The sequence below is a fragment of the Streptomyces sp. NPDC001156 genome, from assembly GCF_053598275.1.
The window spans coordinates 1-57671 of sequence record NZ_JBSFJX010000029.1; the positions used below are offsets into that span (position 1 = coordinate 1).

A 57671-nucleotide genomic window follows, 5' to 3' on the forward strand; every position below is an offset into this window, starting at 1 on the left:
GGGCAGTCGCGGCAGCACCGGACCATCCTGATGCCGGCTGGAGCTGGCCGGCAATCACCGAACGAGGCCCCGTCGGCACCGCCGACCGGGAGGGACCCACGACAGTGCCCACAGGCGGCCTGACCAGCACGGATGAGATTACTGGCACCTACAGCGCGGCCCTGGCAGAGCGTCGACCGCTCGGCCTGGCGGCAAAGGCGTTGGCGGCTGTCGCCCGCCTGCACCGTCGGTACGCCTCCTGGTGGATCATGGCAGGGTGGGCGTCGTGACGACCCGGGACGAACTGATGAGCACGCTGTCGGGCCTGCGGCGGGCGCGGATCGGCGCGCATCGCGCGCCGCACAAGCCGTTGCTGGTGCTGTGGCTGCTGGGCCGGTTCGTCACCTCGGGGAGTACCGCGGTCACCTACGACGAAGCCGAGGGCCCCGTCAGCTGGCTGATCAACGACTTCGGTCCGGCGATGACCAACCCGTCACAGGCCAAGCAGCGTGCCGCGATGCCGGTGCAGCTTGTCCCGGCGCTGTGGCTGCGGTCTGGCTAGCAGTCTGCGGTCCCTGGAGGTACAACCCACTGGGTCGGCTGTCCGGTGATCGATGCAATCATGTCGAAGTCGCCGTCGTAGTGGAGCACGGTCGCCCGGTGGCGTTCGGCGGTGGCGGCGAGGAGGACATCCGCCATGGACAGGGCGCGGTGGAAACCGCGCTCAAGGGCGATGCCCTGAACTTCGAGCACGCGGTCGAACACCTCCTCGCCGCAGTGCAGGAAGTTGAAGCCACGGAGCAGGAAGCGGATGCGGGCCATGTCCGGCTTGTTCCGAGCGCTGTAGACCATCTCCCACTCCACCGCCGCGCAGGTTGCCAGGACGCCCCGGTCGCTGAGGTCGTCCAGGACGCGGCCAACGGAGGGCTGGCCCCAACGCGCGAGCGCCGACTTGTCAGCGAGATAGTCGGTCACGCAGCGTCCTGCGCAGAGCGCTGGAGGGTGCCGTCGGCGTTGCGGGGACCGGTGCTCTCGACGATCTCGCTGAGGTCGAGCTCGCCGCTCTTTACGGCATCCGCGAACTCCTGTCGCATGTGACGCTTGACCGCGTCTTCCATGGCCATGCGCACGGCCTTCGCTTTGGTCTTGGTGCCGTAAATGCGCATGGCCTCGGCGACCATCTCGTCATCGAGGTCGATCACAGTTCGTGCCATGGCGGGACTCCTTCCGTCAGCCAGCCTCCCACCAAACGATACCGCATGTACGGCCAGATAGATATCGTTTTTTCGTGCACGCGGACCACGAACTGGTCAGCAGCTCCGGCGCATCCACGTTCGAGGATCCATGTTCCAAGCCGGACTCAGCCCCAGGGCACTGCCACGTCGGTCGTGTCGGCGAAGTCGAAGCGGGTGATCTGTTCCGGATCGGTGGCCGGTTCAGGCAGTGCGCGAAGTTGCGCCGCGGGCGCTCCCCCGCCGCCTCCGACCGTGACAGGAGATCACTGATCACGCATCCGAACAGGCCGGATGATTATTCGGCACCCGCAAGGTCGATCAGCGCACCGGGACCGGGGGAGGGCCGGCCGTGAGGGCCTTCGGCGCTCGGAGGCAGTTGTGTGGTGGGCGGTGCGGCCCACCGCATCCGGGACGGGTCCGCAACGGCGTCGGGCGGTTTCTCGGCGGGGGCCTTCCACGCGGCGCGCAGCAGGACCTGCCTCGTTGATCTGCCTCCGGCAGGAGCATGCCCGGTACTGCCGCCTGGGGCAGGGCAACGTCGGGCAGATCGAGGAAGCGTGGCAGGTTCTGGGCGAGGGCCGGGGTTCGCCTGCTCCACGCCGGGCGGGGTGGGCAGGCCGGCGTCGGTGTCGAGGAGTTGGCCGGTGTGGCGGTCTTGGGGATGACCGGGTCGGGCTGCCTGGTGGGTGTTGTGTTGGTGCGTCTTACGGGGCGGCTTCTTCCAGGTCGGTTGCGGAATCGGCGGTGGCGAGCAGGGCGTGGACTTGGGCCAGGTCGGGGAGTGAGGGGCTTGCTCCGGGGCGGGTGGTGGCCAGGGCTCCGGCGGCCATGGCGTGTTGGAGGGCGGTGTCGGTGTCCAGGCCGGCGGCGAGGGCTGCGCCGAGTGCGCCGGTGAAGGCGTCGCCGGCTGCGGTGGTGTCGACGGGGGTGACAGGGAAGGCGGGGTGGTGCCGGACTGTGTGTGCGGTGACCGAGACGGCCCCGGCCCCGCCGAGGGTGATCAGCGCGTGCCGTACGCCCCGGTCGAGGAACCAGTGGGCGGCTTGTTCGGCGGTGTGGGGGCCGTCCACGGTGATGCCGGTCAGGGCGGTGGCCTCGCTCTCGTTGGGGGTGACGATGTCCACGTGTGCCCAGATGTCGTCGGGCAGTGGCTGTGCGGGGGCCGGGTCGAGGACGACGGTGTACCCGGCGTCGGTCCCTGCCTGGGCGGCGTGGCGGGTGACCTCGGCGGGGACCTCCAGTTGGAGGAGCATGACGCGCGTGTGGTTGCGGGTTTTGGCGATGCTGGCGTCGACCATGTCGGGTGTGAGGGCGGCGTTGGCCAGTGGCGTGATGACGATGTCGTTCTCACCGGAGGCGTCGACGCGGATGTGGGCGATGCCGGTGCGGCCCTCGACCGTACGGATCTCGGAGGTCTGTACCCCGTGTGCGCGCAGGCCCTCCAGCGCGAGGTCGCGGAAGAGGTCCTGTCCGACGCAGCCGACCATCCAGGTGGGTGCGCCCGCCCGGGCGGCGGCGACCGCCTGGTTGGCCCCCTTGCCGCCGAGGACGAGGGTGACGTCGTCCCCCAGCACCGTTTCGCCGGGTTGGGGCAGCCGCCGACTGAACGCGGTGACGTCCGCGGTGATGCTGCCGACGACGAGAACACCGGTCCGGGGCATCGCGGTCCTCCTGCTGTTGTGGGCATGAGCGGGGGCACGGCCACATGGCTGTGCCCTGCGCAGCTGTGCTGGTGTTGTTGTGTGCCCGATCCCGGCCGGGTGCCGGGACCGGGCTGGTGCCGCGGCGCCCGGGTGGAGCGTGGGCGGCGGGCTGGTTCGGGCCCGGCGTTCCACGACGGCAACGCCGGTACGGGGCTGCTTTGTTGGTGGTTGCGGGCTATGCTCCGCCGACGGCGAACCGTCGGGTGATGGGCCGTTCCAGCGCGCTGATGGCCGTGTAGAAGAGCACGGACACGACCACGATCACGACGGATTCCGTCCACAGTGCATCGAAACGCGATCCTGCGTAGTCCTGGACGATCATCGAGCCGATGCCCTGCCCTGTTGCCAGCCATTCGGCCAGGGTCGCCCCGGCGAGCGCGCCGGGGACGGCGGTGCGGGCGGAGGCGAAGAAGGCCGGGAGGGCGTAGAGGATGCGTACCTTGCGGGTGGCCAGGGCGTTTGACCCGCCCAGCGAGCGGACGACGTCGGTGGCCAGGGCGGGGGCGGAGCGCAGCCCGACGACGACGTTGATGAGGGTGGGGAAGAACGTCACGATCGAGACGATGACGGTTACCCCGGTCAGTCCCCGTCCGAAGACGAGCGCCAGCAGGGGTGTCATCGCGACCAGCGGTACGGATCGCAGCGCGATCGCGACCGGCATGACGGCGCGTTCGAAGGTTTTGGAGGTGACGATGAGGACAGCGGTGAGCGACGCCGCCAGGGTCCCGAACGCATATCCCGCTCCGGCGTCGGTCAGGGTGATCTTCAGTCCGCTCCACAGCGTCGACCGGTTCTGGGGCGCCTCGGGGCTGGAGGTGATGAACCGCAGTACGTCCAGGGGCGTCTTGGCGAAGTAGGCGTTGAGGTCGAATGCCGCGATCAGCGCGTACCAGCAGGCGATCACGATGGCGATGGATCCGGCGACGCCGAGGACCGGGATCGTCACCGCGGCCCACATCCGGCGAGGGGGCGGGGGCGGTTGGGAGACGGTCACGAGGGTGACGTCGTGGGCGGCCCACGGTGTCACAAGGCGCCCGATGACTCCGAAGACGAGGTATGCGAGACCGGCGAGGGCTGACATGACCAGTGCCACGGCCCAGGTCCGCGGCACCTGGAAGGAGGACTGGGCCTGGACGAGCATGACGCCCAGGCCTTGGCTTGCCCCGAGGTACTCACCGATGATCGCGCCGAGCAGGGAAGCGGGCGCCGCGATCCTGAGTGCTCCGAACAGGCTCGGCAGCATGGCGAAGAAGCGGATCTTGAACATCGCCTGCCACTGGCTGCCGCCCAGGGACCGCACGACCTGGAGTGAGGCGGGGTCGGCGGAACGCAGTCCGAGGACCACCGCGATCAAGGTGGTGAAGAATACCGACAGCGCGGCCAGTGTCTGCTTGGGCGCGTCGCCCGGGAGCACGACGACCAGGATCGGGGCGATGGCGACCAGCGGGACGCAGAAACTGGCCACCGCGATCCGCAGCAGCAGACGCTCGACCCAGGGCACCTGGACGAACACGACGCCCAGCGCGAGTGCGGCACCGTTGCCGGCCAGGAACCCGACGCCGGCGACCGACAGCGTCGAGGAGACGTTGGGACCGTAGACCGGCAGGTCGTCCAGGAAGGCGTGGATGACCGCCAACGGTGTGGGCACCACCCGCAGGCCGGTGAAGAAGAGGGCCACCAGCGTCCACAGCGTCACGATCACGACGGCGGGCGCCAGCCGCAGCAGCGCGGACCTGAGCCCTGCCACCGTCACGGGTTGGGAAGTCGCACTCATCGCGGCTCCCGCGTGGACTCGCCGTACAGGCCGGCCGAGAGGTGATCGCACAGCTCGTGGAAGCGCGGCGAGCGCATGATGTCCGCAGTGCGCGGGCGCTCGAGTTCGATGTCGAGGACCTCGACGACGCGACCGGGCCGGGCGGCCATCAGCACGATGCGGTCGGCGAGGAAGACGGCCTCGTTGATGGAGTGGGTGACCAGCAGCGTGGTGATGGCCCGCTCCTGCCAGATACGCTGAAGCTCCAGGTTGAGCCTGTGCCGGGTGACCTCGTCGAGGGCACCGAACGGCTCGTCGAGCATGAGGACGTCGGGTTCGAGGGCCAAGGCCCGTGCCAGTGCGACGCGCTGGCGCATCCCGCCGGACAGTTGAGCGGGGCGGGCCTTCTCGAAGCCCTTCAGGCCGACGAGGGAGACCAGGTCGGCGATGGCCGCCTTGTCGGTGGGCCGGCCCGCGACCTCGTAGGCCATGGCGATGTTCGCGCTCACGGTGCGCCAGGGCAGCAGGGCGGCGTCCTGGAAGGCGACCCCGATGCGGTGCTGTCTGCGCACCGCGTCCGGAGCGCTGCCGTCCAGGGTTGCGGTGCCGCTGGTGGGGGCATCAAGCCCGGCGAATATCTTGAGCAGGGTCGACTTCCCGCACCCCGAGGGCCCAAGGAGTGCGGTGAACTCGCCGTGCCTGGTGGCGAGGTCGACGCCTGAGAGGGCGACGACCTCGCCCTGCTTGGTGGCGAACGTGCGGCCCAGGCCCTCGGCCACGAGGCCGCGCCGGGTGCCGGTGGCGTCCTGGCTCGGGACGGCGGTGGTCATGCCTGCCACTTTCCGGAGGCGAGCAGCTCCTTGATGCGGTCGAGGTACTGGTGATCGCGGTTGGGCAGCTCGTTCTCGACGTGTGAGTGGGTGGTCCAGAAGTCCTCCACCGTGCGGCCCATCTCCTGGCCCCGCCGTGTGTGGACGTCCAGGGCCCAGTCGGGGAAGTCGGGGCGCTTGCCCGCGTTGACGTCGTGAACGGTGAGGTTGGCCAGCTCGTCGGTGGTGCGGTCCTTGGTGCGTGTGGTGAGGAAGCGGACGGCGTGGACGGCGAAGAGCCATCGGTCGCCGAAGCTGCGGTCCAGGCGCTGGTGCATCTGATACAGCGAGTTGATCACGATCGGCTCCTGGAAGCTGCCGTCGCCGGTGTCCTCGCAGCTGATCACCGACAACCGCATCCACAGGTGCTCTTCGAGCTCGGCACTGGTCTCGTACATCTCCCGCGCGACGAGCAGCGCGTTGTCGAGCAGCCCGCGCCGGATCGACTTCTGCAGCGCGGCGATCAGTTCATCGGCCGGGAACCCGTGCACGCTGGTGACGCGGGTCCACGGGTCTTTCGAGTGGTGAGCAGGCATGACTCGGCTTTCGTCGATGTGAGGAGGCGCAGGGCGAGCGCGGCGTCAGTGCACCGGCTTGGCGTCCGCGATGAGCGAGGTGTCGAAAAGCTGGTCCGCGGTGATGCGGGTGCCCAGCAGGTTCAGGGTGGCGATATTGGCCTTCACGGTGGCATCGCTGAGCGAGAGCAGGCCGCCTCGCTTCGTCTCCTCGCTCTGAACCAGGTCGAGGTAGGTCTTGGCGCCGAGTTTTTGCTGCTCAAGGTCGAGGTGCTGGTTCTTGCCGTACTTGTCCACGATGAGTTGTGTGGCGGCGTCGGTGTTGTCCAGAGCCTTGCGCCAGCCCTGGGCAAGAGCGGAGATGATCTTGACGACGGCGGCCCTCTTGCCGGGGTCGGCCAGGGTCTTGTCGCTCACCACGAGGGCGTCCGCGACGACGTTGTAGCCGTAGTCGCTCAACGGGAAGACCTTGGTCTTCACGCCCTGGGAGGCCAGCGTGATCGGCTGGTTGTTGAGGAACGACGTGAAGGCGTCACACTGGCCCGTCACCAGCGGTGACGGGTCGAAGTCCGCAGTGACGAACTTGACCTTGGCCAAATCGATCTTGTTGGCCTCCAGGACCGTCTTCATCGTCTCCAGGCCGCTGTTCTGAATGCACAGCCGCTTGCCCTCAAGATCCTTGAGGGTGTTGACGGGAGCCTTGGCAAGCGACATGACGCTGGTCGGGTTGGTCTGCAGGGTGGCTGCCACGACCTTGAGCGGCGCCCCCGCGAGGATCGCCTTGGCCGCAATGTCGGCCGAGGTGAGACCCACCAGGGCCTTGCCGCTCACGACCAGCGGCTCCACCGTGACGCTCGGCCCGCCCGGCACGACCGCGACGTTGACTCCCTTGGCCTTGAAGTAGCCGGAATCCAGAGCCGTGTACGGCCCCATGTTCTCGACGTTGGCAATCCACCCCAGTTGCAGCGTCGCATCCTTGGAGCCGGCGGCGGCGGACGAGCCGCCCCCGCAACCGGACACGAGGCCGATGGAGGCGACGGCAACCACCGAGGCGAGAACACGGATACACCGCGTACGGGCGTGACGGGACAGACGACGTGAAAGCATGATATGTCCTCATGGCGGCAAGTCGGCGTCGTTGAGACGCCGGTGATGACGAATCCATGCCGACCCCACTGCCGTCCGATCACGGACGGGCGCATGAGCGCAGCAGTGACGTCGAGCGCGGCACACCGAAACCTGAAGAAACAGGCCCGAAAAGGTGTGCTAAAACCGCCTCGAACACCAAGTCGGCACGAGGACGGTGCGGCTGCTGATTCAGATCAGACCCGCGGGCGCGCGTGAGTTGGAACGCCGCCACGTTTCACCGAGGAGCCAAGGGCTGACGCTAAGCATCGCAGGCCTCCTCGATTCATCGCTCCGCGACAGCGCCCCACGCGCTGCCGGGGGAAACAGTAAGCATTCCCGCAGGCTGCGCGCCATCCCCTCCACCCACCAATTTAGAGAAATGCACAGCGCTTGCCCGGCGGGGACGAACCTCGGCGACGCCATCGTTGCCGAGACCGTAGTCAGGTCTCAACATTCCGGGCATTGCGGCCCGGAAGGTCCGTCACATCACCAAAGCGTCAGGGCTTCGGCTTAAGTACGGTCTCTCGTTTCTGTCCGCAGCCGGTGCGGCACGGTTGCGCCACCTGCCCGCCCCGTCCCCGCGCCGGTGGCGGGGGCGGGTGGTGCGGGTCTTCCGGTCGGCTCCACGAGGCTTCGGCGCTGACGCGCCCCGGTCTGCGGCCACTGCGATACCAGTTGCTGCCCTCGCGGCAAGAGCGGCGAGGTTGCGTGCTGCCCCTCGCGCGGGCGCGGCACGCATGGTGGGCCGACCATGAACCAGCGACACGCCACCCCGAGGCCGCCGACCGCGCGCCTGCCACCGGGCGACGAGTCCTCCGCGCACCGCCTGGCCATCAACGGCAGGCTCACCAGTTGGATTAGCGAACCGTAGTGAACCTGTGGCAGAGTGCTACGCGCACGCCCGGCGCCCAGGCGACGTCGGGCACCCTCCTCGGTCGGGTCTTGCCTTCCGGTCGACCAGCGTCCGGAGGGACGTGCCCCGCGGGCTGGCGGCTCCTGTCGTTCAGCACCAGGGCACGAAGGCGATTGGCTCCCAAGGCTGAGCAACGCTCAGGCTCGCTAAGCCAATCAGAGACGCTCGAGCACCTGCGCCGCTCCGCGCTCGGCTTCCGGAACCTCACCAACTACATCGCCCGATCACTACTCGAAGCCGGCGGCTTCAGGCCGCGGCTACACCCTGGATCTCTTTTCCTCGAGCTGAGCTTCAGGGCAGGCCAACGTGGTGTTGTCCGGGGTGTACTGCAGAGTGAGTTGGCAGGCGCCCGTCGGGGACTTGCCACGCGCCTTTGCCGGGCATCCCGCTGATCGGCATGGCGCTGTCCGCTGTGGAGGCGGCGCTGACCCGGTACGTCGAAGATCACGGCACCGGTTTGGTCATCGGCTGCGGCGCAGACCTGGGACCGGATGGGCTCAACATGTACCTGCGGGCCGCCAGAGCCGGGGACGCCGTGGTCAGCGAGGCCCGGTTGTGCGCACCCGACTGGGACGAGACGGCGGATGCCACACGATGGCTTGACCGCCTCAGGCGCAAGCACCACCACCGAACAACGGCGCACTGCGCGCGCTGTTCCGCGATGGCCCCAAGGCGACCCGTGCCGGATCACCGCGCCTTCGGCCTACGGCCCCGAATCCAGCTGTGGGTGATTCTTTACGGATCGCGTGCCGCACAAGGGCTTGTCTGTAGTTCCTCTGGAGTGATGTCTTCTCCTCCACATGAACGTCAGGGTCGTGCTCTGGGTGCTGCCCGCACGGTGCCCTCACCGTGCGCACCCAGCCGGGCCGGCCCAAGGGCGGGGTTGCCGACCGCGGGGAGGTGGACGTGGACACGGGTGAACGCCCGGGCCGATCCGGGGACTTCAGACAGCCCGGGCCGGGGGAGACTGGGGGGCGTGCCTGTACTGTTTTCGCCGCCTGCCGTCGCCCCCGTCACGCTGCTGGTGCCGCCGGTCCTGGAGAGCTGGGATGCGGCCGGCCATCCAAGCCGGCAGCGCCTTAGCGCCTATCTGGACTCCGTCGCGGCCCTGGCCCCTCAGGCCGTCGCCGAGGACGGTGCCCCGTTGGCGCTGGTGCTGGATGTCGGCCTGTCCCGCGAGGTGGCGCTGACCCGCGGCGGCCGAGACCTGGACAACTACCTGTTCCCGCTGGCCCGCCGATTCGGGGCCGCCCGCTTCCCTCGAGGAGGCGCACGATCTGTCGCGCCTGTTGGTGGCAGTCGCCCAGGCCGGCGGGCTGATGTCCCGCGAGGCGGCGCGGCTGGCGCGGGAGATCGCCGCCCGCATCCCCTCCAAGGACTGACCGCATGCCCGGATGAACCTAGACAGGGGGCCGCACCCGAGGTTCGGGTGCGGCCCTGACGCGTTCCGATGCTTCAACCTTTCCCCGCCACTTTCAGGAAGGCATAAAGCCGTCGCGATGCGCAGGGATGCCCGTACGGGTGAAGGTAGAGACCGGCTGCCAACGGGGCACCGCCCCCGGGGCGACGAGGTCAGCCCTCTGACCCTTCGGGGTGTGACGATTCTCTGTGGCCGGGGCTGGGGTGTGCGGCCGCGAGTGCCGTTGCGGGGCGCGACGACAGCGTCGACCAGGCCGGTGACCAGTGCGAGTACCTGTCCAGCAGGCGTGTCACCGGCCATGTCCGTCACTAAGCGGCGAGGCGAAGCGCGGCGTGGTTCGAACTCTGGTGGCTGGGGGAGTGTGTGGCTGGCGGGGTGTGCCCGGGCCGTGGCTGGGGGGAGCTGGCGTCGGCGGTGTGGGTACCGATCCAGTAGCCGACCAGCAGGCCGATCACGACCAGGACCTTGTGCCGGTTCGCTTTCCACCAGGTGGGCTGGGGCGGTTCGGTCAGTACGCCTATGACGGCGGGAGCCTTTGCCACGACGACTTCTCCTTCTGCTCGGGTGAGGTGGTGCCGGCGGCCGGGTGGCCTGCGCCACAACCGGGACCTGGGCAGGCCGGTGGGGCTTGGGCTGCGGAGCAGGAAGCCCGGAGACGGGAGGGGTTGGCGATTGCTCGCTGTGGAGTGTGTATGAGTGTGATTTAGCTAGATCGTGTGATGGTCGGCTCGCAGGGCTTGTTGTGCCCTGGGTGGGGCGGGCTAGGGTCGTTGTGCGATTTGGGAAGCCGGGTGCGGTGCCGGCGTGCGGGGCCCCTGCTCCACCAGAGAGATGGTTCAGGGCCTCCCCGTCGCCTCTGGCCGCATACATATGGCCAGGTCGTGAGGGACTCCGCCCTTGCGGGACCGGACCACGGACAGGATCCGTGTCGCCAACCGAAAGCGAAAAGCGGACGACCAGTACGCCCAAGACCGTTCGGGGCGTGCCAGTGCACGGGCTCACTCCCGCTCACTGTCCAGGAACGGTCTGTTGCTTGGTGTCGGTGTGCGTCACGCGGGGAGCGACCGAGGGCTGTTGGGGGAGTACTGGGCTGGTTTCGCCGTGATCCGCCGGTGGTGGATTTCGGGCTCTTGTGTCGCTTTCGCTTACGTGAGTGCCTGACCTGGCCTGCCAGCGGCTGCGGCCCTCAGCGCGCCGCGAAGGTCACGCATGTGTCGGGGACGGCGCCGAGTGGATCGATGCCGTCGTTGCGACCCGCTGCCCGGACGCGGTGCGCTGCATGGACCCGTTCCACGTTGTGAAGTGGGCAACCGATGCTCTCGACGTCGTCCGCCGATCGGTCCGGCCAGGGCCTTGACCTGCTGGTTGATGCAGATGCTGCGGCGCTGGCGGGTCTGGGGCCGGGGTGCGTGTGCGAGTGGTGACCGGTGTCCCATGGCGATCCTCCTGTGCTGGTGGGTGGGTGGCGGGCGGCGTGGGGCGGTCCGCCACCGGGCGGGTGAATTGCGGTGGGGGGTGGGTGCGTTACGCGGGTTCAGGTGGTGCGGGTGGCGGTGGCGCGGACGTGCGCGTAGACGGTGAGGAAGAGCTCGAGGTCGCTGGCCTCGTTCGCAGTGGCGCGTGTGGAGGCGAGGCGGGCGCGGGTGTCGTGGTGGGCCTGGCGCAGGTATCCGCTGCGGTCCAGGTGGTGCCACAGGAGCCGGAAGGCCTGCTGGTGGTCGTACAGGCTGGTCTCGTACGCGCCGTGTGAGACGCGGCGCGCCTGTTCCAGCAGGGCGCGGAAGTTCTCGTCGTTGCTGCGGTTGAGCAGTGCGGCCAGGTGCCGGTAGTAGACGGTGAGCTCGGGCTCGCCCAACTCGGTCAAGCGGTGCTTCTTTCTGTCACTGGGTGATGGTGGTGGGGTGTCGGGTGGGGGGTGCTGTGCGGTCAGCCGGCCTTGGCCCACTTCTGGCAGCCGGTCGTCTTGAAGACCTCGCCCTTGCGGACGGTCACCCGGCCGCTTCCCTGGAGGTTGTTGTTGGCGATGATCGAGTCGAAGTCGCCGGTGGAGTTCTTGGCCCGCTCCCAGTAGCACAGGACCGAGTTGTCCGGGCCGGCGGTGCGGTAGGTGCCGGCCTGCATGTCGGTGCCGACCAGGTACTCGCCGTCCCCGGCGACGGTGGTGGCGGGGCCCTTGGGTTTGGGCGGCTTGGCGGTGACCGTCTTGGTGGCGGTCACCGTGGGGGCCGGGGCGGCGGCCGTCTTGGCAGTGGCCGTGGCGGTCACCGTCGCGGCCGGGGCGGCAGCTGCGTTGCCATCGGCCTCGGCGCCTCCGCCGCCTGCTGCGGCGCCGAGGCACAGGGCGACGACCCCGACCGCGCCGTGGGTGAGCCAGGCCTTGCGCCGCGAGGGCTTCGCCAGCGGTTGCGGCGCCGGGGCGTAGGTGGTCGGGTGCTGCGCCGCCCAGTTAGGGGTGGCCGGGTTCGGCGGATACGGGGGCGTGGCAGGGCTCATGACGGTTCCTTGGTGGAGTGGCGCAGGATGCGCGAAGGGCGAGGCGGGCGTAGGAGCGCGCTGCAGCCGGCGGCAGGGTGGGGCCTGACGCGAGGCATGGCGAAGGTGTGCACAGGCTCTGCCCTGTCAGGGGCGGAGCCGTGCTGTTGCCAGGAGCGTAGCCCCATGAAGCCAAACTTTGGAAGTCTCTGGAAGACATTGGAATGGGTTGGAGTTTGGGTTATGCTGCCGCCATGCCCGAGTCACTCGAAGCACTCGAACAGCGGATGGCGGACCTGCGTGCCGCCCTCCGCGAAGCAACGCGCGCGGGGGACAAGGGCGCTGCGTTGAAGGCCCGACGTGAACTGCGCGCCATCGAGCAGGCGTGGAACGAGGCCCTGGATGCGGAAGCCGGCACTGCTGTCGCGGAGCCGGTCGAAAGCGCGGGCCGGCAGCGGGCGGAAGTTCCCTCCGTCGGGGCGAGGCCTTCCCGGGCCGGCGGCGCCGTGATTCCGGTGCGCGAGCAGGTGCATCAGGCGCTCACCGTCCTGGGTGCCAACGCCGCCCCTAAGTTGATTTCGGCCGCGCACGAGGCTTTTTTCGCCGACGCGATCGTCACCACCCGGCTGGCGTCGCTGCGGCGCGATGAGGAGCGTTCCTTTGCCGCGCAGGCCTATGCGCGCCCCTATTACATTTGCGCGGCCCTCACCCACGACCGGCTGGCTCCGGCCAGAGGGCTCCTGGCCGTTTCCACCTGGCCGTTGGAGCAGCGCATCGTCGGGCCGCTCGGTCCGCGTACGGACTTCCTCACCCAGGCCATCAGGGTCGCCGAGCAGATCCAGCGGATCCAGGCGACCGGTGAGCAGCCCTCGGACGCCGCCTGGCGGCTGCTGCACCGCTTCGCGCAGAACGTGCCCGGAGCGCACGAGGGTTTCGGCGCCCCCGACCCGGGGCGGGTCATCCGCGCCGCCACTGCGGAACTCGAGGTGCACGCCGCCGAGGACGCCGGCCAGCGGCGTGCCGCGGCCGAGCGTGCCCGTGCGCTGACGGACGTGCAGAAGCTTTTCGGTGCACCCTCGCTCGGACTTGCCGGTGCCGCCGACCCCACGGGAACCGACGGCACCTAAGTCGCGCCCCACCCCGGTTCCCCTCTGCTCGCCCACCCGCCCGCCCAGGAAGAAGCCATGGCGCCGCCGCCCAGTTCCGAAGACAGGCTCTCGTGCCTGCGCGGACCGATCGCCCCGCAGGCGTACACCGCGCGGAAGATCACCGCGTTGACTGCCAACCCCGGCTGCGCTCGCCGCGCCGTGCTTGACGCCGCCGGCGTGGACAAGGACGTGCTCGCCGCCCGCGTCGGCTTCAGCGCCCGCTTCGGGCAGTCCCCGTTCGCGATATCCCGGGGCAATGCCTTCGAGGACCTGGTCAAGGCGGACGGCTACGCCGCGATGTTCACCCTGCTGCGCGCGGAGCTCGACATACCGGTACGCGAAGCCGGGGTGGCCGACCTGAACACGGTCGGTACCAACACCGATCTCAAGCTCCGCGCCGCCGAGACCCGCCACTTGCTGCGCCGTGTCGCCCAGGGCAGCGACGAGCGCCTGATCCTGGACCATCCCGTCCTCACGCTCCAGGTCGCAGGCCAGACCGCCTACCTCGAGCCCGACGCCATCACCCACCGTATCGGCGGCAGGTTCTACATCGCCGAGATCAAGTCGTTCGCCGCGATCGACGGCCAGGCCGACCCGGGCAAGGTCGCCGAGGCGGCCAAGCAGGCCGCGGTGTACGTCATCGCCCTGCGCCAGACCCTCGTCGCTGTCGGCGTCGACGCCCGGGCGGCCGCCGAGGCCGTCGCGCACCAGTTCCTGCTCATCTGCCCCAAGGACTTCGCCAACCAGCCGTACGGAAAACTGGTGGACCTGCGCCAGAAACTGGACGCGATCGAGTTCCAACTCGGCCGCCTCAGCCGCGCCGAGGACCTCGCCGCCCTCCTCCCGGCCGACGCCACCTTCGACCTCACCGCGGGCCCCGATGGCAAACCGGCCCGCACCGGCGAGGAGCTCGCCCGTGCGCTCGACCACCTGGATGCCGCCTACACTCCCGCCTGCCTGGACTTTTGCGAACTGGCCCGGTACTGCCGAGGCCAGGCCACCACGGCCTGTCAACCGGCCCGCCTGGGCACCGCGGTACGCAACGAGCTGCCCGGCATCGACTCCACCCGCACCGCACTCAGGCTCATCGACGCCGCCCTCGAACCCGACCCCACCCAGGCCGAGATCGTCCAACGGCTTCGCACCGCCGACCGGCTGCGCGCCCGCCGGAGTGGAGGCGCCGCGTGAGCACTCTGACCGCCCTGGCCACACTCCGTGCCGAGCAGCTGGGCCGAGCCCAGCCGCTCACCACCGTCCGGCACACCCACATCGCCGAGCGGCCCTTCGTCTTCGTCCCCCTCAAACTCGCCGGCGAGGCCTGCGCTCCGCTCGCCGCCCTGGCCGGCACCGACCAGGCCAGGCCGCACCTGCTCGTCGTACCCCAGCCCCGCAACCGCACCCAGCGCTTCCGCTTCACCGAACAACTCGCCGCGCTGCTCCTGTCCTACCTCGACTCCTGCCGCGAGCAGACCGAGTCCTATACGGCAGGCCGCGGCAAGGAGACCCGCGAACGCTACGCCGACGCCCCGCAGATCCTCCTGCCCAACCCCGCCGGGGTGGCCTTCACCCGGCTCCTCGGCCGCTCCACCCGGCTGCGCCGCACGAGCGGCGAACACGCCGTCGACCCGGCCGTGCCGCTGCTCGGCAACTGGCTCACCTGGGCCTGCGACCAGAGCGAGTTCCCCGGCTCCAGCCTGCTGCTCAGCATGACCGGGCTGCTCACCGCACACTGGGCCACCGGCCAGAGCAGCACGGAGGACGGCAACCTGGCCGCCGTCCTCGGCTGGATCGACCCGCCCGCCGGCCTCACCGGCCCCCAGGCGGCGCTCCTGGCCGAGGACCCCGACCGCCACCCGCCCGCGGGCCCGGCCACCGACCCGGTCTTCGACCGCACCCTGGTCGAGCTGATCGCCGGCTACGACGCCGCCTACGCGATCGGCGACGAGCAGCGCCAGGCCTCCGCCCACCGCGCCCTCGAGACCGAGCTGCGCTCCCAACTGCTGCCCACCTGGCACGACATGTGGCACGGCATCGGCCTGCTGCGCGAGATGACCCCCGGACGGAGCGTCAGCGACCGCTGGGCGTATGACCGCACCGTCTTCACCCTGCGCTCCCAGTACATCGCCGAGGGCGGAGCACCGCAGCCGCGCCGCGACCACGCGGCTGGCGCCGCCCGCCGCCTGGCCCGCCTCGAGGAGGCCGTCACCCGCTACCAGAGCGCCCGCGCCTTCGACGATCCGCTGGTCATGGCCGAGTACGAACTCGACGGCGCCGCCTTCACGGGACGGGTGGTGGCCAGGGACGCCGAACGCATGGTCCAAGGGCCCAAGCGCCCGGTGTTCCGGCCCCTGCTCACGCTGTGGACCGAGACCAGACCGCGCACCGGGGACGGCAAGGAATTGCGCAGCCCCGCCCGCCCCGGTCAAAAGGCCGTGGTCATCGGCATCCGCGAGGCAGCAGACGGCTTCCACGTCGACCTCGAACTCTCCGGCGGACTCGGCAAGCAGAAGCCTCCGGCACCTGACGGCGCCATCCCCGACCTCGGCGAGGAGATCCTCTACACCGTCCTCGGCGGCCACTTCACCTCGGCCGCCGTACCGGACGACAACGAGGTGCCCTGGACCCACGGCGGTGCCCACGAGGACTACCAGCCATCCGACGACGACGCCCAGGAGGCCTGGGAATGACCACCCCGACGCCCCCCAACTCAAAGGGCCTGGCGCCCGATGGCCCGGACAGCCCCGGTGCTCGCGCCGATGCCGCGGTGGCCGGTGTGCTCCACGATCTCGACACCACCACCGAGCGCGGCATCGTCGTCGACTCGCCGCCCGGCGCCGGCAAGTCCACCCTTGTCATCCGCGCCGCCGGACACCTCGCCGACCAGAACCGTCCCCTCATGATCGTCGCCCAGACCAACGAACAGGTCGACGATCTCACCACCCGCCTCGCCACCGACCGACCCGACCTCGGCATCGGCCGCCTCCACGCCAGCGGCTACACCGCCCCGCCCCGCATCCTCGACCTGGCCAACGTCACCCTGTCCACCGACGTCACCCACCTGCGCCACCTCCCGGTCGTCATCGCCACCGCCGCGAAGTGGGCCTTCGTCAAGGACGTCTCCTGGGACTGGGCCATCGTGGACGAGGCCTACCAGATGCGCTCCGACGCCCTGCTGCGCACCGGCAACCTCTTCGAGCACGCCCTCTTCGTCGGCGACCCCGGTCAACTCGATCCGTTCGCCACCATCGATACCGACCGCTGGGCCGGCCTCACCTGGGACCCGCTGCGCAACGCCGTCGACGTGGCCCTCGCCCACAACCCCGGCCTGCCCCTGCACCAGCTGCCCATCTCCTGGCGCCTGCCGGCCTCCGCCGCACCCCTGGTCGAGCAGGCCTTCTACCCCTTCTACCCCTTCACCCCCGGCACCCGCGACGGCGAGCGGATCCTTGCCCTGTCCACCGCCGCCCTCGGCGCCACCCCGGTCGACCAGGTCCTCGACAAGGTCGCCGCCACCGGCTGGGGCTACCTCGAACTGCCCCACCGCCACACCCTGCGCACCGACCGGGAACTCGCCGCCACACTCGCCGAGACCGCCAACCGCCTGCTCCAGCGCGGCGCCACCACCCACTCGTCCGGCGAGCCCGCCCGCCTCACCGCCTCCCGCATCGCCATCGGCGCCGCCCACAACGACCAGGTCGCCGCCGTCCGCGAGCACCTCGACCACCATGGCCCCCATCTGGCCGACATCACCGTCGACACCGCCAACCGCCTCCAGGGCCGCGAGTTCGACGTCACCCTCGTCTGGCACCCCCTCTCCGGCCGTGCCGATGCAAGCGCCTTCCACCTCGAAACCGGCCGGCTCTGCGTCCTCCTGTCCCGGCACCGCCACGCCTGCGTGGTCGTCGGCCGCGCAGGCATCCGCGAGCTCCTCGACCGCCACCCGTCCACCTCGCCGCTCTACCTGGACGTCCCGCCGAAGTTCCCCGACGGCTGGCGGGCCCACCAAACCGTGCTCGAGCACCTCGGGCGGGCGCAGTACAGCGTCTCAGGGGCCTGAACCGACCGCGGGAGTACGCGGACTGAGCAGACCCCTCGGGGGTGTCCGACGTGGCGACGGCCCGTTGCCGCCTACGATTCGGTCCCATGGTGGAGTCCGGGATCGCGGAACGGATCGCGGTGCGACGCGCGGAACTAGGCGAGCTGGAAGACCAGTTGGCCAAGTAGCTGGGGAAGGTGCGGGGCTGAGCGCGACGAACTCGCTGTCGCCGAACGAGTTGACGCGGTCGCTGACACTCAGGAACAGGAAGACCAGATCGGGCTTCTCGAGAGGGGTTGCGGTCGCGCTTCGGCCGGACGTACGCGGGTGAGTTCGACCGCATCGCCGAGGAGCTCGCGACGGACGAGGCGGTGAAGGCGGCCGACACGGTGCTGTTCACGGTGCCGAACCAACTCAGGGTTGCTTGGTGTGTGACGCAGTTGACCGCAGTGAAGGCGATCATGACGGAGGTCGACGCGATGGCACCAGCCGCATGATGACGCGCTAGGGTGCAGCTCAACGGGACATCTGTCGGCAAATGTGCTGGTTACTGAGTCACCGTGTTGAGATGGCAGCGGGGTTGTCCAAACCTGGCAACCTGGCTATACGCAACCGCCTGGGGGAACTCGCCATGACCGAAGCTCCGATTGACGCTGTCGACGTCGGCGGCGACGACGATGCTGACCGGGAGGTTGTCGAGCATGAGCGGGACGAGATACGGGAGTTCGTCAAGGGGCTGAGCGCGGACGACATCAAGTCGGGCAGCTGGTTCACCAAGCTCATCGCTCAGGCCCTGAACTCCTACACCGACAAGGTCGACTGGCAGTACTTCCAGGAGCGGTATGAGGGCGTACCCGCGCATGCCATCGCCGATCAGCGGATCAAGATGGCGGCTCGGTACGCCGCGCTCGAAGGCGGGCTCTCTGCCGGGGCCTACTCGGCGGCCGTCGTCGCCACCCTCGGAAGCCTTGGTGGTGCCTCGCCAGCGACCGTCCCGGCCGCCGTCGCGACCATGATGGTCGATGTCGCCTTCATTACCCGGCTCCAGCTCCGCCTGGCCTACGACATCGCAGTCCTCTACCGGGTCCCGCTCGACCTGTCCGACCCCGAAGACATGTGGAAGCTCATCCGAGTGGCCTTCACGATCAAGAGCGGGGAAGCGGTCCGGGAAGGCGTGGTCAAGGCGGTCCCGGCCATCGTGCGGCCGCTGATCAAGCGCTTCTACTCCGGAGCGGTACTGAGCGCCGGGAGGGGGCTCCCGATCGTCGGGAAGTATCTCCTGCAGAAGAACGTCATCAAGATCGGTATCCCCGTGGTCGGCGTTCCCCTTGCGGTGGTGTTGAACCGCTATACGACGCTGCTCGCGGGACGGCACGCGCAAGCCGTCTTCCGGAACGAGGCGCGGGTGATCGAACTCGCCGAGGGTCTGAGCAAGCGGAGTCAGCACCCGCAGTTGATGCTGTGGGTCGCGTGGCTCGTCATTATGGCGGACCACAAGATCGCCGACGATGAGGCGCTGTTGATTCGGCACCTGGTGAGGCTGGTCCGGGATCACCATCAGGTGGTCGACAAACAGCTCGCTCACCTTGTTGATATCGACCCCGCCGAGGTGTGGGGGCGCATAGACGCCGAGCCGGGGGATCTGAGCGACATCCTTGACGTGGCCGACCGGGTGGCCACTGTGGACGGTCCCGTCAACGCGCCCGAGAAAGCCGTCATCTCCGAGCTTCGAGATCGCTGCCGCCGCGTTTGACATCGTCATGCGCTACCTCCCACAACGGCGGGGAGATGACGCGTGAGTTGTGGCCTGCTGGCAGTCCCGCGGCTTTGATTTCGGAGGTTCGCGCATGTGCAACGAACCGAGCCGATAGGCCGTCAGGCAGCCGTCTGCGGCTTCCTAGAACCTTCGCCATCTTCGAACGTGCTCGTCGGAGAGGCTGGCATGATGCTCGATCGGGTGTGCGTGTGCTGGTCGCGGGCGGGAGTCTGTGGTCTTGATCGCCCGTCACCGGTTGCCTTCGAAGTTGGTCAGGACGAGCAGGAGCGCGGGGGCGTGGCCGGGGTCGGTGCGGAGCTTGGTGAGGACGCGCCAGGCCTCCAGGTTCGCGAAGCCGTGTTCGACGGGGGGCTCGTCCGGCGGCCAGGACGCGGTTGGCCTGCTTCTACCCGGGGTGAGCTTGCGGGCGCGGGTGGCCTTGAAGCCGGTGACGATGACCAGGTCGTCGGGGTTCTCGGGTTTGTCCACGCCGAGGAAGCCCAGGTCGGCGAGGGCCCCGAGGCCAGCCGTCTTCAAGTGCTCAACCGGGTCTCCGCCCCGGTGCGGCGCTGGGTGCGGATCAAGGTGCTGTTGATGAGCACGACCTCCCCGCCCCGCTTGGCTATCGTGCGAAGCGCGCGGTCCAGGCGCGGGCCCCTGGCGGCGAGCAGGCCGATCATCTCGTCGCGCCAGCGTCGCAGGGTCAACTCGAGCACGACGCTGCCGCCGGCCAGGTCGAGCAGGCGCTGGTCATGCCGCAGCATCGCCAGCACGAGGCGGGCGCAGGCAGGGTTGGCGGTCAGAGCGGTGATCTTGCGGGCGGTGTACGACTACGGGAGTAGGGGGCCCGCGCAAGTGGGCAAGTCCGCCTCCCGGGCCGTCCGGGTGCAGCACGGGCATGGTCTGGTCTTGGGCCTTCTCGACGCCGTATCGGGGCGGAAGCGGCGATGTCGCGGTTCCCGTGTCAGGAGGTGCCGGTGTCGCGCAGGATGTGCAGCGGCGATACGCCGAACAGCTCCTGGGCATCGTTGAGTTGGGCACGGGCTCGGGTAGCTGCCGACTGGCGCTGGCTGTCGTCGGTTTCCTGGTGCACGGCTGCTTCCTGGCGCGCGGCGCTGATGACCTGGCCGGGGTCGGGTTCGCCGCTTTCGTAGGCGCCGGGGATGTTGAAGGCGAAGCGGCGCAGCAGTCGCCATGCCTCGTCGGAAGGGGGATGGCCGGCAGCGGTGAGGCGCTGCATATGCTCCGCGGTTCCGATGGCGTGGGTCAGGAAGTCCGTTCGGGGGCTGAGCGGGGCGATGATCCGGCGCTCCAGCGGCCAACTGGAGACGGCCAGCAGGCCCCGGGCAGGAGCGAGGCGGTCGTGGGTCAGGGCGGCACAGATGTAGTAGGGCCGTGAATACCGTTGGGACGTGAAGGACCGCTCCTCGTCACGGCGCAGTGAAGCCAGTTTCGTGGTGACCAGAGGTTCCGCGAAGAACGCTTCATAGGTGGCGGAGATCAGCTTGGGCGCAGCCGGTGCTCCGAGGATTGTGAGGGCCTGGTGTACCTGCTCGCGCACCGGGACCCCTTCGGGGGGCCGCGGAGGAACTGTCCCGGTGGGGCGGGGCGCGGCCCCGGTGGCGGGCTCGGCGGCCTCGGTTGGGGTGTCCGCGTCGGCGCTCTCGGCTGCCAGGGCGGCTTCCCATGCTGCCTCCGCGATGCGCATCTCGGCGCGGACGCGGGCCACGGCCGCTGTGTCGCGGGCGCGGTTGGCCTCGCGCAGTCGGGCGCGCAACTCCGCCAAGCGTGCCTCGAGTTCTTCGATGGGCTCGGCCATGGAGCGGACTCTACTACCCACCCCTGAATCTTCCCAATATTTTCCAGAGATCTTCCAAAGTTGAGCGTTGTAGGGCTAGCCTCCTGCCCAGTCGCAGGAAGACCCCGACTCGAGCATCCGCTGCGAGCCTTTGGCGCTTCCCGAGCATCTGGAGCCGACGCCATGACGTCCGACCCCGAGAGCTTCTTGGGCCTGTTCCAAGCGAAGTTGGCTGAGTCCGGCCTCGCCCCCCAGGTACGCGAACTGCTCCTGGAAACCATCGGCACCGCCACCGCCGCCGGCGGACCTGCGCCTCGTGCATACCTGCAGTCCGTGACCGTCGGCGGGTTCCGTGGCATCGGCCGCACCGCTCGCCTGGCCCTCAAGCCCGGCCCCGGACTCACCCTGGTCACCGGCCGCAACGGTTCCGGCAAGTCCAGCTTCGCCGAAGCCATCGAGATCGCGTTGACCGGTGACAATGCCCGCTGGCGAGGTCGCAGCGACATCTGGCGAAAGAGCTGGCGCAACCTCCACCACGGGGCAGACCCGCAGATCGCCGTCGAACTCCTGGTGGAGGGGGACAGCGAGCCCACCACAGTGCTGCGTACCTGGCACGGCCAGGACGTCGCCGACTCCACGGCCGAGCTCCAGCGGCCCACGGCCGACCCCATACCGCTCGCTGAGCTGGGATGGGACCAGGACATGGTCACCTACCGGCCGTTTCTGTCCTACTCCGAGCTCGGCCAGATGATCGGCGGCAAGCCGAGCGAGATGTACGACGCGGTCGCCTCCATCCTCGGCCTCGAGCAGCTGACCGACGCCACCAAGAAGCTGCAGCTGCTGGCTCGCGAACTCGAAGCGTCCACCAGGGCAGCAACGGCCGCACTCCCCGAACTGCTGCAGCGCCTTGCCTCGGTCGACGACCCGCGGGCCCAGGCCGCTCTTGCCGCGTTGGAAGGTCCCAGCAAGGACCTCGACCGTGCCGCCGCGCTCGCCTCGGGGCTCACCGCCGCCGATGAGAGCGAACTCGCCGAGGTGCGCCGGCGCACCGACCTCACCGGGCCCGACCTCGGGGCCGTCACCGCGGCTGTGGCCCGATTGCGTGAGGCGTTGGCTGCTGCCGAGGACGTCAAGTCGAGTTCCGCAGAGGAGGCTCGCCGGCGGGCCGAGTTGCTGGACCGCGCTCTCGTGCACTACCGGGCGCATCCGGAGCTGGACGCCTGCCCGGTCTGCGGCAGCTCGGGCCGGCTGGACGTCTCCTGGGCCGAGGCCGCCGCGGAGCAGGTCCTCCTGCTGCGGGCCGAGGCCGAAGCTGCCGAGGAGGCCCGACGTGAGCTGAACGCTGCCTCAACTGCCCTGCGCCATCACATCACCCCGCCGCCGGCATGGCTCGATCCCTCGATCGCCGCCGCCTGGGATGACTGGCTGGCATGCCGCTCGCTGACCGAGGCGGCCGAGCTCGCCGCCCGCGCCGAATCCGCCGCCCGCATCGTCGTTGACGCCTGCCGGATCACCCGCGAAGAGGCTGCCAAGCGACTCGCCGACCAGGACGACGCGTGGCGCGACTGCGCCGGCGCGCTCGCCACCTGGCTGGACAAAGCACGCGCCGCAGAAGCAGCCAAGCCCCGCTTGGCGCAGGTCAAGGCCGCCCAGAAGTGGCTCAAGACCGTCCACGACGAAGTCCGCGCCGAACGCATGCGCCCCATCGCCCACCAGGCGCAGGTCATCTGGGAGCAGCTGCGCCAGCAGAGCAACGTCACCCTGGGACCAGTGCAGTTGAGCGGCTCCGGCACCCAGCGCAAGGTCGCCCTCGACGTCAGCGTCGACGAGATCGATGCGCCCGCACTCGGCGTGATGAGCCAGGGCGAACTGCACTCACTCGCGCTCTCCCTGTTCCTGCCGCGCACCTTGCTCGCGGAGAACCCCTTCCCCTTCCTGATCATCGACGACCCGGTGCAGTCCATGGACCCGGCCAAGGTCGACGGCCTCGCTCTCGTGCTCTCCTACCTTGCCCAGACGCGGCAGGTCATCGTCTTCACCCACGACACCCGGCTGCCGCAGTCGCTGAAATACCAGCGCCTGCCCGCCACGATCATCGACGTGATCCGCCGCGAGCACTCCCAGGTGCACACCCGCTCCGGTGACGATCCCGTCAAGCAGGCCCTGCGCGACGCCAAGGCCCTGGCCAGGACCCGTGACGTTCCCGCCGACGTCGTCGCCCGCGTTCTGCCAGGACTGTGCCGCACCGCACTGGAGGCCGCCCTGCTCGAGCCGGCCCGCCGCCGGCTCCTGGCAGCCGCCGTGCCGCACGTGGAGGTGGAGCACCGCATCGGCAAGGCACGCAAGATGACCGAGCTTGCCTCCGTCGCTCTGTACGGAGTGGCAGACCGTCCTCGCGAAGCACTGGCCGACCTCGACCGCGCCTTCGGCGAGACCGCCAGTGCGCTGATCCGCTGGTGCAACAAAGGCGCGCACGAGGCAGTTCCAGTAGAGGACGCCGAGGCCGTCATCACGCGCACGACGGAGCTGGCCCGAAAGGTGCGTGCACTGTGACAACCCCCGGGTCTACCACCGCCGCGAGCGGCTCGCCGGCACAGCTGCTGGCCAGTGCCGACCGCCTACTCGGCGCGGCCACCATCTCCACCACAGGCGTCTGGCCCCGCGCTGCGGCACTGCTCCTACGCCACGCCTTGGAGGAGGCGCTTCGCAACTACTGGCAGCGCGTTCGCCCGCAACTGGCACGCGTACCGACGCACGCCCAGGTGCTGTGCCTTGAGAGCTATGCAGGAACCGAGGCGGCCCGCCGCTGGTCCTCCGTGTGGTCCAACCTGAGTCAAGCCTGCCACTACCACGGCTACGAGCTCTCCCCTGTACCGGCTGAGCTCCGCGACTGGCGAGAGGAGGTCGCCGCGGTGATCTCCCTCCTTCCCAGCGGCTGACGCTTGGGGGCGCCCCAGCAGCCGCGGTGGGTCACCACCGCCTCCTCGACCACGTGCGCATGGCTTGCTCCGCAGCCTCTGACAGGCGGGCAGGGACAGGCACCCGCCCCCACACTTGCGGGGTCTTGCGCAGTGAGCTGCGCATGCAAGCACGTCGTGCTCGAGGACGCTGATTTCCTGCAATCAGCCGACGTTGCGTGGGCGTGCGGGCCAGAGGAACCTTGCGGAAAGGCAGGACTTTCAGCAGGCCACCACCGCCCAACGGGCCATGCTCGCCAGCAACCTCCTCTACGCTTACGACCCCTTGGCCGACACTCCAGAACTCGTCCGCCTACTCCGTAACGCCGCTGCCGAGCTCCTTGGCTGAGACGACAAAAGCCCAGCAGCCACTGGGCGCACAGCTGTCCGGGCCGAGGCCACGCACACCGATCACTGCCCAAGGAAGAAGAGAGATGGGTATCTACCCCATGCGGACGCCGACCAACTGCCCCGGCTGCGGAAGAGCCCTTACCCAGCCCCCGAAGAGCCAGCGCGTCAAGGTCGTCGGGTTTCCCGCGGAAGCGACCTACGAGACGGATCCCCTGTGCGGAGCACGCTGGCATATCTGGGACAAAACATCTCCGCTCCGTTACCAAGCCCGACCCTACGTCGACGGCACAGGCTGACTCGCGGATCGCACGTCCACCCACCGTCGGCCCCCAAACCCCCACCCTGCCCTCGCAGCAGAATCGGCGGTGCGCCTGCCAGAGCGCACCAAGTCCTCAACGCCCTTCGCGTCGTAGCCTGCACAGCATGCAGAACGGACGAAACCGCCACGGGACGTCGCGCACGGACGTGTGGCAACACCATCGCCCCTTCAGGGCCTCGACACCTGGTAATTGGGATAACGCATGCGTGAGCGGCTGAGAGATCTCCGTGCTGGCAGGTAAGGAGGTACTTATGCCTGCCGTTGCTGGCTTCTATCCGATGACCCATGCCAGGCGCTGGCCGTCCGCTCGCCCGTTTCGGGTGCCTGTTCCAGGCGGCCGTCCACCAGCTCGCGCAGCTTCTCCTGGGTCTGGGGGTCGGTGGAGTACACGATGGTGCCGACCATGCCCCGGGTCAGCAGCACCTTGTAGGTGTTGCGGATCAGGCGGTCGACGTCGGCGTCCGGCGTCGCCTTCTTGAAGACGGGGTCCTTGGACGCGGTGCGGTCGGTGACCCAGCGGCCGTCGCGCCACAGGAGGTCGGGGCCGATGATGACGCCGGACCAGTCGTACTCGAAGCCCTGGGCGGTGTAGACGCAGCCGATCTGTCCGAAGCCGGCCGGGTCGGTCGCCCACAGCGCGGCCGGAGGAGCGCCGGAGACGGAGCGCTCCCCGCGCAGGTTCCAGGGGCGGGCCCAATCGCCGATGACGACATCGGCCGCAAGCGGCTCGCCCGGCTTGGGCTCCGGGGACCAGCGCCAGCAGTAGCCGGCGGACATGCGCGCGCCGTAGCCCTGGGCGCGGCGCCCTTGAAGGAACGCCTCCATCTCCTGCGGGCTGTCGGCGACCTGCAGCCGCATCCGGTCGTCGGGCTCCCACACGAGAGGGCCGCCGGGCTCAAGGCCCAGCAGGCGCACCACCCAGCGCAGGTAGGCGTCGCTGCCCCCGCAGCGGAACTGGCTCTCCAACGGCACCACATGGCAGTCGAGGCCCTTGGCCGCCGCGGCTGCCTTGATCTCCTCTACCGTGCCCATCTCGCCGGGACGCACCACCTGATGCTCATCCAGGAGGAACACGGGAACGCGAGCGACGTCGATCAGCTCGTCGATCTGCCGCCGGCCGGTGCGACGGTTGGCCGGGGTGTAGCGGTTGGCGGAGGTCTCCCGGATACGGTGGGCCTCGTCGCAGATCAGAACGTCGAGCGTGTTCTTCTCGGCCGTCATGAAGCTGTTGAAGTACTTGAACAGCTCCTGCACCTCCCGCTTGCGGCTACCGGCGACCTTGCGCATCGTCTTGGTGAACGACTGCGAACCGGTCGCGTGCAGAGTCGGCACCCCCTGCCGGTACAGCTCACCGAGCAAGGACAGCGCGATCACGCTCTTGCCGGTCCCGGGACCGCCGGTGACGACCACGACCTCCTTGTGGTCAGACGTCTTCGCGCGGCGAACCGCGTTCAGCACTATGCGGTAGGCGACCTGCTGCTCGTCCAGCAGCACGAACTGCTCCCGCTCACGCACCTCCTGGGCTGCTACCGCCATCAGCTGCTTGGAGGGCACCGTCTTCGCGGCCAGGAGTTCGTCGGCGGCGCGAGTGCCCGGCTGCTGGTTGCTGAGTCGGGCCCGCAGGTAGTCGAGGAACTCGCCGCGCCGCTGGCCGGTGAAGAGCAGTCCCCGCGCGTTGTTCTCGACGGCCCGCAGGCCGCTCACGCCGAACTCGGTGGCGTTGTGCAGGTAGGCCACACCGTGGACCCGCTCGGGATGCTCGGCCACCGCACCGTTGAAGTTCACGAGGTACTCGCAGTAGCGGCGCACCTGCTCAATGGGGTTGAGGACCGGATGCGTATAGGCGTCGATGCGGCACAGCTCCGCATCGTCCTCGTCCGGCTCGGCCTGGCTCCACTGCTTCAACTCGACCACGACGTAGGACGGGTCGCCCGTGACCGGGTGCACCCCGGCCAGGACGGCGTCGGCGCGCTTGCTGTTCAGCGGCAGCGCGTACTCCAGCATGACCTCCACCGCCCCCAGCCCCGCGTCGTTGAGCGCGCTGGCCAGAGCGGGGATGCTGCGCTCCCAGGAGCGCGTCTCCGAGGTGCTGGGCCGGTAGCCGTGCATGTGGACGAACTGCTCGGTGAGGTGGAGGTAGAGCGAACCGTCGAACCCCATGACGGCGACCGATTGAGCAGACGCGCGGAACAGCAAGGACTTCCCCCAGGCAGCACGAAGTGACTCGTGCGGGTGGGGGCATGTCCTTCAAAGACTCCACCAGGGGTGGAGCGGAAGCCCGTCGGGCCGCGTTTGACGAGGTGATCGAGACTACCTGGCGCCACGGACAGCCACGCCGGTAGCCCCAGACGGCAGCGCTGGGACACGTATCGGGATGCTGATCTTGCGCAGCCCCGATGGGCGGTGACGGGCTCAGGTGGCGTCGTAGGCCAGTTTGGCGAGGCGCAGTGCGTCGGCCAGGCTCTGTCCGCTGGTGAGGTCGACGCTGACGCGGTACTCACGGTGCCCGGTGGTGAGGGTCCGCGCCGTTGTGACGCCGAGCTCTTCGAGCTGCTGCTGGGTGTGGTTCAGCCGGAGATTGATGCTGTTGGACTCCGCGTAGACGTAGGCGAAGCCACCGAGCTGAGATCCCTGCTTGCGCAGACGCAAGTAGCGACTGTAGTCGAGGGGCGCCTCGGGCTGAGCGTTCTTGCGCTTGATGCCGTGGACAACCACGTTGTCCCAGCGGGTTGTTTCCTCAAGGAAGCGGATGAACAGTGCAGGGGCCGGGCTGCGGGAGAGTAGCTGGCGCACGGTCGCCTGTCCCTCGTCGGCCACCCCCGGAATGCGGCCCGGCAGCGTGACGTCCGGGTCGGCTTTCGCCTCCATGGAGACGCTGCGTGGCTGCTGGTTGGTTAGTTCTTGCAGGATCTGCGAGGCATCCAGCTCCGCGGGGCTTCCCTCGAACTGGAACACGGTCAGCTTCATGTCCTCCCCCTTCGGGTAACGTGCCTCCACGCTACCATCAACTCCCCATAGTGTGAACCATCTTCGGAAAGCTGCTGGTAGTTGATGGTCCTCTTGAAGGGATACCGCCGTTGTTTGTGGGAGTTGACTTCATTGGTCGGACAGCGGGCAAGGGGGCGAGCGCGGATCGCCAGCCAGAGCCAGCGGTGAATCACTGAGCTCCCTGACCGGCCACGGTGATGTTGAGGGCGGGAGGGCAAGAAGACGGGGTGGTGGAGCTCCTGCGGCGTCCGGAGGTCAGAGATCTCTGACTCTTTCGACTGCTGTGTTTGGTTACGGGGGTGTGCTGGAGCGTGCGTCTTTTACGCTGCACTGGTCCCTGTCTTTCGAGTGTGAGCTCTTGTGATGCAGCAGATGTGGGGTAGTGAGCGTCGTCGTACGGCGATCGGGCGGATGGCGTTGTCGGTGCCTGCGCGTCAGGCGCTGGCTGATCGCCAGCTGACGCCGGTGCGAACGGTGTTGGACTACGGCTGTGGTCGCGGCGATGACGTCAGAGCGTTGGAGCAGCTGGAGTGTCGGATCGTGGGGTGGGATCCGTACTACCGTGCGGAGACCGAACTCGCTGTGAGCGACGTGGTGTTGCTGACCTACGTCCTGAACGTGATCGAAGATCCGGCGGAGCGGCGGCAGACGCTTGAACGGGCGTGGGAGTTGACGTCGACGCTGCTGGTGGTGTCGGCGCGGTTGACGTGGGAGAAGTCGAAGGTCCGGGGTGAGGAGTTCGGGGATGGTCTACTGACGAGCCGGCTGACGTTCCAGCACTTGTATGCGGCCGGTGAGCTGCGGGAGTACGTGCAGCAGGTGACGGGCGCTCGGGTCGTTGCTGCGGCACCGGGCATCGTGTACGCGTTCAAGGACGAGAGCGCCCGTCTGGCTTATCTGGCGCAGCGTGTGGTCCCGGATGCCGAGTGGCTTGCTTCCGAGGACACTGCTTCGGCGACGAGTGCCCTGGTGGACTTCTGCGAGCGTCGCGGCAGAGTGCCGCGGATCGAGGAGATGCCGCGGACGGTTGCGGAGTTCCTGGCGCATTTCAAGCCCGGTGAGTTGAAGCGTTTGGTGCGCGAGGGCGCGGATGCTGAGCGGGTGGCAGCGGGTGCGAAGCGCTCCACGTTGAACACGCTGTTGTATCTGGCGGTGGAGCTGTTCAACGGGCGGGGGCCTTTTGGGAGTTTGCCGGTGGGTCTGCAGCAGGATGTGCGCACGTTCTTCCAGTCCTATAAGGAGGCGTGCCAGCGGGCTGACCGGCTGCTGCTGAAGCTGCGTGATGACGGCTACGTGCGCAGCGCGATGAATACTTCCGTCGCCGGGAAGGTGACGCCGACGGCGCTGTATGTGCATCGGCGGGCGCTGGAGCGGATCCCGACGGTGTTGCGCTTGTATGAGCACTGCGCGTCGATTGCCGCGGGGCGTCCGGAGCTGTGGACGGTGGCGAAGCTGAAGCATCAGGGGCGGGCCGTGTCCTGGCTGGATTACCCGGACTTCGACACCGACCCGCATCCACGGATCAGCTCCTCGTACCTGGTGGACCTGAAGACGCTGGAGTCCTCCCACACCTCGTATGCGCAGTCGGCCAACCGCCCCCTGTTGCACCGCAAGCACGAGTTTTTGGCACCGGATGATCCCGACGTGCCGCGGTATCGGCGCCTGACGGAGTCGGAGCTGAGGGCGGGGCTGTACGAGCGGCCGCACCTGATCGGAACCGAGAACGGATGGGAAGCAGAGCTGATCAGGTGCGGCCGGCAACTGCGAGGGCATCGCCTGATGCGCCGCACCGAAGCTCAGGACTGATCGGATCGGCTTTCTTCAGGCTGCATCCGGGCGATGGTCTCCGCGAGCGGCAGCGGGTCGAAGTCCGCGCTTTGTGGCGGGAACCAGGAAAACCGCAGTCCGTTGGCGGCCACGTCGTCCTCAAGGCCCATCGCTTGCAGGACATGGCTGGGGGTATAGGAGGCACTGGTGCACGCCGAGCCGGTGGCGATGGCGACCTGGTCCTTGAGCCGGACGATCAGCGCTTCTGCATTGAGTTGGTCGAAGGTCACGTTGAGGATGTGCGGGACGGTGTGCGTCTGGTCGCCGTTGAGGTGGAACCGCGTGGTGCCGAGTGCCTGGAGGAGCCGCTCGCGCATCGCTCGCGCCTCGCGCTCCCAGCGGTCGTGGTTCTCCTGGAAGATTTTTGCTGCCTCGTACAAGCCCATGATCAGGGGGACAGGGAGGGTGCCGGGGCGCAGTTTCCTCTCCTGGCCGCCGCCGAACATGATCGGCTCAAGCGGCGCCTTGTCCCATCCCCGGCGTCGGGTCACGAGGGCTCCGATGCCCTTCGGTGCTCCGATCTTGTGGCCGCTGATGCTGATCAGATCGATGGGGGACGCAAGGTCGCCGGGGACCTTGCCGTATCCCTGGGCAGCGTCGACGTGGAGGTAGGTCGGCGTGGTGCGCAGTTTCTCGGCGAGCTCGGCGACGGGCTGGATGACCCCGGTCTCGTTGTTCACGTGCATCAGCGACACGGCGAGGGTGTCGGGGCGCAGTCGCTCCAGCACCGCCTCAACTTCGATGCGGCCGGAGGGGCCGGGCTCGAGGAAGTCGACCTCAAAGCCACGGGTTTCCTTCAGATGCAGGAGTGGCTCGATGACGGCTTTGTGCTCGATGGCGGAGGTGATGATGTGCTTCCTGCCCGTCGTCTCGCCGTAGGGGGCGAGCCCGAGCAGGGCGATGTTGTTGGACTCCGTCGCCCCGCTGGTGAAGATCACTTCCTCGGTCTTGGCGTTGACCGTGCCGGCGAGGAAGGAACGGGCTTGCTGAACCGCCTTCTTGGCGCGGGCTCCGTACTCATGGGTGCGGCTGCCGGCGTTGCCGAAGTCTTCGGTCATCCAGTGCAGGACGACCTCAGCGACCCTCGGATCCACCCGCGTCGTCGCTGCCACATCCAGATACGCCACCATGGCGCTCACCCCGCCTCTCCAGCCGTCCCACGCCACTGCGTACGTCAAGCGATTAACGTACACGCTGCACTGGCGTCGCATGAAACGTACCGCTGAACGGTGACAACAGCCGACGTAGCCTCCCTCTTCCTGCAGTTCGGTGAACCGCATTCCCGCTACGCCACGCCGTACGTCATCTCTCACGCGTGGGTACGTTGAAACGAGGGCAACGTACGTTTCTATGGTCACGTACGCTACAGTTCCGGTATGCAGACTGAAGCGGCGAGCAAGGCTGCGGGGCGGGCTGTCTCGCGAGCGTCAACTGGCTTTGAATACACCTTTCCTGCGATCCGTGGCGTGCAGGCGGGGCGGGAGTTCTACGCCTCGATGTGTCCCCTGCGGCTCATCCCGAAGATCTTCCTCTTCGACGAAGATGATCTTTCGGCCGAGCTGAGAGCCCAGCGGGTACTGAACAAGGGGCGCCTGCCGGCGCTCGCCCGGTACATCCTGGACAATCCCGACGACTACGTCTTCAGTGCCCTGACGGCGTCGGTGGACGGGGACATGGTCTTCGAAAGCCAGGGAGACGAAGGTGCCGCGCACCGCGCCGGGCAGCTGCGCATCCCCATGGATGCACGCTTCCTCATCAACGACGGGCAGCACCGCCGCGCCGCCATCGAACTCGCCCTGAAAGAGAACCCCGATCTGGGGGACGAGACGATCGCGGTCGTCTTCTTCCACGACGCTGGACTGGCCCGATCCCAGCAGATGTTTGCCGACCTCAACCGGCACGCGGTGCGGCCGGCACGCTCCATCGGTGTGCTGTACGACCATCGGGACATCAACGCCCAGATCACCCGTGCCCTCACGGATGGCTCCGTCATCTTCAAGGGCTTCGTGGAGATGGAAAAGAGCACCCTGTCCGCGCGTTCCCGCAAGCTGTTCACCCTCAGCGCCCTGTACTACGGAAATCACTCCCTGCTGCAGGGCCTTGAGCTGAAGCAGGACGAAGCCATCGCCCTGGCCCAGACGTTCTGGGAGACCATCGACGCGACGCTTCCCGAGTGGGCTCTGGTCCGCAAGAAGCAGCTGTCCGCCCAGGAGATGCGACGAGACTTCATCCACAGCCACGGCATCGCCCTGCACGCGCTGGGCCGGGTTGGCAACGCGATCCTGCGCGAGAGTGCGAAGCCCGCACAGTGGAAGAAGCGTCTGGCCCCGCTGAAGGACGTGGACTGGGCACGGTCGAACACCGACTGGGAAGGGCGGGCCATCGTCGGCGGCCGCGTATCCAAAAGCCACCAAAACGTGACACTTACCGTGAATTACCTGCGCAAGCATCTGGGCCTGGAACTGAGCCCGGAAGAACAGCGCGTGGAAGACGCTTACCTGCGAGGCGAGGCATGAGCACCATTCCTCTGAATCTCCCGATCACCCCCGTACGACGCAAGCCGTTCAACGGGCGATCCCTGGACGAGGTCACCGCGGAGCTGACGGCAGAAATCCGCGAGCTCTACACCGCCGACCAGGTGCCCTGGGTCATCGGCTACAGCGGCGGCAAGGACTCCACCGCAGTCCTGCAGCTGGTGTGGATGGCGCTGAAAGACCTGCCCGCCGAGCAGCGCACCAAGACCGTGCACGTCATCAGCACCGACACCCTGGTGGAAAACCCGGTCGTGGCAGCCTGGGTCTCCACCTCGCTTCAGACCATGCAGGAGGCGGCCCGCACCCAAGACCTGCCGATCGAGCCGCACCGTCTGACCCCGGAGATAAAGGACACTTTCTGGGTCAATCTGATCGGTCGCGGCTACCCCGCTCCGCGCCCCAAGTTCCGGTGGTGCACCGAGCGCCTCAAGATCAAGCCGTCGAACGCCTTCATCCGCAGCGTGGTGGCCGCACACGGCGAAGCGATCATGGTGCTGGGTATCCGCAAAGCCGAGAGCCAAGCCCGCGCCCGCGCCATGGAAAAGCACGAGAAGCGGCGCGTGCGTGACCGTCTCTCCCCGAACGCGAACCTCCCCAACTCCCTCGTCTACAGCCCCGTTGAGGACTGGACCAACGACGACGTGTGGGAATTCCTGATGCAAAAGCCCAACCCCTGGGGCTACAACAATCAGGACCTGCTCACCATGTACCAGGGCGCCTCCAGCGACGGAGAATGCCCCCTCGTCGTCGACTCCACCACCCCCTCCTGCGGCTCCAGCCGCTTCGGCTGCTGGACCTGCACCCTCGTCGAGCAGGACAAGTCGATGTCCGCGATGATCCAGAACGACGAGGAAAAGGAGTGGATGCTGCCCCTGCTGGAACTGCGCGACAAGCTGGACGCGCCGTTTGGCTTCTACCGGGAAGGCGATGCGGACCTCCCGGCCGGACGCAAGGCGCCCTTCCCGCGCCCGGACAAGCCGGCGCGTGACTTCCGCCGGATGAACGGCACCGTGATGCTGTTCAACGACGGTGCTATCCACGGCCCTTACCTGCAGTCCTACCGCGAAGAATGGCTGAAGGAGCTCCTTGCGGCGCAGACCTGGATCCGCGCCCACGCCCCCGAGCACGTGAAGAACATCGAGCTGATCACGCTCGACGAGCTGCACGAGATCCGCCGGATCTGGGTGTTCGACAAGCACGAGGTCGAAGACAGTCTGCCGCGGATCTACCAGGACGCCACGGGGGAGGCTTTTCCCGGCGGCCCGCTCGATGAGCAACTCGTCATGGGCTCGGATGAGATGGACGTCCTCAAAGAGGTCTGCGACGGCGACGACCTGCACTACAACATGGTGCGCGAACTCCTGGCCGTCGAGCGCAAGTACCGCACCATGGCCCGCCGCTCCGGTCTCTTCCAGGCACTGGAGAAGGCCGTGCAAAAGGGCTACTACGACAATCACGAAGACGCGGTGGAGTTTGCCACGCGCAAGAAGAAGTGGCGCGACGACATCGCCGAGAACCTGACCTTCGACGACGAAAACGAACTCGATGCTCCTGCGTAAGATCACCCTCGAGGAATTCGGGGCCTACCGCGGAAAGCAGTCGCTCGACCTCACCCCCAAGGAGAACAAGCCGATCATTCTGATCGGCGGTTTGAACGGGTGCGGCAAGACGACCCTGCTCGACGCCATCCAGCTGGCGCTCTACGGCAACCGCGCCCGCTGCAGCGGCCGCGGCACCAAGGCTTACGAGACTTATCTGCGGGAGAGCATCAACCGCAAAGCCGACCCGCAGCGCGGCTCCGCCATCACACTCGAGTTCACCATCCTCACCGGCGGTCAAGAGCACTACTACCGCGTGGTGCGCAGTTGGCACATCAGCGGCAAGACCCTCAAAGAGTTCCTCAACGTCTACGTCGACGAAACCTATGGCGAGCGCGCCGCGACGCAACGCACCGTCACCCCGGACGGTAAGTTCAACCGGCTGCTGAGCGAAGGCTGGGCCGACCACGTCGAGTCCCTGCTCCCGCTGGAGATCGCATCCCTTGCGTTCTTCGACGGAGAGAAGATCGAGTCGCTTGCGGATCCCGAGCGTGCTGCCTCCGTCATCGAATCCGCCGTGCACTCGCTGCTGGGCGTGAGCACGGTCCAGCAGCTGCGTAACGACCTCCTGGCGCTCCAGCGACGGCAGAAGCTGTCCGACGAGGAACAGCACCTCCTGGACAAGATCCATACGCAGGAAACCGAACGCGACACGGTGCTGTCCGCCTATGGCGTGGCTCATCAAGAGCTGGCCCAGTGCCGCACGGAGCTGGGCAAGGCGCAGCGGACGCTGGAGAGCCTGGAAAGGGCGTTCGAGAAGGAAGGCGGACACCTGTTCACCCGGCGCGTCGCGTTGGAGAACGACAAGAAGCAGATCGCCTCCCGCCTGGCCCAGGTGCGCACCGAGCTGACCCAGATGGCCGCGGGCCCGCTCCCGCTGCTGCTGGCCGCGCCGCTCCTTGACGACCTGCGTGAGCAGGCAACCAAAGAGCAGGAAGCCCAGCAGTCCGCGCAGGTGCTCAAGGTGCTGGAGCAGCGAGACCAGTGGCTGCTCGATCTCGTGCCTGATGCGGTCCGTGCGGATGTCCTGGGGCGGCTGGAAGCCGATCGAGCTCAGCGATCCGAAAAGACCGAGCTCGCCGTCGACCTTCAGCTCCCGCACGACGCCCTGGCTCAGCTCACTGTCCTGGACGAACTCCTGCAGCGGGACACGGCACGCTCCGCACAGCTGCTCACGTCGGCTGCCGAACTGACCGAGCAGCTGGATCAACTCGACCGGCAGCTGGCCGGCGTCCCCGCCCAGGACAAGGTCGAGGCGCTGCAGCACTCCCGAGACGAGCAGATCGTGGCAGTGGCCCGCGCGCAGGCAGCCTGCGACCGCGCGGCAGCCAAGCTGGACGAGCTCAAGCGACGCCGTGAATACGTCACCACGCTGCTGGAGCGCGCACACAACGAGTTCGTGCGCACCAAGGTCAAAGCGGAAGAAGTCGAGCGGATCATCAAATACTCGGAAAAAGCCCGCACCACTCTGGAGCGCTTCGGCTCAGCTCTTCTGCAGCGGCACATCAGCAGTCTCGAAGTGGCCGTGCTGCAAAGCTTTAAGGTGCTCATGCGGAAGCAGGGGCTGGTGCACGACCTGCGCATCGACACCGACAAGTTCACCCTCACCCTGGCCGACGCCGACGGCGATCCCATCGACCCCGGTCGCCTGAGCGCAGGCGAGCGTCAGCTGCTGGCGGTCTCGCTGCTGTGGGGTTTGATGCGGGTGGCCGGCAACCGCCTGCCCAGCGTCATCGACACCCCCCTGGGTCGGCTCGACAGCCGCCACCGCGAGCACCTCGTCGACCGCTACTTCCCCAACGCGAGCAACCAGGTCCTTCTCCTGTCCACCGACGAGGAGATCGACGAGTACCTGCTGGGCCGTTTGAAGAAGTCCGTCGCCCACACCTACACGCTCGTCCACGACGACACGGAGTTCACCACATCCGTCGTCGAGGGCTACTGGTGGAACGCAGGAGCGCAGCATGTCGGTTGAGAACGTCCGTCTGTCCCAGCCGGCCAAGGACCGGCTCGTCTACATCAAGCGCACGACCGGCATCACCCAGTGGAATGTGCTGTGTCGTTGGGCGCTGCTGCTGTCCCTGAAGGACCCCTCCACGCCGTTGGTGAAGGACATCGTCACCGATTCCAACGTCGAGATGACCTGGAAGACGTTCGCCGGCCCGCACGGCGACCTCTACCTGGCCCTCCTCAAACAGCGGTGCGTCGCCATCGGGGAAGAACCAACGGACGAGAACGTCGCCCGCATCCTGACCGTGCACCTGCACCGCGGCATCGGATATCTCGGCGCCGACAAGGAAATGGCGACGATCGAAGGCTTGGTCGGCGCCGTCGTGCCCACCTGACATGCCCTTGCTTGATCCCCCAGGGAGCGTCCCTGGGGGATCGGCGTACCTGCGCTTTGTCGCGCGTCCGCTCACGCGCAGGCCACCTGCAGCGGCCGACCCAGCTGGATCCAGAACCTGCAGGTAGGTAGCGCACCAGCGCTGGCGTCATGGGCAACGGTGTTGCCAGATTCCTGTCGCCCCGGCCGAGCCGGAGAGACGCCCCCTCAGGCTACAAGTGAGGTCGGCTCCGCAGCGGGAAGAGCGCACGGGGGAGGCCCATTCGGTCTCCAGGCGGGCTAGGCATGCTCAGCCCGCCGACGTGTCGTCGTCTTGCGTTGAGGGCGTCGGATGATGTCCCAATCGCTTTCCACGCGGGGCACGTAGGAGAAGCCTTTCTCCGGGTCGTAGTGGACGACCACGTGCTTGTCTGCCAGCATCCTGCGCCAGGACACCAGGCGCTTCGTCTGGTCAGCATCGAGCGGCATGCCGGCGCGGTGTCGTGCCTCTACGCGCAGCATGCTCACGGGGTATTGCTGTCGGTGCTCTTGGTGCACGGCCCACGGGATCAGGTCGTCGTCTCGGTTGATCCTGCGGTCCAGCCCCCGCCGCGACCGGAAGTTCGACCACATCGACAGACCGGTTTCGATGCCGTACTTACGCCGGTACTCAGACTGCATCCATTCGTAGGTGCGGCCTTCCTCGAACCAGCGAATGACCTCTTGCTCGCTTTGTATCTTGCTCTTCGGCACTTCTCTCGTTCTCACCTGAAGGCCCACAACTGCCCGCCTCCGCAAGGAGGGCGCAAGCGACAACGATGTGATCATAGCGTGAAGGTTGTAGCGGTCAAGTATTTCTGGGAGCGGCTAGCTGCCGCAGCCTCCATCGTGTCGGCGGTGCGCGTGGTATCGGGTCGGGCACGAGCTGAGGAATCAGTCGGCGCCCGGTTGCGAGCAGTCGGAACCCAAGCTGCAGGATGAGCCGGCATCTGCTGCCATGGGGATCGGTTGCTGGTGGAGACCCTGCTCGGGATGGGCCGACATGCCACCTGCCATAGGGGTTCATGTGGTGTGCGGGGGAGTGGCTGAAGATGTCAGGGGTGGTGCCTGTGACCTGGTGAACCGTCCGTGGGCCCGCTCGAAGAGGCAGGCAACCATCGGAGGGTCCCGCATGTCAGTGTGATCGTCTACGCTAATTTTTCACAAGTGGCCATAGGTGCAACCTGCGGGGACGCTTTCGCGTCCGGGGAGAGGACTCAGCACGGGTGTACAGGTACGTCAAGATCTCTTGCTGCACTTCGCTCGGTAGTCATCTGACTACCGAGCGAAGTGCAGCGAGCCTGTCCTGGGCCCAGGCTCAGGTACGGGGCGCCGGCACCCCTGGCCTCAGGCGCTCAGCCTGGGCAAACGGGTCCCCCAGCACGGCATGAACGGGGGAACATCGGCCGTGACCAACGCTTCCTCGCATCGTCGCTACTCCATGCTGGACGTCGACGAGGCACCGGAGAATCCCGGTCTCTATGCCTGGTATGTGAGTTTTCGGGCCAGTCCGCACGACTGGAAGATGAAGCCCAGCCCGCAGGGCGATCAAGCGATCGAGGGCTTCTTGCGGTTGCTCAGACGGTACGCAGGCTATTACGAGCCGCTGCCCATCGCGTTGCGCGGGCGCGGTTCGTACGGCGCTGCGTGGGATGGTGAGCTTGAACTCGACACGCCCCTGCGTGAGTCGGACGAGGAAAGCCATGCTGTCTCTGCGGAAGAGGACAAGCGTCTGGCGGTACTCATGGACTCCTTGGACAGCGAGGAGAGACGGCGGGTGATGGCCACCATCTTGGAGATGGCCGCCCCAGTGTTTTCCTCGCCGCTGTATATCGGCGTTGCGGAGAATCTGCGAGAGCGTCTGCGCACCCACCGCCGTGACTTCACCAAGGCGCACGACTGGCTGCGTGAACACCCCGAAGATGCGGAAGCGGTCCGGGCGAAGGGGAGGACATTCGGCGCGCGGGCAGCCGCTCGCAATATGGCCATGGGCCACCTTGAAGCCTGGGTTATCGACCTAGGCGATCACGCACAAGATGCTGTGACCCTTAAGCATGTGCGACACACTGCGGAGTCAGCCGAATGGCTGCTCCACCGGCTGTACGCGCCGATCCTTGGAAGGCAGTAAGAGGACGATGTTCGGCTCAGGGACCAAGCTCACGTTCCGCGACTACGTCCAGGGGACGTGGGGCACGTTCGCCACACCGGCTGGCCGGGTGGACTACATCATGACCAAAGCCCGGCTCGGTGAGGAGACCGACGATCCCGAGCGCCAGCTCACCAAGAGCCTTGCGCCCGTCCGCGAGGTGATGGAAGCCGGCGACCTGGACTTCAACCAGCTCCTGCAGCGTGATCTGGACGATCACCGCGTCGCAGTCAAGCTCATCCCCTACCTGCTGGACCTCAAGCCGACCGGGCCGGCCTTTCTTCCGCCGATCGTCGCGGTATTGCTGCCCTTCCGCAGCAAGCGTCCTTCGTTCTTCGAATCGCTGGGTCAGCCCAGCGTGGTCGCGGACGATGGCGCTCGGTGGCAGCAGCAACGGGCGGGTACGGCGTTCCAAATCCAGCGGCTGGTCGTGGATGACGAAGACGCCGATCGTCTCCACCCGGCCAGCGTCGGCAAGCTGTGGTGGAACAAGACCGAGGCGCAGCTCGTGGTCCTCGACGGCCAGCACCGTGCGATGGCGCTCCTGGCCATCGAACGCACCATGACCAAGAGCTGGCAGAACTCTGGCGGCGCGCGTTTTCGCTCCTTCTACGAAAACCAGGTCATCCAGGCTCTCCATGACTTTGGGGATGTGGACCTGAGCCGTATCGAGGTTCCGGTGACCGTGTGCTGGTTCCCTGACGAGACCGGAGAGAAGGCTCGGCCTCACGAGGCCGCACGCAAGCTCTTCGTGGACGTCAACAAGGAAGCGCGTCCGCCGTCCGACTCCCGGATCATCCTGCTGTCGGACGCCGAACTGAGCAACGTGCTCACCCGCCGTATGCTCAGCGAGCTCCGCAACGACACCAGTGATTCTCTGCTTCCCATTTACGCGGTGGAGTACGACAACCCGGAGGTCAACTCCACGAGGCCGGCCCGCTGGTCGGTGCTGACCAACATCCACCTGCTCAAGTTTGCGGTCGACCGCTGCGTCTTCGGCCCCCCGAAGTACCTGAAGAACGTCGCCCAGAAGATCGGAGGCCGCCTCAGTCAGACGGAGCTGGATGCGTTCATGCAGCAGCAACTGGACCTCACCAGCCTCTTCTCCGACCAGTTCGAGGACGGCGGTTTCACCTACCAGCGGGACAAGATCGGCAACACCGAGTTCCCCCTGGGACAAATGGAAGCCATCAGCGACCGCTTTGCGGCCACGTGGGGTCAGGCGATCCTCACCCTCCTGTCGCGAACGGCTCCCTACGCTGCCCACGCCACGGCACTGACGCAGTTGAAGGACGACTGGCACATAGACGACACCGGTCTGACTCTCGCTCACGACGCCCTGTTCAGCGGGGTGGGCGTGTTCTGGACGCTGCGCGACAGCTACGAGCACTACCTGGAGAAGAAAGCCGCGGGTGGGAAGGCGACCAAGTCCGATGTGATCCGTGCCTGGGAGGCATTGAAGGGCCGCGAGGAGTCCTTCGAGACCTATCGGGCGCAGGCGTACCTGGATTCCGGCCGTGCCGCTGCGCTCAAGCAGTCGAAGGCTGCCTATGCAGTGTTCAACACGCACGCCTGCCAGCTGGGCATGGTGATGACGCTGGGCTCGCTATGGGAGCTGCGCAAGGACCAGCCGGGCGGTGTCGACATCAACGAGCTGCCGCAGTTCGCGGATGCGCTGGTGAAGGCGTGGAACGCCTACTTCGCCCTGGAGGCGGGGAAGGCCAAGGACCGCAGGCTCGCGTTCAACAAGAACGAGATCAGCCATCCCTTGAACCAGATCGCCAATATGGACACGCCTCAGGCGGTCTACTTCCGGTACTTCTGGCTCCAGGCGCTGGACACGCCCGAGGCGTGGGCCCATGTGGCTGACTGGTTCACGAACCGGACGGCGTTCGACACCATGCTCAGCACCGCGCGGGCTCTGTACCTGAGCCTGTGCCAAGACCAGCAGTTCAAGGCACTCAAGACCAGCCGGCCCGGGGTCGCCGAGGCGAAACTGCGTCCCGAGGCGGACAAGGCAGCCCGTGCGGCACTCGGACGCGCCCTCAAGGAATGGTTCTACGGCTCTGACGAGCCGTACAAAACCTGGCTGGCGCAGCTCGATCAGCACCAGGTGCCCGCCCAGCAGCCGGATGACGCTGCTGCCGACACCGAGCAGACGGCTGCCGGCGCGGAGGAAACCGACGACGCGCCGGTGACCAGCGTGAGCGATCTGCTGAGTGAGTAAACCGCGCTCGGCGGCGGGGGCTGTTAGCAGTCTTCGCCGCCGGGTCCGGTCGATGTTCCACGGGTACGGACAAGGTAGGAAAGATGTCAGCTTCCCTCTCGTCGCCTAAGCCGACGTGGGACGTCGTGTTGCCGTGGCTGGATCAGCTGGCGCCTGAGCAGGTGCTCGCACTCCAGCGGATGGGAGGGCCGGCGCAATGGTGGTTGCACGAGACCCCGCAAGAGACGTGCGCACGCCGCCCGTACATGGACGACGTCTTCGATGAGTTTGCGTCTTTCCTGGTCTGGGGCAGTGGGCCCACGCTGGACGAGAGGCCGCTACACCTTCTGCTTCCTTTCCTCCCGCACCAGATGCCAACGGCCCAGCTGGAGTTGGACGCCAAGGCACTGGACGTACTGCAGGCGGCAGGCGGGGGAACGCTCGGCGAGGTGGGGCACCTGACCCCGTTGAACATCGTCTACTTGGCGAAGGTCCGCGTTGAGACGAAGCGTGACATCCTTGCCGCTCTCGTACGTACCGCTTGCCTGTTCCCGCAGGGGGACCAAGCTCAGGACTCCCCGCTCCCGCCACCAGGGTCATCACCTTCGGCTACCGCACCCGACCATGCGATCCCCAGCTGGTTCATTGATCTGGACGCGCGACAGCAAGATCTGATCACCCTGCACCTGTGTGCACCGACCCCGATGCCCGTCGACGAGCTGGCCGCCCGCTACCGCACCATGCGGCCGTTCATGATGCGGTTGCTGGACGAACTGCCCCAGCGGCTGCAGAGCGCGGCGCTCACGTCGGCGGGGCTCGCCTCCGCGGTGAGGCTGTTCGACTCCGCGACCCAGACTCCCATCACCCGCAGTGACCTGATCGACCACCATCCGTGGCTGGCTGCCCGGCTGCCCGGCAGCGAGGTGAGGGTGCTCGAGCTGTTGCTTGCTCTGCACTGGTCGGGCAGCAGCGACGGGGACTGGTTGTTCAGCGGCTCGCTGGCGCATGCACGCAAACTCACCCGGAACGCTCTCGCACTCGAACCGGGAGATTCCTTGTCGCTGGCAGCGACCACGCGACTGTTGGAAGACACCGGTCGCCCCCTCAAAGCCACCGAGCAGTGGCTGCGTTACTGCGGGCTGCGCTTGGTAGGCGAGAAGCAGGTCGAGCTTGATACAGCCGTACCGCCTACCACGGATCACATCCGTGCCCCTGCGGTGGCGGGTGACTATGTCCTGGCTCCGCCACGCCCCGCCACCGAACCCGCACCGGTTGACGAAGTCCGTGAGACGTCGCCCGACCCCACACATGAGGATGCCCTGTCGGCTCCCACCCCGTCCCACGACGCGATGCCGGACGTGGTGGACGTCCTCGAGCAGCTCCGCGCGTTCGCCTACGAGCATCGCCCGGGCGAGCAGCTGGCCGACCTGCTGCGCGATGGCGAGGAGTTGCCCGAGCCCTTGCGGTCGCTGCTGGCACGCACCCTTGAAGCCGTCGCGGGAGCCGACAGCTGGGAACTGCCCGACGATGATGTCCTTGCCGGCGATACCACTGCGGACCTTGCCGACATATCTGGTGCCGATGCTGCCGCCGAGAACGGTTCGCGACGCAAAACCCTCACCGACCGCGCCCTTACTGTGCTGAACGAGGCGGGCCACCCCCTGGAGGGGGAGCTGCTGGTCGAGCGCATGGGCCCCGACGTGAACATCCGCTCGCTCAAAGCCCAACTGCCCAGGGATTCCCGGTTCGTGCGCAGCGACGTGAACGCCTGGGCGCTCACCGAGTGGGGTCTGCGCCCCTACACCACCATCAAGGAGCTCATCGCGCAGGAGGTGGACCTCGCTAACGGTTCGATCCCTACCGATGAGCTGGTCGCCATCTTGACCCGCGAGTTCACCATCGCCGCATCCAGCGTGCGCGTGACCGCGTCGTCCCCTCCCTTCACCTCCCGGGACGGCGTGGTACGCCGGCTCAGCGATGTCAGGCGCGAGGAGAAAACCGGGCAGGAGGCGGCCAGTGGCGGCGACGGGGACAGCCCGGACGATGACGGGCCGTCCTCCGACGACCTGATCCATCTCATGGGGCTGTGATGACGCGATACGAGGGCATGCTGCGCGCGGCGGATCTGGGCGCCGACTATCGCAGCGACCGCTGCGACATCGTCCGCGACTTCTACGCCCCTGCCCTGGCCGTGGCCACCTCCTACGATCGCGCGGTCGGATACTTCAGCGCCTCGGTGCTGGCGGTGCTGGGCCAGGGACTGGATGATTTCGCCGCTCGTGGCGGCGCGATGCGGATCATCGCCTCGCCTCAGCTGAGCGCCGAGGACGTGGAGCAGATCCAGGCGGGATACGAGCTGCGTGTCGTGCTGGAGCAGGCGGCGCTGCGCGATCTCGAGCAGGCGGCCCAGGATCCGCGGGCCGCGAGCGGGCTGGGCAAACTTGGCCTGCTCATCGCCGAGGGTCGGCTCGACATCAAGCTCGCCTACATCAGCTCTGGCGACCGGGTCGGCATCTACCACGAGAAGATCGGCATCTTCCGTGACGGACACGACCTGGTCGCGTTCAAAGGCAGCGCGAATGAGACCATGCCCGGGCTGGTCGGCAACTTCGAGTCCATCGAGGTCTTTCGCACATGGGAGCCGGCAGACAGCTCGCGTGCCGTACGGATCAGCCAGGATTTCGACGACCTGTGGGACGACCAAACTCCGCTGCTGCGGGTGATCGACTTCACCGAAGCCGCCAAAACGGTCATTCAACAATGCGGGAAGCGCACCGCTCACCAGATCGAGCCCGAGCTGCCGCTCTTGGATGGTGCCGTCATCACCCTGCCCCGCCCGGAGACGTCCGGGCGGCTGGTGATCCCCAGTGAGTTGACCGTGCGGGACTACCAGAAGCAGGCCGTCGAACGCTGGTTTGCAGCCGGTGGCCGCGGCATCCTGCGCATGGCCACCGGCACCGGCAAGACACTGACCGCGTTGTGCGCCGCGGCGCAGCTGACCCGCATGCTGCACAACCGCGGCCAAGGGTTGCTGACCCTCGTTATCGCCCCGTATCAGCACTTGGTCGATCAATGGTCCAAGGACATCGCCTGGTTCGGTATGCAGCCCATCCGCGCGTATGAGTCCACCAACAGCTGGTACGGCAAGGCGTCCTCGCTGCTGGACGCCCTGGCGCTGGGCACGGCGCACGGCGGCGTCATCGTCACCACCAACACCACTTTCGCCGCCGACCCGCTGCAGTCCATTCTGGCCCGCTACCGCGGTCGCCTTCTCGTCATCGCGGACGAATGCCACAACCTGGGCGCCAAACGGTTGCGGGAGAAGCTTCCTGCTTCGGCCGGCTACCGGCTGGGACTGTCGGCCACGCCGGAGCGCTGGTTCGACGACCAGGGCACCGCCGCACTCACGGACTACTTCGGCGACGTCGTCTTCGAGATGGGCATCGGCGACGCCATCCGCGCGGGCGCCCTGTGCCGCTACACCTACACTCCCGTTCTGGTCGAACTCGACGACGAGGAGGGGTATCTGTACGCGGAGGTGACCGAGAAGATCGCCAAGATCATCGCGGCCCAGGGCTTCTCCGACGATACGGACGACGACAGCCCCCTTGGCCAGCTGCTGCGGAAACGCTCCAACATCCTGGGGCACGCCCGCGCCAAACTTCCCGCCCTGCGCCGCGAGATCACCGCGCGGCGCAGCGACTGGTACCAACTCCTGTACTGCGCCGAAGGCCGCCACCCCCTCGCCTACGAGCGGGGCGACCTTGATGAGCCGACCCAACTGCAGCAAGCGCTGTCGATGGTCGGAAGCGAGTTGCGTATGCCCGCAGCCCCCTACACCGCCGAAACCAAGCGGCAGGAGCGCCAACAACTGCTGCGCCAGTTCGCCGCCGGCACCGACCTGCAGGTCCTACTGTCGATGAGGTGCCTCGACGAAGGCGTGGACGTGCCCGCCGCCCGCACCGCCTACCTGCTCGCCAGCTCCTCCAACCCGCGGCAGTTCATTCAACGGCGCGGCCGCGTGCTGCGCAAAGCCCCGGGGAAGGAACGCGCGGACATCATCGACTTCATCGTCGTCCCCCCCAACGGGGCGAGCGATCTGCAGCACGAGACGGAACGCCGCATGGTCGCCCGCGAGTTGGCCCGGGTCACGGAGTTCGCCCACCTCGCCGACAACGAGGCACACACCCTGGACATCCTGCGCCCGCTGCGCCTGCGCTACGGGCTCTTGGACACCTAAAGCACATGACAGACGACGCAAGTACAGCCCGACGTGGGGAGAGGCACATGGCAACGACGGACAGCTTGAAAGAGATCATGGACGGTCTGTCGCCGGAGGCGAGGAAGCTCGTGGCGAAAGTGTGGCAGCTCGAGCGTGAAAACCTGCACGTGAAAAACCCGACCCTGCTCACGGATGAGATCGTCCGCGCCGCCAAGGAGCTGGCCAAGTGAAACTCCTCAAGCTCACGTTGGACAACTTCCGTGTCTTCTACGGCACCCAGCAGTTGGACCTTGAGGTTGCGCCTGACAAGCCGGCCATCCTTATCTTCGGCATGAACGGTGCGGGCAAGACCACCTTGCTCAACGCGTTCACCTGGGCGCTGTATGGGGCTTTCTCCGACGACGTGGAACACCAGGAGCGTGTGATCAACGACCACGCCTGGGCCCAGACCCCCTTCGGTGGAACGGTCAGTGCTTCGGTGAGAGTCGAGTTCGAGCATGAGGGCCTGTACTTCACGGTGCATCGTGCGGTCACCACCACGAAGAACACCGACGAGCAGATCGATGTGACGGCGAAGCTCACCGTCACCGAATCCGAGCACGGGGTCAGCACCACCGTCACCAACGGCCAGGACCGGATACAGAAGATCCTCCCCGAGGGCTTGCGCCAGTTCTTCTTCTTCAACGGCGAGCGCATGGAACGCATGTTCACCGGCGACCGCACGGACGAGGTCAAGCAGGCGATCAAGACCCTGATGGGTTTGGAGGAGATCGAGCGGGCGATCGGCACCCACTTGCCGCAGGCTTCCCGCAAGCTGAGCCGTCAGGTCGGCAGCAACGGCGACGGGCGGCTTAAGGCGCTGATGGCCGAGCAGGAAAAGCTGGAACAGCAGCGGTTGGACGTACACGATCAGCTGCTCAAGCTGTCAAAGATCGCAGGCGGGTATGAGCGCGAGGTGGAGGCGGCGAACCGGGCGCTCCTGGCCAACGGCAAGGCGGCGCCCTTGCAGCGTCAGCGCGCCAAGCTGAAGGTCCGCCTCGACGAGCTGGTGGCCAAGCGCGACGAGCGCCAGGAGAAGAAGCGGGACCTCCTGGCCAGAAGCAGCTTTCTTGCGTTCACCGGGGGCATCGACAACACGGTGCTGGATTTGGCCGAAGGGATGCGTAAGCGCCGGGAACTGCCGGCGGGTATCCAGCGCGACTACATCGACGGTCTGCTGGAAGACGGGCTGTGCATGTGCGGGCGCGAGCTGCCCGAGGGATCCGAAGCGCGGATGGCGTTGGAAGAACGCCGCTACAACGCAGGCCTCGCCGACGTCGAGACCCGCTGGATGTACCTGCGTGGCAAGGCCGCCGATCTGACCCTGGCCCGCGCGGATCTGCTGGCGAAACTTCGGGAGTGCGTCGCCGACATCGAGGAGATCGAAGCGTCGATCCGGCAGATCGATGCCGAAGAGAGCGACATCGCCCGCGAACTGGAGGGCGTCGACGTGATGGACGTCCAGCGCCTGGAGGAGCGGCGCAAGGAGTTCGACCGCAAGCGCCTGGACGCCCTGCAGCAGCACCGGGAAGCGAAGTCACAGCTGACCGAGCTGGCCGAGCAGATCGACAAGGTGCGGCGGCAGTTCCACTCGGCACAGGTGCAGGACGAGGAGTCCAAGCGCATCCAACGCCAGGTCCAGCTGGTCGACGAAGTCCTGACCGCCTTCCAAAAGATCTTGACGGTGAAAACCGAGGAGGTCCGCCAGCAGCTCGATCACAAGGTCAAGAGCGTCTTCGGGCGGATCTGCATCAAGCCCTTCACCCCCAACCTGACCCCCTCCTTCGCCCTGGAACTGATCAACCACTCGGCGGGCGTGGCGGCGGCCCGCAGTACCGGTGAAAACCAGATCCTGGGCCTGTCGTTCGTGGGCGCCGTCTCCGAATTGGCCAAGGAGACCCACGACCGCAAGCAGAAGAGCGCCGACGCTGTTCTGGGGGGTGGGGGAGTGTATCCCGTCGTCATGGACGCCCCGTTCGGAAACCTCGATGTGGCCTACCAAAACGACGTCGCCGAATCCCTGCCGAAGCTGACATCGCAGATCGTCACCTTGCTGTCGAAGTCCCAGTCCCGCGGCATGGTGCTGGACCACCTCGGACAGGCAGCCTCACGCATGTATGTGCTGCGCTCCTACATCACCAACACGGGCGCCGATGAGGACAGCATCACCATCCACGGCCGCGAGTACCCCTACGTCTCCCACGGCGAGTTCAACCACACCGTCCTTGAAGAGGTGACCGTCTGATGGCCGTCGAGATCCGATTTCGGCGCCCGGCCGAACACGAGCAGCTGCTGGCCCTCCTCACCGGCAAGGACGGCCCCTTCCGCGCCAACTACGAGGCACTGCTGTTCGCCGCAGCCCTGGGACGCAGGAAGGAACGCCGTGTCCAGTTCGAGAAGTCGGGCGAAATGATCCGCTACGCCCTCGTCGAAAACCGGGACTACGGCGATGTCCTCATCGACCTCATCGCCGCTGCCGAGGTCCCCGAGGACGCCAAGATCCTCGCCGATGACCGGCTTGCCGAGCGACTGAGGATCTTTGAGGAGTACGCCAACGGTGGGCTGCACTGCCTCCAGGCAGAGATCAACACACGTGGCAGCCGCGATCTCGTCGCCATCGTCAGCTCGCTGGTGCTGGATGCGCTCACCCCCACCGCGCCCACCGACGACGACCCCGTCAAGGACATGCTGGACGCCCTGGAGTGGTAGCACCACGCAGCTGGCCGGCCCGTCGGCGCCACACGCCTACGGGCCGCAAGCCGCACGGCTTCGCCGCCGACGCAGCCACGTGACCGGCTGCGGCCCCGATTGACCGGGGCCATCGATGTGACACCCACCCCAACGCACGAGATGTGGAACCTCACGTGACTGGCCCGATCGAACCCACGTCGCCCCCGCGCATAGCGCTTGCTGACCTGCTGCCAGCCCTGCGCTGGGCAGACCCCCGCCAGCTGGGGCCGCTGCTGGACGATGCCCGCCTGCCGGAGTCCTGGTGGAATCACACGCCGCTCACCGACGCCATCGCCACCACCAGCGCTGAGGAAGTGGCCCACCGCGCTGCGAGGGCCCTGCACGCCTACTGGCCGCACCTCACGCTCGGCGTGGCACTGCCCCAGCTGTGCTTCTGCCCCGAGGGCCAGGAGACGGACCTGCAGGTGACGATCGAGCACGCGGCGTCCCACGCACCTGCCGACACGGCAGATGAGGTGATCACACGGCTGGTCCTGCCGCTGCTTCGCCCCTTCCTCACCGGCGGACGCAACCTGAACAAACCCGCTCCCGCTGCATCACCCACCGCATCCGTCGCCGAGTCGGACCTGGACATCCACGCGGCGACCATGCTGCTGGCGCGCCTGCTCCCGCACGACGCCCCCTCCGCCATCCACGCTGCCGTGGACGCGCTGCGCACGTGGACCCAAGAGCGCGGCGGCGAGGACGAGGACAACCACGCCCCCGCCCGGAACGCGGACGAGCCGCACGAGGCGACGCCGCACGCCAAAGCCCCAGCGATCATGGAGCCGGCGCCGAACCTGGCGGATGAACCGCTGATCGCGCTCGCCCCTTTGACCAGCGACTGGGACAAACGGCAGCTGGCCGTGGCGGCAGCACGTACCTTCGGCCCCAGCCGGATGTCCCTGGAGATGCTCGGCGAGCAGTTCGGGGTCAGCCGCGAACGCGTCCGGCAGATCCAGGTCGATCTGGAGAAAAAGCTCCAGCTATGGCTCCACTCCGACAGCAGTCAGCCCTTCCTCGGCCACCTCCTCGCCGTCCAGGAACGCCTGGGACCGGTGGCCACCGAGGAAGAGCTGCGCGCACTTCACCCGGCCCACGAACGGACCATCCCCGCGCTGGACGTTCCCCTGTGGCAGGTCATCGCCTCGCTGCTCCCCGACCGCACCTGGACGAGCGGCTGGCTGATACAGGGTGATCTCGACGAGCGCCTCGAGCACACCCGCGTACAGCTCACCCACCGCTGCCAGTCGTCGGCCCCCGCCTGGGCCGACATCGTGGACCTGCTGGCGCACCAGGGCATCCGTGAATCCGCCGCGCAAGAGTGGATCCACGCGGTCAAGGGCTTCCGCGTCATCGACGGGCACCTGCTGCCCTGGGGCCGTTCGATCAGCGACCGGGCCGAAGCCGTTCTCACCCTGGTGGGGCACCCCCTGTCCATGGACGACCTGCAAGCCCGCCTGGATGACGGAACGACCCTGGCCAGCCTGCGCAACCAGATCCAAAGCGACGACCGCTTCCTGCGCCGCGACCGTGATCTGTACGGTCTGCGCCGGTGGGGCGGCATCGAGTACCTCGGCATCCGCGAGATGATCATCCGAGAGCTCGAATCCGCCGGCGGCGAAGCCAAGGTCGAGGACATCGTCACCGCCCTGTGCGCGCAGTTCGACGTGTCAGAGAACTCCGTCCACACCTACCTCGCAGCCCCCGAATTCGACCGCTTCCAGCGAGGCTGGGTCCGCGTAGCCGCCCCCGCCGTAGCCGACTACCAGCCGCGACGCGACGTTGCACAGACCCGCCGTTGCTTCCAAACCGGCCACGGCACCTGGTGGTACCGACTCGACGTCAACGGGGACCATCTGCGCGGATTCGGGTTCCCCATCCCGGCGGGCTTCGCCGCCCACTTGGGCCTTGCCCCCGGCGGCCGCGTAGAACTGTCCCACGACGTCGGCACCGTCCAACTCGCCTGGCGCAACCAGCCCACCTGCGGCTCCCTGCGCGTCCTGCTCGAACGGATGGACGTAGTCGACGCAGACCACGTGTTCCTGACGGCGAAGGACGGCCACCTCAAAGCGCTGCGCCTGGCTGCAGAAGAAGAAGCCACTCTCACGGATACCCAGCGAGCCCTGCGCCTGATGGCCCTGTCCGGTCAGATCGCCGAGAAGGACATGCCGCACGTTTTGGGCCGGCGCATCGGCCTCGAGAATGCGACGACCATGGATGAGGTCCTCGCGCACCTCCGCATACGCGGCGACAAGGACATTGTGGAACTGCTGAACCAGCAGTACGAGCCCGCGTCCAGCCCCGCGGTCGCACCCGACGAAGAGCCGCATCTTCCGCCGGCGCCCGCGCCAGAGCCCAGCAGCGCGTCGATACCCTCCCACAGTCCGCCCTCCGATTCGCAGCCGGCCAGCGACACGCAGGCTGCGCTCGAGCAGCCTGCGTTTCGGGACCCCGCGTGGGACGAGGAGATCATCCCGCTGCTCGACGAAGACAGTGAAGCCGACCTGATTCGCCTGGTCCACGCCGTCGCCGCCCGCGGCAAGACCGCGCCCATCTTCGGGTACGAGCTCGGGGACAGCGGCTGGCCAGCCGACTTCGCCTGGGACCAGGACGCCGTCAAGGTCGCGGTCGTCTCCTCGGCGTCCCCCGCCAGCGCCCACCCAGAAGCTAAGCGCCGCGACGCCGCCTACCGGGACGCCGGCTGGAGCATCCGCAGTGCCGCCGACTGGCTCACGCACCTCGGCGAGCTGCTCACCCTGCTCCCGAACGCCGCCCCCGGCAGCTGAACCCACACCGCGCGGCACGCCCCCTAATCCCCTCGACGATCTGGAAGACGCCCCCTGATGACTGCCCGGCTCAGCCTGTATCAGAAAGCCGAGCAAGAGCTTTACAAGCTCGACCGCTCGGTGAAGGCCAAGTTCTACGACTTCTCCCACCGCTTTCGGGAAAACCCGCACGGCAACGGACTGCAGCTCAAAGCTCTCAAGGGCGACTCACAGATCTTCTCCGCGCGGATCGACGACTCCTACCGCGCCCTGCTCACCCGCACCGGAAGCGACGCACACGGCAACGAGAGCTGGCTGGTCATCGCGGTCCGCCACCGCCGCGACGTCTACGAGCAACTCTCCGTCGCCATCAACCGCGTCTCCGGAGAGATCGAGTTCGTCGACCTCTCGGTCGTCGGTGAAAACGCCCTGCGCCGCGCCGGTATCCGACTCGTCCCTGCCGAACCGGACACCACCAGCCCCGCACCCACCCCAGCACCGGATGAGCAGCCCGACATCGAGCCGGACACCCAGGCAGCCCCGCTGCTGGCCGGGCACTCCGCGCAGCTGCTGCGCGAACTGGGCGTCGCCGAACCGCTGATCGACCTCGCCCTCACCCTCACCGACCCCGCAGACCTCGACCGCCTGGTCGCGGGAGCACCCCTGCTGTCCCAGGACATCCTGTATGGCCTGGCCGCCGGGATGAGCCCGGGCGAGGTACGCGCCGAAATCACCGCCGCGGTCGCCTCACCCGAGAAGATCGACCTCGCCGACTTCGGCGCAGCCCTTGCCCGCACCACCGTCACCACCGTCGACGACGCCCTGCAAAAAGTCCTGGAAGACGGCGACTTCCAGGCATGGAAGGTCTTCCTCCACCCCACCCAGGCGCGCCTGGTCGACCGCGACTACAACGGCCCCGCCCGGGTCTCCGGCGGCCCCGGCACCGGCAAAACCATCGTCGCCCTGCACCGCATCCACCACCTCGTCAAGCAGCTCAAGCCGGGCCGCGACAAGCCCATCCTGCTGACCACCTTCACCAAGAACCTCGCCGCCGACCTGCACGCCCGCCTCAGCGACCTCATCGGCGCCCCCGACCTGATGGCCCGGGTGGAGATCACTCACATCGACGAGCTCGCCTACAAGGTCATCACCGAAAACGCGCTCACCGGCCGCACGAGGCGCCGCGTCGATGACCGCACCGCCCTCGACGAGATGCGCACGGTTCTCACCGAACTCGGCCAGCAGGCAGCGTGGGAACCCGAGTTCCTCATGGAGGAGTGGGAGCAGGTCATCCTCGGCCAGTCCGTGACCACCCGCTCCGCCTACTTCCAAACGCGCCGAGCCGGCCGCGGGCACCCCCTCACCCGCCCCGAGCGAGCCGCCATCTGGAAGATCCTCGACCACTTCACCGCCCGCCTCGACAAGAAGGGCATCGAGACCTGGGGCCAAGCCGCCGAACGCGCCGCCCGCTACGAGATGGAACGCGCCGCCCGCATCCACGCCCGCCAGACGTACAAGGATCAGGTCGGCGGCCGCGACCTGATCCACCGCGACGCCGACGCATCCATCAGCGACCTCAAGCACCGCTACAAGCACATCGTCGTCGACGAAGCACAAGACCTACGCGCCGCCCACTGGAAGATGCTGCGGGCGATGGTCGCCCCCGGCGACAACGACCTGTTCATCGCCGGCGACACCTACCAACGCGTCTACGACAACCACGTCTCCCTCGGCTCCCTCGGCATCAACGTCCGAGGCCGCTCCGCCCGACTGTCCCTGAGCTACCGCACCACCAAGGAAATCCTCGCCCAAGCCCTGACCGTCATGTCCGGCGAAACATACGACGACCTCGACGAGGGAACCGACACCCTCTCGGGCTACCGCTCCGTACTGCACGGCCCCGTTCCCGAGCTGCGCGGCTACACCACCTGGGCAGAGGAACTCGACGGCCTCGCTACCACGTTGCGCACCTGGCGCGACGAACTCGCCACCAGCAACAATGCCGCGGCACACGACCAGGGGGGTCTGATCGCCGTCGCGGTCCCCGACCGCGACACGGTCAGCCAAGTCATCTACCACCTCGCCACCCAAGCAGGCCTCGACTGCGCCCAGCTGACCTCGGACGGCCCCCGGGGTGGGGGAGCGGTTCACGTGGGAACCATGCCCCGCTTCAAGGGACTGGAGTACCAGCGCCTTCTCATCGTCGGCGCCAACGACAGGCTCGTGCCCCGGATGGAGGCAATCGAGCGGTATCGCACCGAGGACCCCGCACGCTACCGCCGCGAGCTGCGCAAAGCCCGCTCGATGCTGTTCGTCGCCTCCACCCGCGCCCGGGACGCCCTCACCATCACCTGGCACGGCGATCCCAGTCCCTTCCTCGCCAAGACCACCGCCGACCTTGGGCAAGCCGACCCCAAGTAGCCCCAAGGGGAATCTGGTGCGCCTCCCGCTCAGCGGCGAACTGCAGCGGGAGGTGGACCCGGAACGACATCCGTCGGTCACCCGCCAACGCGGGGGTGCAGCGGACAGCAGGCGGTAGACGTTGTGCCGGCCACCGTCCTCCCTGCCGACGCGAGGGAGCCCGCCGACGCGGGAGCCGCTGCGCGTGGGGCACCTGCAGGGGGACGCCACCATGCCGGGCGCGGTGTTACCCAAGGGCCCATGTGGCAGCTGCACCGCCCGGGCGACCACCCGCGCGGCGGGAAGTCATTCAGCTCGACGACGGGCTACACGGCGGAGCTGACGCCGATGCCGCAACTCCCCCTGGAGGTAAGGGGCGGGGCGCACGCCGGAACCGCGCGATCACGGTCAGCGCCGTCGACGGAGGTGCGCGCGTATCGCACTCCAACTCCAATTTCGGCCCCGTGAGCAACAGTTGCTCGGCCAGGCCGCCCTCTAGAGATGAAGCTGTCGCGCCGAATCCTCGTCAGGAGGCTTGAAAGCGCGCTAAGTTGGAAGCATAACTTCACATCCTCCACATCGACCGCGTCCCACCGCATGGGGGCCGCAGTCAGACCCTAGGAGACCACTATGCTCACTGAGCAGGCGCAGCATGCGCTGAAACTGCTGTACCGCCGCGCCAAAAACACCGGCGACGCCTTCAATCTCGAGCGCATCGACCGCGCCCTCGACGAGGTCATCCGTCTCAACTCGGACGCTCCCGCCGCACACCAGGTCCGCAGCGCCTGGGCACACGCTGGCACTGTCCTGCGCGAGCGCCGCGCCCTTGCTCCCGTCACTCCCATCAGCGAGACCGACTCGTACCGCGAACCCGGCGCCCTCGACGAGGAGTTCGCAGCCACCGACCTGCGAGCGTGGCTCCAGACCACGAACGCGCTGACCGCATCGCAGCGCACCGTGCTGCGACAGCTGAGCGCTGACCAGGACCCCTCTGACCTGGCTGCCGAGCGCGGTCTCTCCCTTCCGCGGATGCGTGAGCAGATATCTCGGGCTCGTCGACATGCCCGTAGCGCCTATGCCGCCGAGGTCGTGGCGGCGTGAGAACTCCCCGTCTTTTGCGCCTGCGCCCCTGGGTGGTACGCGCCATGATTCCCGACCAGCTGATCGGCACCTATGTGCTGTTCCGCAACGGCACGGAGTACTACATCGGACGCAGCGACACCTGCCTGCGTCGCCGGCTGCTGGCGCACTGCACCACCGCCCGCGCCGACTACTTCACCTACGACGTACACCCCACCCCGGAACTGGCGTTCGCCATGGAGTGCAGCCTCTTCCACGGGTACCGCCACCACCTGGCCAACGTCCTCCACCCGGACCGACCCGACCACCAGAACCCGAAGTGCCCGTTTTGCCTGGATAGCCTCGCCAGCACGCTCACGGGCCGGCTTCGAACCAAGAATCTTCGTAAGTAACCCAGAACACCTCAAAGGACCACTGCTATGAGTATGAAGCCGACCTTCCAGGGCCCCGATGCGGGTGGCCCACAGCCCACCCACACCTCGCAGGCCGCCATCATCCAAATCGACACCGCCTTGGAGTCCATGCGCGATTCCGGCTTCGACCTCACCGCCGCGGCCGGCGAGCCGATCGACAACTCCATCGAAGCCGGCGCAGCCCACATAAAGATCGCGACCACCTTCGGCCCTCAGAAGCGATCTATCGAGGAGATCGCCTTCGCTGACAACGGTCGGGGCATCAAGTCCGAGATCCTCGCTCACGCGCTGTCCATGGGCTTCAGCACCCGGTACGGGCAGAGGGGCAGCCTGGGCCGTTTCGGTGTTGGCCTCAAGCTTGCCGGCCTCAGCCTCGGTCGCCGCATCGACGTCTACACCAAGCTGGCCGGCGACGACACCATCCGGCACGCCTACCTCGATCTGCAGGAAATCAGCAAGAAGCAGCAGACCCACATCGAGGCCCGCGAGGTGTCGGGGTGGCCCGCCGCCTACGAGCACTTGATGCGCAACCCTGACGGGGCACAGGTCGACTCCGGCACCCTGGTGATCTACGGAAAGATCGACAAGCTCACTGCTGGGGGCACATACGGCACCGGCCTGGACGAGAAGCTTGCCGACCTGCGCAACTTCATCGCCCGGGCATACCGCAAGTTCCTGGACCAGGGGCTGATCATCCAGCTCAACGACGTGCAGATCACCCTCTTCGACCCGCTGTTCCTCCTGGACAACCCGCGGATCCTCAAGCGGCACCCCAAGGAGGACATGCACGGCACGGTGATCGACGCGTCCGACATCCCGATCGCTGACGGCCACTCCATCCACGTCACCGTCACTATCGCGCCCGCCGTCTTCCGATGGAGGACGGGCGAAGGTGGTTACAAGGACCGAGACGGCCGGGATATTCGCGAATACCAGATCCCGGACAGCGCTGGAAAAATCAGCATGGTGCGCAACGGCCGTGAGATCAACTACGACATCGTGCCCAAGCTGCTCCCTGCCGGCATCGACAAGGTTGACCGCTACATCGGCATCGAGGTCACATTTCCCGCCGAACTCGACTCCTTCTTCCAGGTCCGCAACGTCAAGCGCGGTGCCGTCCCCGTCGACAAGCTCCGCCAGGAGCTGCGCCAGTGGCTCGACCGGCCGGTGCGGTCCGCCCGCCGCGCTATCCGCAGCCACTGGGGAGAGGTCGAAACGCAGGAGCGTGCCGCCGCACAGGCACACGCCGAAGCGACGGCGGCCGCTGCTCGCGCGGAGAAGACTGCGCCCATGGGGCAGGCAGGCAAGGAGCTCACCGACGAGGAGACCGAGCAGATCCTGCAGGATCTCCTAGAAGATCTGGGAGTCTCCGACGATCAGGAGAAGGCAGAGGAGGTTCGAGAGCAGGTCCAGCAGAACCCCTTCACTCTGGTCGACGGGGCATGGCGCGGCAAGGAAATGTTCGACATCGACCACCTCAACGGCAAGGCAATCATCCAGCTGAACCACCGCCACCCCTTCATCCGCGACATCTACGACCGGCTCAAGGCCGTCGCCGACGATGGCGCCAACGGCATGGAACCCGAAGAGCTCATCGCGCTCATCCGCAAGACACAGACCGCTCTCGACACCCTCTTCTTCGCGTACGCCAAGGCGGAGAACATGCACCCCAAGCCCGACCAGTTCGACGACCTGCGCAGCTACTGGGGACAGTTCACCCAGTCCTACCTGCAGGAGCTGCGCAACGAGGAGTAGTCACCTCGCCCTCCCGGCGCTCCTCAGCCCACGCCCCGAACCACGGTTCGGGGCGTGGGCACTGGCTCCAGGCCGACTCGGTCCACGGGCCTTGCATGTACGGCACCATCCAGCGTCCGCATCGCGTTCCCCGGGACCGATGCTCAAGCGTGACCCGCTTGACCACGCCCTGACCATCGTCAAGGCCCATACCCCGCGCCCAACCGGCGTCCTGGTACTGCTGGACGCGGACGACGACTGCGCCGCCGAACTGGCCGGCATCTTGCGCAGCCACGCACAAGCCACCCACCAGGCCATCGACCCGCTCCTGTCCGGAACCGACGCCGTGCTGCTCGCCCCCACCGCGGGCGGCAAAACCGAAGCCGCCACCTTCCCCTGCTGTCCCGGATGGCCGCCGAGAACTGGACCGGCACCTCCATCCTCTACGTGTGCCCGCTCAAGGCGCTGCTCAACAACCTGCTGCCCCGCCTGGAGACCTACACCTCCTGGCTCGGCCGCACCGCCGCCCTGTGGCACGGCGACGTCACCCAGCCCAAGCGCAAGGCCATCCTGCGCCAGCGTCCGGACATCCTGCTGACCACGCCGGAGTCGCTGGAATCCATGCTCGTGAGCGTGAATGTGGACCACCACGCGTTCTTCGCAGGCTTGCGGACGATCGTGGTGAATGAGGTCCACGCCTTCGCCGGTGACGACCGCGGCTGGCATCTCCTGGCCGTCCTGGAACGTCTCCAGCGCGTTGTCGGACGACCCGTGCAGCGCGTGGGGCTGTCCGCCACCGTCGGCAACCCCGAGGAACTCCTGCACTGGCTCCAGGGCGCAGCCGCCAGCACCCGCCCCGCACAGGTCATCGCCCCGCACCTGCACGCCCAGCCCGACACGCTCTCAGGCAACGGGTCAGGCGCCCCCGCAGGGCCGCCACCCGGCGAGGTCCAACTCGACTACGTCGGCTCCCTCCACAACGCCGCCACCGTCATCGCCGCCCTCCACCGCGGCGAGAAACGCCTGGTCTTCTGCGAATCCCGACGCCAGGTCGAAGAACTCGGCGAAAGCCTGTGCGCCAAGGGCATCACCACCTTCCTCTCCCACGCCTCCCTATCCGTGGACGAGCGCCGCCGCGCCGAGGAAGCCTTCGCCGACGCCCGCGACTGCGTCATCGTCTCCACCAGCACCCTCGAACTGGGCATCGACGTCGGTGACTTGGACCGAGTCATCCAGATCGACGCCCCGAGCAGCGTCGCCTCCTTCCTCCAGCGCATCGGACGCACCGGACGACGCCCCGGCTCCACCCGCAACTGCCTCTTCCTGGCCGTCAACGAAAGCGGTCTGCTCTGCGCCGCCGCTCTGCTGCTGCTGTGGTCGAGGGGCTGGGTCGAACCCGTCGTGCCCCCGCCCGAGCCACGCCACATCGTCGCCCAGCAGATCCTCGCCCTGTGCCTGCAAGAACACCGCATCGGCGACAAGCTCTGGCAGGAATGGTGGGACGGCCTCGCCCCCTTCGGCCCGAGCGCCGAGCCCATCCTCCGGCACCTGGTCAGCGAGGGCTACCTCGACCAGGACGGCGGCATGCTCTTCATCGGCCCCGAAGCCGAACGCCGCTTCGGTCACCGGCACTTCATGAACCTCACTGCCGTCTTTACCGCCGACCCCGAATTCACCGTCCTCAACGGGCGCACAGAAATCGGCAAGACCGACCCGACCCTGCTCACCGAGGAGTGCGCCGGACCGCGACGCCTGCTGCTTGCCGGCCGCAGCTGGCAGGTCACCTACATCGACTTCAACCGCAAACGCTGCTTCGTGGAACCCGTCGACGGCGGTGGCAAAGCCAAATGGAACGGCGGCGGCCTGCCCATGTCCTCCTACGACCTGACCCGCGCCGCCCGCGAAGTCCTTCTCGGCGAGGACCCGCCGACCACGCTCACCCAGCGCGCACAAAGCGCCCTGGCACAACTGCGTGAGCAGGGCACGGAGACTGTTCACCCCGGCGGCAACGTGATCATCCGCGATGGTGCGGGCAAGGACCTGCGGTGGTGGACGTGGGCTGGCCACCGCGCCAACGTCACCCTGGCCGCTACCCTCGCCGGCATCGCAGACCCCCTGCAACGAGGCAACGACCTGTACGTGCGGCTGCGCTCCGACCTCACCCCACACATCTGGAAGCAAGCCACCGCGGACGCCCCCGACCGACTCTGCCTCCCCGAGGTCGACCCCCGCGCCCTCAACGGCCTCAAGTTCAGCGCCGCCCTGCCGCAAC

43 protein-coding genes and 4 pseudogenes (1 of these 47 running past the window's edge) are annotated in these 57671 nt (G+C 67.5%); 30 read left to right on the top strand and 17 right to left on the bottom strand.

The window, feature by feature from the left end:
• Together ACWDA7_RS16920 and ACWDA7_RS16925 are read left to right on the top strand one after the other, a co-directional pair.
• Window positions 1-269: hypothetical protein (locus ACWDA7_RS16920; RefSeq protein ID WP_450605046.1), on the top strand; the 269-nt coding region annotated here is incomplete at its 5' end.
• 17 nt (window positions 270-286) lie between these two features.
• Window positions 287-526: pseudogene (locus tag ACWDA7_RS16925) on the top strand (phosphorothioated DNA-binding restriction endonuclease); the annotation flags it as partial.
• An 11-nt stretch (window positions 527-537) separates the two neighbouring features.
• Here the strand turns inward: ACWDA7_RS16925 and ACWDA7_RS16930 are convergent.
• From ACWDA7_RS16930 to ACWDA7_RS16960, 7 genes are all read right to left on the bottom strand, one after another.
• Window positions 538-954, bottom strand: coding sequence for a PIN domain-containing protein (locus ACWDA7_RS16930; RefSeq protein WP_450605048.1), 417 nt, complete (start codon window positions 952-954; stop codon window positions 538-540).
• The gene (locus tag ACWDA7_RS16935; protein WP_450605050.1) at window positions 951-1193 is read right to left on the bottom strand and encodes a type II toxin-antitoxin system VapB family antitoxin; all 243 of its coding nucleotides are present in this window, start codon (window positions 1191-1193) and stop codon (window positions 951-953) included. The genes ACWDA7_RS16930 and ACWDA7_RS16935 overlap by 4 nt, the downstream gene beginning before the upstream one ends.
• Window positions 1194-1918: 725 nt before the next feature.
• Complete coding sequence (gene rbsK / locus ACWDA7_RS16940) at window positions 1919-2875, bottom strand: ribokinase (RefSeq protein WP_450605052.1); 957 nt, start codon at window positions 2873-2875, stop codon at window positions 1919-1921.
• A gap of 217 nt (window positions 2876-3092) precedes the next feature.
• Window positions 3093-4691, bottom strand: coding sequence for an ABC transporter permease (locus ACWDA7_RS16945; protein ID WP_450605054.1), 1599 nt, complete (start codon window positions 4689-4691; stop codon window positions 3093-3095).
• Complete coding sequence (locus tag ACWDA7_RS16950; protein ID WP_450605056.1) at window positions 4688-5500, bottom strand: ABC transporter ATP-binding protein; 813 nt, start codon at window positions 5498-5500, stop codon at window positions 4688-4690. The genes ACWDA7_RS16945 and ACWDA7_RS16950 overlap by 4 nt, the downstream gene beginning before the upstream one ends.
• Window positions 5497-6075 carry a hypothetical protein gene (locus ACWDA7_RS16955; RefSeq protein ID WP_450605058.1) on the bottom strand — a complete coding sequence of 193 codons (579 nt, stop codon included), beginning with the start codon at window positions 6073-6075 and terminating at the stop codon, window positions 5497-5499. The genes ACWDA7_RS16950 and ACWDA7_RS16955 overlap by 4 nt, the downstream gene beginning before the upstream one ends.
• 45 nt (window positions 6076-6120) lie before the next feature.
• A complete protein-coding gene (locus ACWDA7_RS16960; protein ID WP_450605060.1) occupies window positions 6121-7161 on the bottom strand; it encodes an ABC transporter substrate-binding protein in 1041 nt (346 codons plus the stop codon).
• 2202 nt (window positions 7162-9363) lie between these two features.
• Here ACWDA7_RS16960 and ACWDA7_RS16965 point away from each other — a divergent pair.
• Window positions 9364-9477, top strand: a pseudogene (locus ACWDA7_RS16965) (DUF6417 family protein); the annotation flags it as partial.
• A 346-nt stretch (window positions 9478-9823) separates the two neighbouring features.
• Here the strand turns inward: ACWDA7_RS16965 and ACWDA7_RS16970 are convergent.
• On the bottom strand, window positions 9824-10057 hold the full coding sequence (locus ACWDA7_RS16970; RefSeq protein ID WP_359396838.1) for a hypothetical protein: 234 nt from the start codon (window positions 10055-10057) through the stop codon (window positions 9824-9826).
• Between the two features lie 639 nt (window positions 10058-10696).
• On the opposite strand from ACWDA7_RS16970, the pseudogene ACWDA7_RS16975 reads away from it, so the two are divergent.
• A pseudogene (locus ACWDA7_RS16975) lies at window positions 10697-10851 on the top strand (transposase); the annotation flags it as partial.
• A 198-nt stretch (window positions 10852-11049) separates the two neighbouring features.
• On the opposite strand, the gene ACWDA7_RS16980 reads toward ACWDA7_RS16975, so the two are convergent.
• Window positions 11050-11379, bottom strand: coding sequence for a hypothetical protein (locus tag ACWDA7_RS16980; protein ID WP_450605062.1), 330 nt, complete (start codon window positions 11377-11379; stop codon window positions 11050-11052).
• Window positions 11380-11441: 62 nt separating this feature from the next.
• On the bottom strand, window positions 11442-12008 hold the full coding sequence (locus tag ACWDA7_RS16985; protein ID WP_450605064.1) for a hypothetical protein: 567 nt from the start codon (window positions 12006-12008) through the stop codon (window positions 11442-11444).
• A 266-nt stretch (window positions 12009-12274) separates the two neighbouring features.
• On the opposite strand from ACWDA7_RS16985, the gene ACWDA7_RS16990 reads away from it, so the two are divergent.
• From ACWDA7_RS16990 to ACWDA7_RS17015, 6 genes are all read left to right on the top strand, one after another.
• Window positions 12275-13114 (top strand): hypothetical protein, encoded by an 840-nt coding sequence (locus ACWDA7_RS16990; RefSeq protein ID WP_450605066.1) that lies wholly within the window; start codon window positions 12275-12277, stop codon window positions 13112-13114.
• Window positions 13115-13171: 57 nt separating this feature from the next.
• Window positions 13172-14323: a hypothetical protein gene (locus ACWDA7_RS16995; RefSeq protein WP_450605068.1), complete on the top strand. Its 1152-nt coding sequence runs from the start codon at window positions 13172-13174 to the stop codon at window positions 14321-14323.
• Window positions 14320-15822: a hypothetical protein gene (locus tag ACWDA7_RS17000; protein ID WP_450605070.1), complete on the top strand. Its 1503-nt coding sequence runs from the start codon at window positions 14320-14322 to the stop codon at window positions 15820-15822. Before ACWDA7_RS16995 ends, ACWDA7_RS17000 begins: the two co-directional genes overlap by 4 nt.
• The gene (locus ACWDA7_RS17005) at window positions 15819-17192 is read left to right on the top strand and encodes an AAA domain-containing protein (protein ID WP_450605072.1); all 1374 of its coding nucleotides are present in this window, start codon (window positions 15819-15821) and stop codon (window positions 17190-17192) included. The genes ACWDA7_RS17000 and ACWDA7_RS17005 overlap by 4 nt, the downstream gene beginning before the upstream one ends.
• A 275-nt stretch (window positions 17193-17467) precedes the next feature.
• Entirely contained in the window at window positions 17468-17668 is a 201-nt protein-coding gene (locus ACWDA7_RS17010) for a hypothetical protein (RefSeq protein ID WP_450605074.1), read from the top strand.
• Window positions 17669-17802: 134 nt separating this feature from the next.
• Window positions 17803-18924: a hypothetical protein gene (locus ACWDA7_RS17015; RefSeq protein WP_450605075.1), complete on the top strand. Its 1122-nt coding sequence runs from the start codon at window positions 17803-17805 to the stop codon at window positions 18922-18924.
• 252 nt (window positions 18925-19176) lie between these two features.
• Here ACWDA7_RS17015 and ACWDA7_RS17020 read toward each other — a convergent pair whose 3' ends face one another.
• The 3 genes from ACWDA7_RS17020 to ACWDA7_RS17030 all read right to left on the bottom strand — a co-directional run bounded on the left by ACWDA7_RS17020 (window position 19177) and on the right by ACWDA7_RS17030 (window position 20746).
• Window positions 19177-19464, bottom strand: coding sequence for a hypothetical protein (locus ACWDA7_RS17020; protein WP_450605077.1), 288 nt, complete (start codon window positions 19462-19464; stop codon window positions 19177-19179).
• A complete protein-coding gene (locus ACWDA7_RS17025) occupies window positions 19461-19700 on the bottom strand; it encodes a hypothetical protein (RefSeq protein ID WP_450605079.1) in 240 nt (79 codons plus the stop codon). Before ACWDA7_RS17025 ends, ACWDA7_RS17020 begins: the two co-directional genes overlap by 4 nt.
• A 191-nt stretch (window positions 19701-19891) precedes the next feature.
• Entirely contained in the window at window positions 19892-20746 is an 855-nt protein-coding gene (locus ACWDA7_RS17030) for a hypothetical protein (RefSeq protein WP_450605080.1), read from the bottom strand.
• 162 nt (window positions 20747-20908) lie between these two features.
• On the opposite strand from ACWDA7_RS17030, the gene ACWDA7_RS17035 reads away from it, so the two are divergent.
• Both ACWDA7_RS17035 and ACWDA7_RS17040 read left to right on the top strand, forming a co-directional pair.
• Window positions 20909-23278, top strand: coding sequence for an AAA family ATPase (locus ACWDA7_RS17035; protein ID WP_450605082.1), 2370 nt, complete (start codon window positions 20909-20911; stop codon window positions 23276-23278).
• Window positions 23275-23664, top strand: a complete 390-nt coding sequence (locus ACWDA7_RS17040; RefSeq protein ID WP_450605084.1) for a hypothetical protein — start codon at window positions 23275-23277, stop codon at window positions 23662-23664. The genes ACWDA7_RS17035 and ACWDA7_RS17040 overlap by 4 nt, the downstream gene beginning before the upstream one ends.
• Window positions 23665-24601: 937 nt before the next feature.
• Here ACWDA7_RS17040 and ACWDA7_RS17045 read toward each other — a convergent pair.
• Together ACWDA7_RS17045 and ACWDA7_RS17050 are read right to left on the bottom strand one after the other, a co-directional pair.
• Entirely contained in the window at window positions 24602-26548 is a 1947-nt protein-coding gene (locus tag ACWDA7_RS17045) for a DNA/RNA helicase domain-containing protein (protein ID WP_450605086.1), read from the bottom strand.
• Between the two features lie 216 nt (window positions 26549-26764).
• Complete coding sequence (locus tag ACWDA7_RS17050) at window positions 26765-27319, bottom strand: hypothetical protein (protein WP_450605088.1); 555 nt, start codon at window positions 27317-27319, stop codon at window positions 26765-26767.
• Window positions 27320-27703: 384 nt separating this feature from the next.
• Between ACWDA7_RS17050 and ACWDA7_RS17055 the strand changes: the two genes are divergently transcribed.
• On the top strand, window positions 27704-29146 hold the full coding sequence (locus ACWDA7_RS17055) for a DNA phosphorothioation-associated putative methyltransferase (protein WP_450605090.1): 1443 nt from the start codon (window positions 27704-27706) through the stop codon (window positions 29144-29146).
• Here the strand turns inward: ACWDA7_RS17055 and dndA are convergent.
• A complete protein-coding gene (dndA, locus tag ACWDA7_RS17060) occupies window positions 29137-30297 on the bottom strand; it encodes a cysteine desulfurase DndA (RefSeq protein ID WP_450605139.1) in 1161 nt (386 codons plus the stop codon). The two genes, ACWDA7_RS17055 and dndA, sit on opposite strands and share 10 nt — an antisense overlap.
• A 246-nt stretch (window positions 30298-30543) precedes the next feature.
• Between dndA and dndB the strand changes: the two genes are divergently transcribed.
• From dndB to dndE, 4 genes are read left to right on the top strand one after another with little or no spacing between them, the layout of a single operon-like run.
• Window positions 30544-31683, top strand: coding sequence for a DNA sulfur modification protein DndB (gene dndB / locus ACWDA7_RS17065; protein ID WP_450605092.1), 1140 nt, complete (start codon window positions 30544-30546; stop codon window positions 31681-31683).
• A complete protein-coding gene (dndC, locus tag ACWDA7_RS17070) occupies window positions 31680-33260 on the top strand; it encodes a DNA phosphorothioation system sulfurtransferase DndC (protein ID WP_450605094.1) in 1581 nt (526 codons plus the stop codon). Before dndB ends, dndC begins: the two co-directional genes overlap by 4 nt.
• Complete coding sequence (gene dndD / locus ACWDA7_RS17075; protein ID WP_450605096.1) at window positions 33247-35274, top strand: DNA sulfur modification protein DndD; 2028 nt, start codon at window positions 33247-33249, stop codon at window positions 35272-35274. Before dndC ends, dndD begins: the two co-directional genes overlap by 14 nt.
• Window positions 35264-35644 (top strand): DNA sulfur modification protein DndE, encoded by a 381-nt coding sequence (gene dndE, locus ACWDA7_RS17080; protein WP_450605098.1) that lies wholly within the window; start codon window positions 35264-35266, stop codon window positions 35642-35644. Before dndD ends, dndE begins: the two co-directional genes overlap by 11 nt.
• Window positions 35645-35922: 278 nt before the next feature.
• Here the strand turns inward: dndE and ACWDA7_RS17085 are convergent, their stop codons facing one another.
• A complete protein-coding gene (locus ACWDA7_RS17085; protein ID WP_450605100.1) occupies window positions 35923-36375 on the bottom strand; it encodes a hypothetical protein in 453 nt (150 codons plus the stop codon).
• Between the two features lie 694 nt (window positions 36376-37069).
• Between ACWDA7_RS17085 and ACWDA7_RS17090 the strand changes: the two genes are divergently transcribed.
• The 13 genes and pseudogenes from ACWDA7_RS17090 to ACWDA7_RS17150 form a co-directional block, all read left to right on the top strand.
• The gene (locus ACWDA7_RS17090) at window positions 37070-37789 is read left to right on the top strand and encodes a GIY-YIG nuclease family protein (protein ID WP_450605102.1); all 720 of its coding nucleotides are present in this window, start codon (window positions 37070-37072) and stop codon (window positions 37787-37789) included.
• A 7-nt stretch (window positions 37790-37796) separates the two neighbouring features.
• A complete protein-coding gene (locus ACWDA7_RS17095) occupies window positions 37797-40034 on the top strand; it encodes a hypothetical protein (protein WP_450605104.1) in 2238 nt (745 codons plus the stop codon).
• Window positions 40035-40384: 350 nt separating this feature from the next.
• Complete coding sequence (locus ACWDA7_RS17100; RefSeq protein ID WP_450605106.1) at window positions 40385-42103, top strand: hypothetical protein; 1719 nt, start codon at window positions 40385-40387, stop codon at window positions 42101-42103.
• Complete coding sequence (locus tag ACWDA7_RS17105) at window positions 42103-44253, top strand: DEAD/DEAH box helicase family protein (protein WP_450605108.1); 2151 nt, start codon at window positions 42103-42105, stop codon at window positions 44251-44253. Before ACWDA7_RS17100 ends, ACWDA7_RS17105 begins: the two co-directional genes overlap by 1 nt.
• A 47-nt stretch (window positions 44254-44300) precedes the next feature.
• Window positions 44301-44465, top strand: a complete 165-nt coding sequence (locus tag ACWDA7_RS17110; RefSeq protein ID WP_450605110.1) for a hypothetical protein — start codon at window positions 44301-44303, stop codon at window positions 44463-44465.
• Window positions 44462-46519, top strand: coding sequence for an AAA family ATPase (locus ACWDA7_RS17115; protein ID WP_450605111.1), 2058 nt, complete (start codon window positions 44462-44464; stop codon window positions 46517-46519). Before ACWDA7_RS17110 ends, ACWDA7_RS17115 begins: the two co-directional genes overlap by 4 nt.
• Window positions 46519-46983, top strand: a complete 465-nt coding sequence (locus ACWDA7_RS17120) for a DNA phosphorothioation-associated protein 4 (protein ID WP_450605113.1) — start codon at window positions 46519-46521, stop codon at window positions 46981-46983. The genes ACWDA7_RS17115 and ACWDA7_RS17120 overlap by 1 nt, the downstream gene beginning before the upstream one ends.
• Window positions 46984-47138: 155 nt before the next feature.
• Window positions 47139-49793 carry a hypothetical protein gene (locus ACWDA7_RS17125; RefSeq protein WP_450605115.1) on the top strand — a complete coding sequence of 885 codons (2655 nt, stop codon included), beginning with the start codon at window positions 47139-47141 and terminating at the stop codon, window positions 49791-49793.
• A 57-nt stretch (window positions 49794-49850) separates the two neighbouring features.
• On the top strand, window positions 49851-52193 hold the full coding sequence (locus ACWDA7_RS17130) for a UvrD-helicase domain-containing protein (protein WP_450605117.1): 2343 nt from the start codon (window positions 49851-49853) through the stop codon (window positions 52191-52193).
• 609 nt (window positions 52194-52802) lie between these two features.
• The gene (locus ACWDA7_RS17135) at window positions 52803-53273 is read left to right on the top strand and encodes a hypothetical protein (RefSeq protein ID WP_450605119.1); all 471 of its coding nucleotides are present in this window, start codon (window positions 52803-52805) and stop codon (window positions 53271-53273) included.
• Window positions 53274-53317: 44 nt separating this feature from the next.
• Window positions 53318-53644: a GIY-YIG nuclease family protein gene (locus ACWDA7_RS17140; protein WP_450605120.1), complete on the top strand. Its 327-nt coding sequence runs from the start codon at window positions 53318-53320 to the stop codon at window positions 53642-53644.
• Window positions 53645-53671: 27 nt separating this feature from the next.
• Window positions 53672-55420, top strand: coding sequence for an ATP-binding protein (locus ACWDA7_RS17145; RefSeq protein WP_450605121.1), 1749 nt, complete (start codon window positions 53672-53674; stop codon window positions 55418-55420).
• A 250-nt stretch (window positions 55421-55670) separates the two neighbouring features.
• Window positions 55671-57671 (top strand): annotated as a pseudogene (locus tag ACWDA7_RS17150) (DEAD/DEAH box helicase) (it continues 92 nt past the right edge of the window).

Coding starts and splice junctions, on each gene's coding strand:
- ACWDA7_RS16935 (WP_450605050.1), bottom strand. CDS start 1,193: ATGGCACGAACTGTGATCGACCTCGATGACGAGATGGTCGCCGAGGCC.
- rbsK (WP_450605052.1), bottom strand. CDS start 2,875: ATGCCCCGGACCGGTGTTCTCGTCGTCGGCAGCATCACCGCGGACGTC.
- ACWDA7_RS16945 (WP_450605054.1), bottom strand. CDS start 4,691: ATGAGTGCGACTTCCCAACCCGTGACGGTGGCAGGGCTCAGGTCCGCG.
- ACWDA7_RS16950 (WP_450605056.1), bottom strand. CDS start 5,500: ATGACCACCGCCGTCCCGAGCCAGGACGCCACCGGCACCCGGCGCGGC.
- ACWDA7_RS16955 (WP_450605058.1), bottom strand. CDS start 6,075: ATGCCTGCTCACCACTCGAAAGACCCGTGGACCCGCGTCACCAGCGTG.
- ACWDA7_RS16960 (WP_450605060.1), bottom strand. CDS start 7,161: ATGCTTTCACGTCGTCTGTCCCGTCACGCCCGTACGCGGTGTATCCGT.
- ACWDA7_RS16985 (WP_450605064.1), bottom strand. CDS start 12,008: ATGAGCCCTGCCACGCCCCCGTATCCGCCGAACCCGGCCACCCCTAAC.
- ACWDA7_RS16990 (WP_450605066.1), top strand. CDS start 12,275: ATGGCGGACCTGCGTGCCGCCCTCCGCGAAGCAACGCGCGCGGGGGAC.
- ACWDA7_RS16995 (WP_450605068.1), top strand. CDS start 13,172: ATGGCGCCGCCGCCCAGTTCCGAAGACAGGCTCTCGTGCCTGCGCGGA.
- ACWDA7_RS17005 (WP_450605072.1), top strand. CDS start 15,819: ATGACCACCCCGACGCCCCCCAACTCAAAGGGCCTGGCGCCCGATGGC.
- ACWDA7_RS17015 (WP_450605075.1), top strand. CDS start 17,803: ATGACCGAAGCTCCGATTGACGCTGTCGACGTCGGCGGCGACGACGAT.
- ACWDA7_RS17030 (WP_450605080.1), bottom strand. CDS start 20,746: ATGGCCGAGCCCATCGAAGAACTCGAGGCACGCTTGGCGGAGTTGCGC.
- ACWDA7_RS17035 (WP_450605082.1), top strand. CDS start 20,909: ATGACGTCCGACCCCGAGAGCTTCTTGGGCCTGTTCCAAGCGAAGTTG.
- ACWDA7_RS17050 (WP_450605088.1), bottom strand. CDS start 27,319: ATGAAGCTGACCGTGTTCCAGTTCGAGGGAAGCCCCGCGGAGCTGGAT.
- ACWDA7_RS17055 (WP_450605090.1), top strand. CDS start 27,704: ATGCAGCAGATGTGGGGTAGTGAGCGTCGTCGTACGGCGATCGGGCGG.
- dndA (WP_450605139.1), bottom strand. CDS start 30,297: ATGGTGGCGTATCTGGATGTGGCAGCGACGACGCGGGTGGATCCGAGG.
- dndB (WP_450605092.1), top strand. CDS start 30,544: ATGCAGACTGAAGCGGCGAGCAAGGCTGCGGGGCGGGCTGTCTCGCGA.
- dndC (WP_450605094.1), top strand. CDS start 31,680: ATGAGCACCATTCCTCTGAATCTCCCGATCACCCCCGTACGACGCAAG.
- dndD (WP_450605096.1), top strand. CDS start 33,247: ATGCTCCTGCGTAAGATCACCCTCGAGGAATTCGGGGCCTACCGCGGA.
- dndE (WP_450605098.1), top strand. CDS start 35,264: ATGTCGGTTGAGAACGTCCGTCTGTCCCAGCCGGCCAAGGACCGGCTC.
- ACWDA7_RS17095 (WP_450605104.1), top strand. CDS start 37,797: ATGTTCGGCTCAGGGACCAAGCTCACGTTCCGCGACTACGTCCAGGGG.
- ACWDA7_RS17100 (WP_450605106.1), top strand. CDS start 40,385: ATGCCAACGGCCCAGCTGGAGTTGGACGCCAAGGCACTGGACGTACTG.
- ACWDA7_RS17105 (WP_450605108.1), top strand. CDS start 42,103: ATGACGCGATACGAGGGCATGCTGCGCGCGGCGGATCTGGGCGCCGAC.
- ACWDA7_RS17110 (WP_450605110.1), top strand. CDS start 44,301: ATGGCAACGACGGACAGCTTGAAAGAGATCATGGACGGTCTGTCGCCG.
- ACWDA7_RS17120 (WP_450605113.1), top strand. CDS start 46,519: ATGGCCGTCGAGATCCGATTTCGGCGCCCGGCCGAACACGAGCAGCTG.
- ACWDA7_RS17130 (WP_450605117.1), top strand. CDS start 49,851: ATGACTGCCCGGCTCAGCCTGTATCAGAAAGCCGAGCAAGAGCTTTAC.
- ACWDA7_RS17135 (WP_450605119.1), top strand. CDS start 52,803: ATGCTCACTGAGCAGGCGCAGCATGCGCTGAAACTGCTGTACCGCCGC.
- ACWDA7_RS17140 (WP_450605120.1), top strand. CDS start 53,318: ATGATTCCCGACCAGCTGATCGGCACCTATGTGCTGTTCCGCAACGGC.
- ACWDA7_RS17145 (WP_450605121.1), top strand. CDS start 53,672: ATGAGTATGAAGCCGACCTTCCAGGGCCCCGATGCGGGTGGCCCACAG.